The organism is Mycobacterium canetti CIPT 140010059 (genome assembly GCF_000253375.1).
Lineage (GTDB): Bacteria > Actinomycetota > Actinomycetes > Mycobacteriales > Mycobacteriaceae > Mycobacterium > Mycobacterium tuberculosis.
The window spans coordinates 1,038,089-1,095,443 of record NC_015848.1; the positions used below are offsets into that span (position 1 = coordinate 1,038,089).

Consider the following 57,355-nt stretch of genomic DNA (forward strand, 5'->3'; position numbering starts at 1 on the left):
GTCCCCGTGGCGGCTGCTCAGGCAGATGTCCATGGCGTAGCAGGGCTCGCCGGAGATTTCGATGCGGTACGAGCCGCCCGGCTGGGCGGGCTGCGGCCACTCGGGACATAGGTCCGCGCGCAACCGGGTCACGTGTTCCAGGACTACCGCTGGCACGCCGTCGACCAGGCCGAGCACCTCGAAGCGCAGGGCGGCGGCGCTGCCCTTAGGAATATGGCCCGATGCAATGTTGAAGGCCTCCGGCGCCGGCTCCCGGACATACATTTCCTCGACCCCGTCAAGTGAAATGCCAAGGCCCGCAGCAAGTTGTCGGACCACTGATCCCCAGGCCAGGCTGAGCACACCTGGCTGCAGCAGCATCGGGATCTGGTCCATCGGCTTACCGAAGCCCATCACGTCGAACATGACTACGGCGCTGTCATAGGTGGCGTAGTCGACGATCTCCATGCAGCGTATCTGCTCGATGCTTTCACAGGTGCCGGCCAACGCCATCGGCAACAGGTCGTTGGCGAAACCCGGATCGATGCCGTTCACGTACAGACTTGAATTTCCTGCGCGCGCAGCGTCTTGCAAAGGCTTGATGATCTCGTCGGGGATCACCTGCCACGGATATTGCAAGAACACCGGGCCGCTGCCGACGATATTGATCCCTGCCGCCAAGATTCGGCGGTAGTCTTCCAGCGCCTCGGGCAGCCGATTGTCGGCCATCGCGTTGTAGACGGCGCACCGCGGCCCGGTGGCGAGCACGGCGTTCAGATCGGTGCTGGCCCGCACACCCGTCGAATCCGCCAGCCCGGCAAGCTCTGCCGCATCCTTGCCGGCTTTGGCGTCCGATGACACCCAGACACCGGTGAGCTCGAACTCCGGGTCGGCGATGAGCGCACGCAACGAGTGCACGCCAACGTTGCCGGTGCCCAATTGAACGACGGGTATGGCCATGGCGGGCTCCTTAGCGGTAGGGGTCAGACTGCGACTGCTCGCGCATCATCGGTTCACAGGTCCGGAATGGGAAGGTCGAGATTGGGGAAGGTGAGTCCGCCGTCGACCTCCAACGTCTTGCCGGTCAGGAAGCTGCCCGCCGGAGAGGCCAAATACACTGCCGCAGCTGCAATGTCGACGGGGTCACCGAGCCGGCGCAGTGGTGTCGCCTGCTCCATCGGCGCACGCAGCTCGTCGTTGGCGGCTACCACCTCCAGCGCCGAGGTCAGGATGGAACCCGGCGCGATCGCATTGACCCGGACGCGTGGGCACAGGTCCAGCGCCGCCAGCCGGGTGTAGTGGGCCAGTGCGGCCTTGGCGGTGCCGTAGGCGGCGAAACCCCGCGCCGCCAGCCGGCCCATGGTGGAGCTGATGTTGATCACGCTGCCGCCGCCGGAGTGTTCCAGCATCAACGGCACCGCCGCGACGGTCAGCGCGTGGGCGGTGCCCACGTTGAAGGCGAAGGCGTCCGCGAGGTCCTTGGTCGAGGTGCTTAGCAGCGTGTTGGGCATGGTGCCGCCAACGTTGTTGACGACGATGTCGAGCTTCCCGAAAGCTCCGACGGCCTGACCAGCCAGCTGCGCGGTCACCTCGGGATGGGCCAGATCGGCGGCAACGGTGTGGGCGCGGCGGCCGGCAGCGCGGATCTGTTCGGCGACAGCGTCAAGCTCGGATGATGTTCGTGAAGCGATGAGGACATCCGCGCCGGCCTGGGCGAAAGCCAATGCGATGGCTGCTCCCAGGCCGCGGCCGCCGCCGGTGATGACGGCAACCTTGTCGTCAAGACGGAACATATCCAGGATCATGGCGCCCTCTTTTCCGGCTGTCGGCCGAAACGGTAACAAGCTTGCTGCAGCTTCCTGTGACTGCTCCCGAAACCTGGGGGTGTGCCTGCTGTGTATGCACGGCATACGGACATCCTTCCCCTGAGACCCGCGGTCGAACCAGCCACGTGTCCATCATCAGGGGTCAACCCCGGCCAAGGGCGACGGCACGCCAAGTTCGCCGACCGTTAACCTAGTGCTGTTAGCTTCATTTGCTGCGAGCAAAACAGCTGGTCGGCCGTTAGGAACTGAATTGAAACTCAACCGATTTGGTGCCGCCGTAGGTGTCCTGGCTGCGGGTGCGCTGGTGTTGTCCGCGTGTGGTAACGACGACAATGTGACCGGGGGAGGTGCAACCACTGGCCAGGCGTCGGCGAAGGTCGATTGCGGGGGGAAGAAGACACTCAAAGCCAGTGGGTCGACGGCGCAGGCCAACGCGATGACCCGCTTTGTCAACGTGTTCGAGCAGGCCTGCCCCGGCCAAACCCTGAACTACACGGCCAATGGTTCGGGCGCTGGAATCAGCGAATTTAATGGCAACCAAACCGATTTCGGTGGCTCAGATGTACCCCTGAGCAAGGACGAGGCCGCAGCGGCGCAGCGGCGTTGCGGCTCGCCGGCGTGGAATCTGCCGGTGGTGTTCGGCCCGATCGCGGTTACCTACAACCTCAACAGCGTTTCCTCGCTAAATTTGGACGGCCCCACGTTGGCGAAGATCTTCAACGGCTCCATTACGCAGTGGAACAATCCCGCGATCCAGGCGCTGAACCGCGACTTCACGCTGCCAGGTGAGCGGATTCACGTGGTGTTCCGCAGCGATGAGTCGGGGACCACGGACAACTTCCAGAGGTACCTGCAGGCCGCGTCCAACGGTGCGTGGGGTAAGGGCGCTGGAAAGTCGTTCCAAGGCGGCGTCGGTGAGGGCGCGCGGGGTAACGATGGCACGTCAGCGGCCGCGAAGAACACCCCGGGGTCGATCACCTACAACGAGTGGTCGTTCGCCCAGGCGCAGCACCTGACCATGGCCAACATCGTCACTTCGGCTGGTGGGGACCCGGTGGCGATTACTATCGACTCGGTCGGCCAGACGATCGCCGGGGCCACCATCTCCGGGGTGGGCAACGACCTGGTGCTCGACACGGACTCGTTCTACCGGCCGAAGCGTCCCGGCTCCTATCCGATCGTGTTAGCGACATACGAAATCGTTTGCTCGAAGTATCCCGACTCGCAGGTTGGCACGGCTGTGAAGGCGTTCCTGCAGAGCACTATCGGCGCCGGTCAAAGCGGCCTGGGGGACAACGGATACATCCCAATTCCGGACGAGTTCAAATCGAGGCTGTCGACTGCGGTCAACGCGATCGCCTGATCTGAGGTTGACGTGGTCACCGAGCCGCTCACAAAGCCGGCGCTAGTGGCGGTCGACATGCGCCCCGCGCGGCGCGGCGAGCGGCTGTTCAAGCTGGCCGCGTCGGCCGCCGGTTCGACGATCGTCATCGCAATCCTGCTGATCGCGATATTCCTGTTGGTCCGCGCCGTGCCGTCGTTGCGGGCGAATCACGCCAATTTCTTCACCAGTACCCAATTCGACACGTCGGACGATGAGCAGCTGGCGTTTGGTGTCCGGGACTTGTTCATGGTCACGGCGTTGAGTTCGATAACGGCTCTGGTGTTGGCGGTGCCGGTGGCTGTCGGGATCGCGGTGTTCCTCACCCACTACGCGCCGAGGAGACTGTCGCGTCCATTCGGCGCGATGGTGGATCTACTGGCCGCAGTGCCGTCGATCATCTTCGGGTTGTGGGGGATCTTTGTGCTGGCGCCCAAGCTCGAGCCGATCGCGAGGTTTCTCAATCGCAACTTGGGCTGGTTGTTCCTGTTCAAGCAGGGCAACGTGTCGTTGGCCGGCGGCGGCACGATTTTCACCGCGGGCATCGTGCTGTCGGTGATGATCCTGCCTATCGTCACATCGATATCACGCGAAGTGTTCCGGCAGACTCCGCTGATCCAAATCGAAGCAGCGCTGGCGCTAGGCGCGACGAAATGGGAGGTAGTGCGGATGACCGTGCTGCCATACGGGCGAAGCGGGGTGGTCGCGGCCTCCATGCTGGGTTTGGGGCGGGCTCTGGGCGAAACCGTGGCCGTGCTGGTCATCCTGCGCTCGGCCGCGCGGCCGGGGACCTGGTCGCTGTTCGACGGCGGTTATACGTTCGCTTCCAAGATCGCCTCCGCTGCTTCAGAATTCAGCGAACCGCTGCCGACCGGAGCCTATATTTCGGCGGGATTTGCGTTATTCGTGCTGACGTTCCTGGTCAATGCGGCCGCTCGCGCAATCGCCGGCGGGAAGGTCAACGGGTGAGTCCCTCAACGAGCATCGAGGCGCTCGACCAGCCGGTAAAGCCGGTGGTGTTTCGTCCGCTTACGCTGCGACGGCGGATCAAAAACAGCGTCGCGACAACGTTTTTCTTCACCTCGTTCGTGGTCGCGTTGATACCGTTGGTCTGGCTGCTTTGGGTGGTGATTGCCCGGGGTTGGTTTGCCGTCACCCGATCGGGCTGGTGGACCCACTCGCTGCGCGGCGTGCTGCCAGAGCAATTCGCCGGTGGGGTGTATCACGCCCTGTACGGCACGCTGGTGCAGGCCGGGGTGGCCGCCGTGCTGGCCGTGCCGCTGGGCTTGATGACCGCGGTTTACCTAGTGGAATACGGGACTGGTCGAATGGCGCGGGTGACTACCTTCACCGTCGACGTGCTTGCCGGCGTGCCCTCTATCGTGGCGGCGTTATTCGTCTTCAGCCTGTGGATCGCCACCCTAGGATTTCAGCAGAGCGCCTTTGCCGTGGCGTTGGCGTTGGTCCTGCTGATGTTGCCGGTGGTGGTTCGGGCAGGCGAGGAGATGCTCAGGTTGGTGCCCGATGAACTGCGAGAAGCCAGCTACGCGTTAGGCGTTCCGAAATGGAAGACGATCGTGCGGATCGTCGCCCCGATCGCGATGCCGGGCATCGTGTCAGGCATCTTGTTGTCCATCGCGCGCGTCGTCGGTGAAACCGCACCGGTTCTGGTGCTGGTCGGGTACAGCCACTCCATCAACCTCGACGTCTTCCACGGCAACATGGCCTCGCTGCCGTTGCTGATCTACACCGAACTCACCAATCCCGAGCACGCCGGCTTCCTGCGCGTCTGGGGCGCGGCGCTGACCCTGATCATCGTGGTCGCCACGATCAACCTGGCCGCGGCGATGATCCGGTTCGTCGCAACCCGACGGCGGTGACTCCCGTTATGACGTGAGTTTCACCACTCGGTCGTTGCCGCGGTCGGCGACGTAGACGGTCCGGTCGCTGTCCACTGCCACCGCGAGGGGGGTGTTGAGGCCGGTGAACGGTAGCACTGTCGAGGTGGTCGACCCGGCCAGGAGTTTGACCACCTGGTTTGTGTTGTGCTCGGTGACGTAGACGGTTCCGGCTTCGTCCACCGCGATACCCCACGGTGCGGTGATATCCGTGAATGGCAGCACGACCTGGTTATTCGACTCGGCCTCTAGCTTGACAACCCTGTTGTTGTCGGTGTCGGTGACATAGACGTTGCCGGAGTTGTCGACGGCCACCCCGTCGGGGTCGTTGAGGCCGGTGAACGGCAGCACGGTCTGGGTCTTGGATCCGGCCGCCAACTTCACCACCCTGTTGTTGCCCCGGTCGGCGACGTATACCGCACCCTGGGTATCCACCGCGAGACCTTCGGGGTAGTTGAGGCCGTCGAACGGTAGCACGGTCTGGTTGTTGGACCCGGCCGCTAACGTCACCACCCGGTTGTTGAAATCGGTGACGTATACGGTGCCAGCGCCGTCCACCGCCAACCCCTGCGGCTGGTACAGCCCGTTGAACGGTAACACCGTCGTGCCGGTTGACCCGGTGGCCAACTTGACCACTCGGCCGTACATGCCCTCACTGGTGACGTACACGTTGCCGGCGCTGTCCACTGCCACCCCACTCGGCGAGAGGCGGAAGTCGATGCCGGTGAACGGCAACACGGTCTGTCCGGATGCCTGCGTCGGCGACCACGAAGGTCGTAAGACCAGGTAGCCGGCGGCGGCGACGATGGCCACCAGTACGATCGCGGCAGCGCCGACGACGGCCCACACCTTCCGTTTGTTGCCGGCCGGCGGCACAGCGTGTCCCAGGGAGGCCTGGAGCGCATTCGGGACGGCAGGGGAGTGTCCGGTTTGGCTGGGCCAGTTCCCGCCGCGGCTGTCCGCTGCCAGGGGTCCGGCCACGGTCGCGGAGTCCCCGGGCGACCATCGGGCAGCACCCGGGGTCGGTGGGCCGGTGCCCGCCCCGGCAATGCCGGACTCGGACTGGCTCAAGCCCGTATCGGCCGGAGTGGCCAGCAAGGTTGCGTTGTCACCGCGCCGCAGAATCGTCGTGGCCTGGTGTTGCTCGGATGTGGTGAGTGCGTCATGGGCGGCGATGGCCAGATCACCAGCGCTCATAAAGCGCTCCGCGGGGTTTTTGGCCATGCCTTTGGCGATCACCTGATCCAGGGCCGGCGGCACGCGCCCGGGCCGTAGCTGGCTGGGCTGCGGGGCAGGGTCCATTAGATGCGCGGCGATCAACCGCTCAACGCTGTCGGCCCGATACGGTGGGGCACCGGTCAAACACTCACCCAACACGCACGCCAACGCATAGATATCTGCGCGATAGGTGACCTCATCGCCGGTGAACCGCTCCGGGGCCATGTAGTTGTAGGTTCCCACGGCGGTCCCGGTCTGGGTCAGCCCCGGGTCGGAGGCGGCACGGGCAATACCGAAATCGACCAGATAGGCGAAGTCGCTCGCGGTGACCAGAATGTTTTCCGGTTTTACGTCGCGGTGCGTTACGCCGTTGGCATGCGCGGCATCCAAAGCGGCGGCGATCTGGCGCACGATGGCCACAGCTCGGGCCGGGGTCAGCGGACCATACTGTTTCAATAGGGCGCGTAAAGAGGTGCCGTCGATCATGCGCATTTCGACAAAGAACTGTCCGTTGATCTCGCCGTAGTCATGGATCGGCACGATGTGTGGCTCGGTCAGCCGTCCCGCGGTGTCGGCCTCGCGTTGCATCCGTGCTCGAAACACCGCATTGTCGGAGTACTGCGGCGAGATCAACTTCAGCGCCACCACCCGGTGCTTGCGGGTGTCCTCGGCCTCATAAACCTCGCCCATCCCGCCTCGGCCCAGCAGCCGCAATAGCTGATACGGCCCAAATTGCGACCCTACCTGCGGAACGGCATCGCTCACCGTCGAATTCCCTTCACTAGGTCAAGAAATAGCATTCACCGCGGCCGCCAATTTTGCTTGGAACGATTTGGGCAACGGAATGGAGCCATATTGGTCCAGGCCTTCTTGGCCTGGACCAATCGCGGCTTGCATAAACGCCCTTACCGCAGTACCGGTCGTCGCATCCGGGTATTTCGAGCAGACGATCTCATAGGTCGCCAGCACGATCGGGTAAGAGCCAGGCTGGGTGGGCCTGTAGAACGACGACGTGTCCAATACCAGGTCGTTGCCTTGTCCCATGATCTTGGCCCCGGCGATTGTCTTGCCGACCGACTCGGTGGTGATCGCCACTGGATCCGGACCCGCCGACGTGATGATCTGGGCCATGTTCAACTGCTTACCCACCGCAAACGACCACTCGTTGTAGGTGATCGACCCGTCGGTCGTCTGCAGTAGGGCCGACGTGCCGTTGTTCCCGCTGGCGCCGACGCCGACGCCCCCGTTGAACGTTTCGCTGGCGCCTTTGCCCCACGCCCCGTTGGATGCGCCGTCGAGGTATTTCTGGAAGTTGTCCGACGTACCGGACTTGTCGCTGCGGAAGATAACGCTAATCGGTGTTGGCGGCAGGTCGGTGCCGGAGTTGAGGGCTTGGATCTGTGGATCATTCCACACGGTGATGGTGCCGTTGAAAATCTTGGCGGTAGTGGGTCCGTCAAGATTCAGCGTGCTCACGCCCTTGATGTTGTAGGTGATCGCGATCGGGCCGAACACCGTCGGCAGGTCCCATGCCGGGGAACCGCACCGCTCCGCCGCCCGGTCAGGTTGACCGGTCGACGGATTCAACGGGACATCCGAGCCGGCGAAATCGGTTTCGTTGTTGAGAAACTGGGTCACCCCGGCACCGGACCCGTTGGCGTTGTAGTCCAACGTGTAGCCCGGGCACGATCGCACGTAGGCATAGACGAACTGCTCCATGGCATTTTCTTGTGCGGTCGAGCCGCTGGAGTGGAGCTCCTTCTTGCCGCCGCAGTGCACCGACCCAGACGTGCCGCCTGCGCCTGACGACGAGCTGTTGGTGCCACCGCCGCATGCTGTCAACACCAGTGTGCCGGCGGCCAACAGGCTTACCGCTGCGCCGGATCGGGCGAACTTCACGCAACTCCTCTCGAGGGGGTCGTGGTGGCGGATCCACTCGCCACCGGTGGTCGCCGAGCCACCGACCCGGGGTCGGTATTCGAGCCGTCACCGTTGTGCATCGAAAGAGGTCTGATCATTGAAATCCTAGCGTTCAGGAGGGGCCGGTGATACTGAGGGTCGACGGCGCGCTTTGTCCAAGGAGCATCCCAAGGAGCATGTAGTACCCTGCGCCGATGGCGTGTGAACGGCTCGGCGGCCAGAGCGGTGCTGCTGATGTCGACGCCGCTGCGCCGGCGATGGCGGCGGTGAACCTCACCCTGGGTTTCGCTGGCAAAACCGTGCTCGACCAGGTGAGTATGGGCTTTCCCGCTCGTGCGGTGACGTCGTTGATGGGACCGACCGGTTCAGGTAAGACGACTTTTTTGCGCACCCTAAACCGGATGAATGACAAGGTCTCCGGTTACCGCTACAGCGGTGATGTGCTGTTGGGCGGACGCAGCATCTTCAACTACCGCGACGTGCTGGAGTTTCGCCGCCGGGTTGGCATGCTGTTCCAGCGCCCGAATCCGTTCCCGATGTCAATCATGGACAACGTGCTCGCCGGCGTGCGTGCCCACAAACTGGTGCCGCGCAAGGAATTCCGTGGCGTCGCGCAGGCTCGGCTTACCGAGGTCGGCCTCTGGGACGCGGTCAAGGATCGGCTCAGCGATTCACCGTTTCGACTCTCTGGTGGTCAGCAGCAGTTGTTGTGCCTAGCCCGTACGCTTGCGGTGAATCCGGAGGTGTTGCTGCTCGACGAGCCCACCTCCGCGCTGGACCCGACTACCACCGAGAAGATCGAAGAGTTCATCCGATCGCTCGCTGATCGCCTCACGGTGATCATCGTGACCCATAACCTTGCCCAGGCCGCCCGCATCAGCGACCGGGCGGCCCTGTTCTTCGACGGCAGGCTGGTGGAGGAAGGGCCCACCGAACAGCTGTTCTCCTCGCCGAAGCATGCGGAAACCGCCCGATACGTCGCCGGACTGTCGGGGGACGTCAAGGACGCCAAGCGCGGAAATTGAAGAGCACAGAAAGGTATGGCGTGAAAATTCGTTTGCATACGCTGTTGGCCGTGTTGACCGCTGCGCCGCTGCTGCTGGCAGCGGCGGGCTGTGGCTCGAAACCACCGAGCGGTTCGCCTGAAACGGGCGCCGGCGCCGGTACTGTCGCGACTACCCCCGCGTCGTCGCCGGTGACGTTGGCGGAGACCGGTAGCACGCTGCTCTACCCGCTGTTCAACCTGTGGGGTCCGGCCTTTCACGAGAGGTATCCGAACGTCACGATCACCGCTCAGGGCACCGGTTCTGGTGCCGGGATCGCGCAGGCCGCCGCCGGGACGGTCAACATTGGGGCCTCCGACGCCTATCTGTCGGAAGGTGATATGGCCGCGCACAAGGGGCTGATGAACATCGCGCTAGCCATCTCCGCTCAGCAGGTCAACTACAACCTGCCCGGTGTGAGCGAGCACCTCAAGCTGAACGGAAAAGTCCTGGCGGCCATGTACCAGGGCACCATCAAAACCTGGGACGACCCGCAGATCGCTGCGCTCAACCCCGGCGTGAACCTGCCCGGCACCGCGGTAGTTCCGCTGCACCGCTCCGACGGGTCCGGTGACACCTTCTTGTTCACCCAGTACCTGTCCAAGCAAGATCCCGAGGGCTGGGGCAAGTCGCCCGGCTTCGGCACCACCGTCGACTTCCCGGCGGTGCCGGGTGCGCTGGGTGAGAACGGCAACGGCGGCATGGTGACCGGTTGCGCCGAGACACCGGGCTGCGTGGCCTATATCGGCATCAGCTTCCTCGACCAGGCCAGTCAACGGGGACTCGGCGAGGCCCAACTAGGCAATAGCTCTGGCAATTTCTTGTTGCCCGACGCGCAAAGCATTCAGGCCGCGGCGGCTGGCTTCGCATCGAAAACCCCGGCGAACCAGGCGATTTCGATGATCGACGGGCCCGCCCCGGACGGCTACCCGATCATCAACTACGAGTACGCCATCGTCAACAACCGGCAAAAGGACGCCGCCACCGCGCAGACCTTGCAGGCATTTCTGCACTGGGCGATCACCGACGGCAACAAGGCCTCGTTCCTCGACCAGGTTCATTTCCAGCCGCTGCCGCCCGCGGTGGTGAAGTTGTCTGACGCGTTGATCGCGACGATTTCCAGCTAGCCTCGTTGACCACCACGCGACAGCAACCTCCGTCGGGCCATCGGGCTGCTTTGCGGAGCATGCTGGCCCGTGCCGGTGAAGTCGGCCGCGCTGGCCCGGCCATCCGGTGGTTGGGTGGGATAGGTGCGGTGATCCCGCTGCTTGCGCTGGTCTTGGTGCTGGTGGTGCTGGTCATCGAGGCGATGGGTGCGATCAGGCTCAACGGGTTGCATTTCTTCACCGCCACCGAATGGAATCCAGGCAACACCTACGGCGAAACCGTTGTCACCGACGGCGTCGCCCATCCGGTCGGCGCCTACTACGGGGCGTTGCCGCTGATCGTCGGGACGCTGGCGACCTCGGCAATCGCCCTGATCATCGCGGTGCCGGTCTCTGTAGGAGCGGCGCTGGTGATCGTGGAACGGCTGCCGAAACGGTTGGCCGAGGCTGTGGGAATAGTCCTGGAATTGCTCGCCGGAATCCCCAGCGTGGTCGTCGGTTTGTGGGGGGCAATGACGTTCGGGCCGTTCATAGCTCATCACATCGCTCCGGTGATCGCTCGCAACGCTCCCGATGTGCCGGTGCTGAACTACTTGCGCGGCGACCCGGGCAACGGGGAGGGCATGTTGGTGTCCGGTCTGGTGTTGGCGGTGATGGTCGTTCCCATTATCGCCACCACCACTCGTGACCTGTTCCGGCAGGTGCCGGTGTTGCCCCGGGAGGGCGCGATCGCGCTGGGGATGTCGAATTGGGAGTGTGTCCGCAGGGTCACCCTGCCGTGGGTGTCCAGCGGCATCGTCGGTGCGGTGGTGCTAGGGCTTGGCCGTGCGCTGGGGGAGACGATGGCGGTAGCCATGGTGTCCGGCGCGGTGCTGGGGGCCATGCCCGCCAACATCTACGCGACCATGACCACCATCGCCGCCACCATCGTGTCGCAGCTGGATTCGGCGATGACCGATTCCACCAACTTCGCGGTGAAGACGCTCGCCGAGGTGGGTTTGGTGCTGATGGTGATCACGTTGCTGACTAATGTGGCCGCGCGCGGGATGGTTCGTCGGGTGTCACGCACCGCGCTTCCGGTGGGACGCGGCATCTGACATGGGCGAATCGGCTGAGTCCGGGTCCCGGCAGCTACCGGCGATGTCCCCGCCGCGGCGATCGGTAGCCTATCGGCGCAAGATCGTCGATGCCCTGTGGTGGGCGGCGTGCTTGTGTTGTCTGGCGGTGGTGATCACCCCGACGTTGTGGATGTTGATCGGAGTCGTCAGCCGCGCTGTACCGGTTTTCCACTGGAGTGTGCTGGTGCAGGACTCCCAGGGCAATGGCGGCGGCTTGCGCAACGCCATCATCGGTACCGTAGTGTTGGCCATCGGGGTGATCCTGGTGGGTGGCACGGTGAGTGTGTTGACCGGGATTTATCTGTCCGAATTCGCCACCGGCAAAACACGGTCCATTCTGCGCGGCGCCTACGAGGTGTTGTCCGGTATTCCGTCGATCGTGCTCGGCTACGTCGGCTATTTGGCCCTGGTGGTGTACTTCGATTGGGGGTTTTCGCTGGCGGCCGGGGTGTTGGTGCTGTCGGCGATGAGCATTCCCTACATCGCCAAGGCCACCGAGTCCGCGCTTCATCAGGTGCCGACGTCGTATCGGGAAGCGGCTGAGGCACTCGGGTTACCAGCCGGCTGGGCGCTGCGCAAGATCGTGCTGAAGACGGCGATGCCCGGAATCGTCACCGGGATGTTGGTCGCGCTGGCCCTGGCGATCGGCGAGACGGCGCCGCTGCTGTACACGGCGGGGTGGTCGAATTCGCCGCCGACCGGACAACTCACCGACTCGCCGGTCGGCTACCTGACCTACCCAATTTGGACGTTCTACAACCAGCCATCCAAGTCGGCTCAGGATCTGTCCTATGACGCGGCCCTCTTGCTGATCGTGTTCCTGCTGCTATTGATCTTCATTGGCCGGTTGATCAACTGGCTGTCACGGAGGCGTTGGGACGTTTGAGTTGGCCTTCGAGCGCGCCTTCACGCTGGCCTCCAGCTTGGCGAGCAGGTCGGAGACGTCTTCGGGCTCGTCCAGCAACCTCGGTTGGTCCTCGGCGGTAAATGCCTGTCCACCTTCGAGTTTGGTGTCGATCAGCTCCTGTAACTGCTCCTGGTAGGTGTCGTGGTAGCGGTCCGGATTGAAGTCGTCGGCCATCGAGTCCACCACCTGGCCGGCCATCTTGAGTTCCGCGGGTTTGATCTCCACCTTCTGGTCCAGCACCGGGAAGTCGGGGTCGCGGATCTCATCGGGCCACAGCAACGTGTGCACCACCATCACCTCTCGCTTGCCGAAATCCTTGACGCGCAACGCCGCCAGCCTGGTCTTGTTGCGCAGCGTGAAATGCACGATCGCCATCCGGTCGGTCTCGGCGAGTGTCTTAGCCAGCAGCACATACGATTTCGACGACTTCGAATCAGGCTCCAAAAAGTAGCTGCGGTCGAACATCATCGGGTCCACGTCGGCGGCAGGGACGAACTCCAACACCTCGATCTCCCGGCTGCGTTCTTCAGGCAAGCTGGCGATGTCGTCGTCGGTGATCGCCACCATCTGGCCGTCGCCGGACTCGTAGGCCCGGGCAAGATCGCGGTAGTCGACCACCTCGCCACACGCCTCGCAGACGCGCTTGTACCGGATGCGTCCGTTGTCCTTGGCGTGCACCTGGTGGAACCTGATGTCGTGGTCTGCGGTAGCGCTGTACACCTTGACCGGCACGTTCACCAGCCCGAAGGCGATCGAACCCGTCCAAATGGCTCGCATGTAAGTGAGTATGCCTTGATTGTCCGCGAGCGGAACGTCACGGCGAAATTCCACGCGATATTTGGCCGTGACGTTACGCTCGCGACTTGTGTGACCGACAGGCTACGTTGAAAGCATGGGTTCGGCGTCGGAGCAACGGGTGACGCTGACCAACGCCGACAAGGTGCTCTATCCCGCCACGGGGACCACAAAGTCCGATATCTTCGACTACTACGCCGGTGTTGCCGAAGTCATGCTCGGCCACATCGCGGGACGGCCGGCGACGCGCAAGCGCTGGCCTAACGGCGTCGACCAACCCGCGTTCTTCGAAAAGCAGTTGGCGTTGTCGGCGCCGCCTTGGCTGTCACGTGCAACGGTGGCGCACCGGTCCGGGACGACGACCTATCCGATCATCGATAGCGCAACCGGGCTGGCCTGGATCGCCCAACAGGCGGCGCTGGAGGTGCACGTGCCGCAGTGGCGGTTTGTCGCCGAGCCCGGATCAGGTGAGTTAAATCCGGGCCCGGCAACGCGTTTGGTGTTCGACCTGGACCCGGGCGAAGGCGTGATGATGGCCCAGCTGGCCGAGGTGGCGCGCGCGGTTCGTGATCTTCTCGCCGATATCGGGTTGGTCACCTTCCCGGTCACCAGCGGCAGCAAGGGATTGCATCTGTACACACCGCTGGATGAGCCGGTGAGCAGCAGGGGAGCCACGGTGTTGGCCAAGCGCGTCGCGCAGCGATTGGAGCAGGCGATGCCCGCGTTGGTCACCTCGACCATGACCAAAAGCCTGCGGGCCGGGAAGGTGTTTGTGGACTGGAGCCAGAACAGCGGCTCGAAGACCACCATCGCGCCGTACTCACTGCGTGGCCGGACGCATCCGACCGTCGCGGCGCCCCGCACCTGGGCGGAGCTCGACGACCCCGCACTGCGTCAGCTCTCCTACGACGAGGTGCTGACCCGGATTGCCCGCGACGGCGATCTGCTCGAGCGGCTGGATGCCGACGCTCCGGTAGCGGACCGGTTGACCCGATACCGCCGCATGCGCGACGCATCGAAAACTCCCGAGCCGATTCCCACGGCGAAACCCGTTACCGGAGACGGCAATACGTTCGTCATCCAGGAGCATCACGCGCGTCGGCCGCACTACGATTTCCGGCTGGAACGCGACGGCGTGCTGGTCTCGTGGGCGGTACCGAAAAACCTGCCCGACAACACATCGGTTAACCATCTAGCGATACACACCGAGGACCACCCGCTGGAATACGCCACGTTCGAGGGCGCGATTCCCAGCGGGGAGTACGGCGCCGGCAAGGTGATCATCTGGGACTCCGGCACTTACGACACCGAGAAGTTCCACGATGACCCGCACACGGGGGAGGTCATCGTGAATCTGCACGGCGGCCGGATCTCTGGGCGTTATGCGCTGATTCGGACCAACGGCGATCGGTGGCTGGCGCACCGCCTAAAGAATCAGAAAGACCAGAAGGTGTTCGAGTTCGACAATCTGGCCCCAATGCTTGCCACGCACGGCACGGTGGCCGGTCTAAAGGCCAGCCAGTGGGCGTTCGAAGGCAAGTGGGACGGCTACCGGTTGCTGGTTGAGGCTGACCACGGCGCCGTGCGGCTGCGGTCCCGCAGCGGGCGCGATGTCACCGCCGAGTATCCGCAATTGCGGGCATTGGCGGAGGATCTCGCCGATCACCACGTGGTGCTGGACGGCGAGGCCGTCGTACTTGACTCCTCTGGTGTGCCCAGCTTCAGCCAGATGCAGAATCGGGGCCGCAACACCCGTGTCGAGTTCTGGGCGTTCGACCTGCTCTACCTCGACGGCCGCTCGCTGCTAGGCACCCGCTACCAAGACCGGCGTAAGCTGCTCGAAACCCTAGCTAACGCAACCAGTCTCACCGTTCCCGAGCTGCTGCCCGGTGACGGCGCCCAAGCGTTTGCGTGCTCGCGCAAGCACGGCTGGGAGGGCGTGATCGCCAAGAGGCGTGACTCGCGCTATCAGCCGGGCCGGCGCTGCGCGTCGTGGGTCAAGGACAAGCACTGGAACACCCAGGAAGTCGTCATCGGCGGCTGGCGCGCCGGGGAAGGCGGGCGCAGCAGTGGCGTCGGGTCGCTGCTCATGGGCATCCCCGGTCCAGGTGGGCTGCAGTTCGCCGGGCGGGTCGGTACCGGCCTCACCGAACGCGAACTGGCCAACCTCAAGGAGATGCTGGCGCCGCTGCATACCGACGAGTCCCCCTTCGACGTACCACTGCCCGCGCGTGACGCCAAGGGCATCACATATGTCAAGCCGGCGCTGGTCGCAGAGGTGCGCTACAGCGAGTGGACTCCGGAGGGCCGGCTGCGTCAATCAAGCTGGCGTGGGCTGCGGCCGGACAAGAAACCCAGTGAGGTGGTGCGCGAATGAAGTGGGTGACGTATCGAAGTGACCACGGCGAACGAACGGGAGTGCTTTCCGGTGACGCCATCTACGCGATGCCGCCGGACGTGTCGTTGCTGGATCTGGTCGGGCGCGGCGCCGACGGTCTGCGCACGGCGGGCGAACGGGCATTGCGCTCACCGGCCGCGGTGGTAGCGCTCGACGAGGTTACGCTGGCGGCGCCGATTCCGCGCCCGCCGTCGATCCGGGACTCGTTGTGCTTTCTGGACCACATGCGCAACTGCCAGGAAGCGATGGGGGGCGGCCGGGTGCTCATGGATACTTGGTACCGCATCCCGGCGTTCTACTTCGCGTGCCCGTCAACGGTTTTGGGACCGTACGACGACGCACCCACCGCACCCGGAAGTGCGTGGCAGGACTTCGAATTGGAGATCGCGGCGGTTATCGGAACCAGCGGCAAAGACTTGACCGTCGAGCAGGCCGAACGGTCGATCATCGGCTACACCATTTTCAACGACTGGTCCGCACGGGACCTGCAGATGCTGGAGGGCCAGCTGCGCATCGGACAGGCCAAGGGCAAAGACAGCGGTATCACCCTGGGCCCCTATCTGGTCACACCGGATGAGCTGGAGCCCTATTGCCGGGGCGGGAAGCTAAGCCTGCGGGTGACCGCCTTGGTCAACGGCACCGTGATCGGATCGGGGTCGACCGCACAGATGGACTGGAGCTTCGGCGAAGTCATCGCCTATGCCTCGCGGGGGGTGACGCTGACCCCGGGTGACGTGTTCGGCTCGGGCACGGTGCCCACCTGCACGCTCGTCGAGCACCTCAGGCCACCGGAATCATTCCCGGGCTGGCTGCACGACGGCGACGTGGTCACCCTCCAGGTCGAAGGGCTGGGCGAGACGAGGCAGACCGTCCGGACGAGCGGCACTCCTTTTCCGTTGGCTCTTCGGCCGAATCCGGACGCCGAACCCGACCGGCGCGGGGTCAACCCGGCACCGACGCGGGTGCCCTTCACCCGCGGGCTGCACGAAGTCGCCGACCGGGTATGGGCGTGGACGCTGCCCGACGGGGGATACGGCTTCAGCAACGCCGGGCTGGTCGCCGGGGACGGCGCGTCGCTGCTCGTGGACACCCTGTTCGACCTGGCACTGACACGCGAGATGTTGGCCGCGATGAAGCCGGTCACCGAGCGGGCGCCCATCACCGACGCCCTGATCACGCACTCCAACGGCGACCACACGCACGGCACTCAACTGTTGGACCGCTCAGTGCGCATCATCGCCGCCAAGGGCACCTCCGAGGAGATCGAGCATGGCCCGGCACCGGAGATGCTAGCCCGGATCCAAACCGCCGACGTGGGCCCCGTTGCGACGCGGTATCTGCGTGATCGCTTCGGTCACTTTGACTTCAGCGGCATCAAGCTGCGCAACGCCGACCTGACGTTCGACCGCGACCTGGCCATCGAGCTCGGCGGCCGGCGAGTCGACCTGCTCAACCTCGGTCCCGCGCACACCACCGCCGACTCGGTCGTGCATGTGCCGGACGCCGGTGTGCTGTTCGCCGGGGATCTGCTGTTCATCGGTTGCACGCCGATTGTGTGGGCAGGCCCGATCGCCAGCTGGGTCGCCGCCTGCGACGCGATGATCGCGCTGGACGCGCCCACGGTGGTGCCTGGGCATGGTCCGGTCACCGGCCCGGACGGGATCCGTGCCGTCCGTGGCTATCTGGCGCACATCGCCGAACAGGCCGAGGCGGCCTACCGCAAGGGTCTATCGTTGCCCGAGGCCGTCGAGACCATCGACCTGGGCGAGTACGCGAGCTGGCTGGACTCCGAACGGGTAGTGGTCAACGTCTACCAGCGTTACCGCGAATTGGATCCCGACACCCCGCGCCAGGACTTGCTGGCGTTGCTGGTGATGCAGGCCGAATGGGCGGCGCGCCACTGTACGTAGCCACTCGGGCGCGTTTGTCACGGGAATCTGCGGACCGGCGGGCGCATGGTTTGCCTGTCCACGAGCGACAAAGCCAGCGCGCCAAGGATTCCCGATGGCAGCCATCACTTTGTCGCGCTGAGGCGGGCACGAAGAACATCCCGTCCAGACAGCGGCCAATGTGGCGGGTGTGAAAGGCGCCGCCGAGCATGGCACAGGGTCCAACGGCTCTCACGAAGCTGATCGGGGATCGATCCGTTGTGATGCTTAAACTTTCGCGATGACGTTCTCGGCGAACATCTCCAGATTGCGGATCTTGGTCTGCAGCGGCTCGGTGTCGGGGCCCATGGTGTACGGGACACGGAAACCGACGATGACGTCCGTCACCCCTTTGTCCTCGAGCCGCTTGACGCCGTCCACGGTGAAACCGTCCAGGGAGATCACGTGGATTTCGAACGGGCTGGTTTTCCCCGCTTCCTCGCGAAGCCGCTTGACCCTGGCGATCAGCCGGTCGAGTTCGTCCGGATCGCCGCCGCCATGCATCCATCCATCGGCGCGCGCCGCCCGTCGCAGTGCTGCATCGGCGTGGCCACCGACCAGGATCGGGATCGGCTGGGTGGGCGCCGGGGTCATCTTGGTCTTGGGTATGTCGTAGAACTCGCCGTGGAACTCGAAGTAATCGCCGGTGGTAAGGCCACGCACGATCTCGATGCATTCGTCAATCCGCTTGCCGCGCTTAGCGAACGGGACGCCCATCAGCTCGTAATCCTCCGGCCACGGGCTAGTGCCGACACCCAGCCCGACCCGGTTGCCGATCAGGGCGGCTAGGGAACCGGCCTGCTTTGCCACCAGAGCCGGCGGGCGGATGGGCAGCTTGAGGACGAAGAAGTTGAACCGCAGCCTCGTCGTGACTGCGCCCAATGCTGCTGTCAGGACAAAGGTTTCGATGAAAGGCTTGCCGTCCATGAATTCGCGGTTGCCGTCGGGTGTGTACGGGTACTTCGAGTCGGATTCGAAGGGGTAGGCGATGCTGTCGGGAATCGTCATGCTGCTGTATCCCGCCGCTTCGGCTGCCTTGGCCAGCGGGATGTAGAACGTGAAGTCGGTCATTGCCTCCGCGTAGCTGAACCGCACGTGATTGCCTTCCTCGAAGTGGCCGTCCCCAACGAGATTAGAACGTGTTCTAATTTGACGTGCAAGCGGGGCGCAACGGCTTGGTCAGAGTTGGTTCTCCGGCCCAATAATTGCCCAGACCGTCTTGCCCGACGAAGTGGGACTGCTGCCCCAGGCGCGGGACAACGCGGCAACGATCGCCAGGCCGGAAACGTCGATGCCCTTCGGTGGGGACGCCAGCCGAACCGCCGGAGCGCTGCTGCCGTCGGAAACCGCGATGGTTGCTGTTGGGCCATCGCTTTCGATCCGCATCACCGGGTCGCTTCCGGTGTGTTTCAGCACGTTCTCCACGAATACGTTGACGACGACCAACGCGACTGGAATAAGCCCGGGACGTGACCATTGGGTGAGCCATTCGCGGACCAACTGGCGTGACTCGCGAAGGCTGTTCAGGTTGGCGGGCAGTTGTGCGTCCGAACGCTTGAAATTGCGGCGCGCGAGCCGACCGATGGCCTTGCTCGCCGCTTTTTCGGTCGGGTACACCGGCATGAAGCGGGCGACCCCGGTGCGGGTGACCGCCGCGCGGCCGGCCCGATGGCCGCAGACCAGCAAGACCGGTACATCCGCTCGGAACTCGGCCTGCCAGCGGGCGCTGATAAAGACCGACCATGCCGATTCCTCGGCGACTTGCAGCTCGGTGACATTGACGATAACGGCGGACGGCTGCTCGAGCGTCGCCCTCGTGAGGCTGTCCCGGAGCAGTGCAGAACTGCTGGAGTCAAGCGCACCGTCGGCGGTCAAGATGACCACCGAATCCTGTGTACGTACCGCAATGGCCAGCGCTGTCGGTGACTTGGCTGCCGTGCTCACCGCGACCACTTCCTTGCGTCCCTTGCCCCGGCGTCAGGTGCACATCGCAACTTGGGTCGGAGTGCCACCATAGCCATGGTTCCGAAACGGCGGGACGCCATGAACCGGCATTCCGGTCCCATCCTGTCGTCCGGTTTCATAGCCAGCTCCTCGAACTCCTGTCCCGCCAATAGCTTGAGGATGCCGTCCGCCTTGGCGGCAGAAACCCTATCTTTTGATGATCGCGCCGTCCGGCGCAGCACCCACCACCCAGGGGGTGGTTACCCACAAAAACACGCGATCAACCTCCAGTCCGGGCTATGCCCAGCCTATGCAAACGCCAGCAGGTAGGGCCCGGGAATCCGGCCAACAAAGATCAACGAACGCCGCGCCGGCGCCGGGATGCGTTCAAGTGGTGGCCGAGGCTGGGCCGCTTCGGGCATAGGGCGGTGGGCCCACTCCGGCGACCGAGTGGGTACCCCACGGTGTTTGTTCAGTGATGCGTGCGGGTGCGCTACGTCCGCCGATGGTTAACGTCGCCGCCCGGGCATGGGTGAGTGAAGTCTCGGGCAAGGAATCGAATACGGTGCCCTGCCAGTGGTAGTTGCCGTCGATCGGATCGAGGTGACCGGTAAGCCGGACGCGGACCCGAAAGCGGGCACCAGCGAGCGTTAGCGTCGCCGCACCGTCGTAGGTCTGATCGTCCTCGGTCGCCGCGGATGACAAGTCGAACGCTTCGAGGCCCCCAGTCTGCCGATGGGGCTGAGCGGGTTTGAGTTGGGCGCGCTCGTTGAATACCTGCTGGCTGCTGCGGCGCACCTCGATGCGGCGGCTGGCCGTGCGCTCCATGAGCTTCATGCATTCGACGACGCAGCGTGCCTGCGCGGCGGTATCGGGCCCGGTGATGAAGAAGTAGTTGGGGAAACCGTGAACGGCGACGCCGAGGTAGGGCTCCATGCCATCGTCCCAGGCTTGGCGGATGGTCACACCGCCGGCACCGACCAGGGTCTGATCGCCGACCTGATCGGCGATCGCGAACCCGGTGCCGTAGATGATGGCGTCGACGGGGTGTTCCACGCCATCGCTGGTGCGGATGCCCGAGGAGGTCAGCGCGTCGATCGCCGCCGTCGCCAAGGCGACCGCTGGATGCTCAGCCCCGGTGCGGCGACGTAGCCAGCGTTTGGCGCGTGTCGTCCACAGTGGTACTCCGGTGACGACGCGGCGCGGTGCCTGGGTGAAGACCGTGACCGACGCCGCCGATTCAGACAACCGGCTGATGTAGTGGGCGGCGGCGGCATCGGTGCCGACCACCGCGATGCGTTTGCCGGCCGGGTCGAAATCGCGGTCCCATGCCGCCGCGTGAAACGACTCACCTCGGTAGTCGGCGCGCCCGGCGAAGTCCGGTATCCACGGGACGTGCACCTGTCGGTGGGTGGCGATGACGACGCGACACCGGAAGGTCTCGCCGCCGGCAGTGCCGAGCACCCAGGTGTCGGTATTGTCGTCGAACACCGAACGGAGGACCTCGCGGCCGGGACGTAGGTGCCCGTCGCGGGCAGGCCCGGGTGCCTTGTCGAGGATCACGAACTCGGTGACGTCGGCGGCTAGCAGCGCGGCTGCGGCGTCCCGGCCACCAGCACCCCTGCCGACGATGACAATGCGGTGGCCGGCGTCAGCGAGGCCGAGCGTCGCGGTCACAGAAAGTTGGTGCGTTTCCAGGCGCGACGGGCGATCGGGCCCATCAGGCCCACTTCGGTCAAGAACGCCGCCAGGGGAGCGAATCCGGCCCGCTGCATTTGGTGACGATGCGGGCTGCTGCGGGCGGTCTTGCGGGCCCGTTGCGGGTCCAGGCCGGTGCGCGCGTAGGGGACCGGGTTGCTGAACAGGTAGCGGAAGAAATACCCACCCACGCCGTTGATGTTGGCCATGAACCATCGGTTGTAGCGTGGCATCGTCTGCACCCGCCGGCGTGCGCCGTCGCGGGCGAACTGGATGTGGCGGGCCTCTTCGGTGACGTGAATTCGCATGAGCCGCTGGATAATTGGCTGCAATTCGGGGTCGTCCATCATCTGCCGTTGTAGCGAGTCGAAGATTTCCTCGCCGATCAGGGCGGCCACCCACAGCATCGAGCCTCGTTGAAACGCCAGCGGGAGCGTGTTGATGACCATCCGGTGGAACAGCCGCGGGCGTACCGGCTTGGCGCCTATGCGCTCGATGGCTTTGCCGAACATGATCATGTGGCGGGTCTCGTCGCCCAGCTCGGTCAACTTGTAATGCGTCGAGGCGCTGGTGGGGTCTTTGTGCAAGATGGTGCGCAACAACGATTGGTTGAGCATGTTCTCGAACCAGATCCCGGCCGACAGCGTGTTGACCAACTCCTGGCGGGACAGCTCGATTTGCTGCTTGCGGGTCATCTCGTCCCACATCGGTGTGGCGTACAGCGATACCAGCCTTGGAGGTAGGTAGAACTTGTCTGGGTCCAGCGGGGCGTCCCAGTCGATGTCGACGACGGGCTCGTAGGACTTCCTGATCGAGCCCTTCAGCAGCCGCTCGGAGACCTCTTCGCGATTCGGCCCGCTTGGTTTCACCGCAGTGGTCATCGTTGGTGTCCCTTCATCGGGTGCTTCAGACGTTAGGGAGATCACGATCGATAGTCAATACCCATGGTATCCGATACCACTGGTCTCGGATAGTCCGTTCGCGGTCTCGATTAGGTTGAGCGGCATGGGTCGGCGTATTCACGTCATCGGCATTGGCGTCGGGGACCCGGACTACCTGACCGTGCAGGCGATTCACGCGCTCAATGACACCCAGGTGTTCTTTGCAATGGACAAAGGTGAGGCGAAGCCCGGCCTGCTGGCCCTGCGGCGGACGATCTGCGCACGGTATGTCCGCGAGCCCGGGTACCGGTTCGTCGAGCTGCCCGACCCACAACGGTCGACCGATACCGACTACCGGCAGGCTGTTTGCGACTGGCACGCGGCGCGCGCCCGGATCTGGGCGGCGGCCATCTCCGCCGAACTGGAACCCGATGGGGTGGGAGCCTTCCTGGCCTGGGGTGACCCGTCGCTGTACGACAGCACGCTGCGGGTCCTGGATGCGGTGGCAGCCGAGGTCGACATCAGCTATGACGTGGTTCCGGGTATCAGCGCGGTGCAGGCGCTGACCGCCCGGCACCGTATCCCACTCAACGAGGTTGGCGCACCCGTCCTGATCACTACCGGACGACAGCTGCGGACGCACGGGTGGTCTGGCTCGGCTGTGGTCATGCTCGACGGCGACTGCTCGTTTCAGGCCTGCCCTCCGGACACCCGAATCTGGTGGGGTGCCTATCTGGGCACCGACGACGAGCTGCTGGTGGCAGGCACGGTCGGCGAGGTCGGGACACGCATCGTGGCACTGCGCGACCAAGCACGGGCACGACACGGCTGGATCATGGATACCTACTTACTGAGGGATCGCTAAAGGGCTTACTTAGGGCACCGCGCTGAACAGCGACGGCGCGGTGTCGAATTAAGGATTTGGTCGAAGCGCCCGAATGGTCCTGCGGATCGCGCTACCATCGCCCCTAGTCAACGTGTGTCGAAGATCACATGCGACGGGCGGGCCGTCGCAGCCGTCTGGAGGGCTTTGGATGTCGTGGGTGATCGCAGCGCCCGAGTATGTGGCTGCGGCGGCCAACGATTTGGCAGGAATCGGTTCGACGATTAGCCAGGCCAACGCGGCAGCGGCGGCCCCGATAACCGCGGTGCTGCCCGCCGGCGCCGACGAGGTGTCGGCGGGCATTGCGGCGTTGTTTAGTGCACACGCTCAGGCATATCAGGTGCTAAGTGCACAGGCGGCGTTGTTCCATCAGCAGTTCGTCGCGCTCATGAGCGCCGGCGCGGGGCAGTACGCCACGACCGAGGCCCTCAACGCGCTGCCAATGCAGCAGGCGCAGGCCTTGGCCACTGACCCCGTGCTGGCGCTCACTGGGCGTCCGCTGATCGGTAACGGTGCCAACGGTGCACCGGGGACCGGCCAAGCCGGCAGCCCCGGCGGCTGGCTCTACGGCAACGGCGGCAACGGCGGGTCGGGCGCGCCGGGTCAAAACGGCGGCAACGGCGGCGCGGCCGGGTTGTGGGGCAACGGCGGACGGGGTGGCGCCGGCGGCATGGGAGTCTCCGGTGCGGGTGGCGTTGGGGGCGCAGCCGGCAACGGCGGTGCCGGCGGGGCCGGTGGTTGGCTGTTCGGCAGGGGCGGAGCCGGCGGGGCCGGTGGTATCGGCGGGACCGCTGTCGACATCGGTGACGGCTTCGGCCACGACGGGGGAGCCGGCGGTTTCGGGGGGGTCGGTGGTCGCGGGGGGCTGCTGTTCGGCCGGGGCGGGGACGGCGGGAGCGGCGGTGACGGTGGGACTGCTACCGGCGCCACGAACGCTACTGCCACCGCCGGCACCGGCGGTGCTGGCGGCAACGGCGGCAACGGGGGCAACGGCGGGTGGCTATACGGCGACGGTGGGGCCGGCGGCAATACCGGCAACGGCGGGTCCTTCGTAGCCGATCCAGCCGTACAAGTAGGAGCGAACGGCGGCGCCTTCGGCACCTTCGACGTGTTTGCTGGTAACGGCGGCAATGCCGGGCTGTTCGGCCATGGTGGGCCCGGCGGACACGGGGGGTCGGGTGGGGCCGGCCAGTCTGTCGCTCCGGTCGGTGGCGTTGGGGGTAACGGGGGCTTCGGCGGTGACGCCAAGCTGCTGGGCCACGGCGGCACCGGCGGCGACGGCGGTAATAACGGGACCGGCACGGTGGTCCATATCAGTGGCGGTGGCAACGGTGGCGACGGCGGGCTGTTCTACGGCAATGGCGGCCGAGGCGGTAACGCCGGCAGCGCTGCGATGGCACCGCTCGTTCCCGGTGGTGTCGGTGGTGACGGCGGCGACGCCCAGCTGATCGGCAATGGCGGCGACGGCGGGGCCGGGGCCGGCCCGGCCCTTGGCGGTGTCGGCGGTCTCGGCGGTGCCCGCGGACTGCTGTTCGGCACCCCCGGGGCCCCCGGTCCCGCGTAGCCCTGCTGGGATAGACATCTCCGCGCGACGGTCGGCAGACTGAAACGCGTGCCCGAACTGCCCGAGATCGAAGCGCTGGCAGATCATTTGCGCCGGCACGCCGTCGGTACGACGGTTGGCCGTGTCGATGTCGGCGCGCTGTCCGCGCTGAAAACCTTCGATCCGCCGGTGGACGCGCTGTACGGCCAGACGGTGGCGGGGGCCGATCGGTGGGGTAAATACCTCGGCCTGTCGACCGGGCGGCTGTGGTTGATCACCCACCTGTCCCGGGCGGGCTGGTTGCGCTGGTCCGACAAGCTGACCGCGGTGCCGCTGCGCCCCGGCAAGGGGCCCATCGCGCTGCGCGTCCACCTGGGCGTCCCGGGCACCGCGCCGGGTTTCGACCTCACCGAGGCAGGAACCCAGAAACGGCTGGCGGTGTGGCTGGTCGACGATCCGAAGCGGGTGCCCGGCATCGCCGCGCTCGGGCCCGATGCGCTGGACGTCAGCACCGACGACCTGGCCGGGCTGTTGGCCGGCAACACCGGCCGGATCAAGACCGTCATCACCGACCAGAAGGTGATCGCCGGCATCGGCAACGCCTATAGTGACGAAATCCTGCACGTCGCGAAGATCTCGCCGTTCGCCACGGCCGGCAAGTTATCCGGCGCACAGCTCACCTGCCTGCATGAGGCGATGGCGTCGGTGCTGTCGGACGCGGTGCGCCGGTCCGTCGGCCAGGGCGCGGCCATGCTCAAAGGGGAGAAACGTTCTGGGCTTCGAGTACATGCGCGCACCGGGTTACCCTGCCCAGTGTGCGGTGACACCGTGCGGGAGGTGTCCTTCGCGGACAAGTCTTTTCAGTACTGTCCAACGTGTCAGACCGGTGGCAAGGCGCTGGCCGACCGGCGTATGTCGCGGCTGCTCAAGTAGTCGATATGCTCACCGGAGTGACTCGCCAGAAGATCCTGATCACCGGCGCCAGTTCCGGCCTGGGCGCCGGGATGGCCCGATCCTTCGCCGCCCAGGGCCGCGACCTGGCGCTCTGCGCCCGCCGCACGGATCGGCTGACCGAACTGAAAGCCGAACTGTCGCAACGGTATCCCGACATCAAGATCGCTGTCGCGGAGCTGGACGTCAACGACCACGAGCGGGTGCCCAAGGTATTCGCCGAACTCAGCGATGAGATTGGCGGCATTGACCGTGTGATCGTCAACGCCGGAATCGGCAAGGGTGCCCGGCTGGGCTCGGGCAAGCTGTGGGCGAACAAGGCAACCATCGAAACCAACCTGGTCGCCGCACTCGTGCAGATCGAAACGGCACTGGACATGTTCAACCAGCGCGGTTCGGGGCATTTGGTGCTCATCTCCTCAGTGCTCGGCGTCAAAGGGGTGCCGGGCGTCAAAGCCGCGTATGCGGCAAGCAAAGCCGGTGTGCGCTCGCTAGGCGAATCGCTGCGCGCCGAGTACGCGCAAGGCCCCATCAGGGTCACGGTGCTGGAGCCGGGTTATATCGAGTCGGAGATGACGGCCAAATCGGCGAGCACAATGTTGATGGTGGACAACGCAACTGGCGTCAAGGCGCTGGTGGCCGCCATCGAGCGCGAGCCCGGACGCGCCGCGGTCCCCTGGTGGCCATGGGCGCCACTGGTGCGGCTGATGTGGGTGCTGCCGCCGCGGCTGACCAGACGCTTCGCCTAGCGGGCGCTCGGCCACCTAGGGCGTGTCTCCCAAATTTTTAGGTACTGGCCAGCGAGGATTGGCCGGTGACGCGAGTGGGTGTGATTTCGGACGAGTTCTGGGCCGTGGTCGAGCCGTTGATGCCGTCGCATGAGGGCAAGCGCGGCAGACGGTTTAGCGATCACCGGCTTATCCTGGAAGGGATCGCGTGGCGGTTCCGTACGGGAAGTCCGTGGCGGGACCTGCCCGCTGAGTTCGGGCCGTGGCAAACGGTGTGGAAGCGCCATCACCGTTGGTCGCTGGATGGTACCTACGACGAGATGTTCGCCCACGTTGCCGCGGTGTTCGGGGTGGACGCTGAGGTGGCCGAGGATATCGAGAAGTTGCTGTCGGTGGATTCCACGAACGTGCGGGCACACCAGCATTCGGCGGGCGCCCGCTCGGACACGCTCGCCACAGGGGGCACTGTCGAATTACAAGAAATCCGCCGATGAACCCGACGATCATGCGATCGGCCGCTCGCGCGGCGGGCTGACCACCAAGATCCATGCCCTGACCGATCAGCGCGAAGCCCCGGTGCGGATCCGGTTGACCGCAGGCCAGGCCGGCGACAACCCGCAACTGCTGCCCCTGCTCGACGACTATCGCCATGCCAGCACCGAATACGCCCTGGGCAGCACGGATTTCCGCTTACTCGCCGACAAGGCCTACTCACACCCAAGTACCCGTGCCGCATTACGGTCTAAGAAGATCAAGCACACCATCCCCGAACGCCAAGATCAGATCGACCGGCGCAAGGCCAAGGGGTCTGCCGGCGGGCGGCCACCAGCATTCGACGCCGCGCTCTACGGGCTACGCAACACCGTCGAACGCGGCTTCCATCGACTCAAGCAGTGGCGCGGCATCGCAACCCGCTACGACAAATACGCCCTGACCTACCTCGGCGGCGTCCTGCTGGCCTGCGCCGTCATCCACGCCCGAGTGGGAACTCCGAAATTGGGAGACACGCCCTAGCCCGCGCGGCCACGTTCGGTGCGGTAGCGGCGCACCAGCCCGTCGGTCGAGCTGTCCGACTGCGGTGGCGGTGAACCGGCGCCGGTGATTACCGGAAGCAGCGCCTTGGCCTGCGTCTTGCCCAGCTCCACCCCCCACTGGTCGAACGAGTCGATACCCCACACCACACCCTCGGTGAACACCTGATGCTCGTAGAGCGCGATCAACTGCCCCAGCACCGACGGCGTGAGCCGACTGGCCAGAATTGAGGTGGACGGCCGGTTGCCGGGCATCACCTTATGCGCTACCACGTGGGCGGGGGTGCCGTCGGCGGCGATCTCCTCGGCGGTCTTGCCGAACGCCAGCACCTGGGTTTGGGCGAAGAAGTTGCTCATCAGCAGATCATGCATGCTGCCGGTGCCCTCGGCGGTCGGCAGGTCGTCGAGGGGTTGAGCAAAGCCGATGAAATCGGCTGGCACCAGCCGGGTGCCCTGGTGCAGCAACTGGTAGAAGGCGTGCTGGCCGTTGGTTCCCGGTTCACCCCAAAAGATTTCACCGGTGTCGGCGCTGACCGGGCTGCCGTCGGCGCGCGTGGACTTGCCGTTGGATTCCATGGTCAACTGCTGAAGGTAGGCCGGAAAACGCGACAAGTCATTGGAATACGGCAGCACGGTGCGTGATTGCGCACCGAAGAAATTGGAGTACCACAGTCCGATCAGGCCAAGCAGCACCGGCGCGTTGGATTCCAGCGGAGCGGTCGCGAAATGGCGGTCGATGATGTGGAATCCGGCCAAGAAATCGGCGAAGGCGTCGCGGCCGATCACCGTCATCAACGACAGCCCGATCGCCGAATCCACCGAATAACGCCCGCCGACCCAATCCCAAAAACCGAACATGTTGTCGGTGTTGATCCCGAAGTCGTCGACCAGGCGCTTGTTGGTGGACACCGCGACAAAATGCCGCGACACCGCGGCGTCGCCCAGCGCATCGGTCAGCCAGCGACGCGCCGCGGTCGCATTGGTCAATGTCTCCAGCGTCGAGAACGTCTTCGACGCGACGATGAAAAGCGTTGTGGCGGGGTCTAGATCGGCGAGCGTGGCGATCAGGTCGGCGGGATCGACGTTGGACACGAAGCGCGCGGAAATGCCCGCGTCGGCATAGTGGCGCAACGCTTGGTACACCATCACCGGACCCAAATCCGAACCACCGATGCCGATGTTGACGACGGTGCTGATCCGCTTTCCAGTTGCTCCGGTCCACTCGCCGCTGCGCAGGCGGTCGGTGAAGGCGCCCATCGCGTCGAGCACGGCATGTACGTCGGTGACGACGTCTTGGCCGTCGACGACGAGTTCGGCGTCTCGGGGCAGCCGCAGCGCGGTGTGCAACACCGCTCGATCCTCAGAGGTGTTGATATGCACACCGGCGAACATCTGGTCGCGACGCTCTTCGAGGTGGGCCGTCCGGGCCAGATCGATCAGCAGCGCCAGCGTCTCGCGGGTGACGCGGTGTTTGCTGTAGTCGATGTAGAGATCGCCGACGCTGACGGTGAGCTCCCGGCCGCGACCCGGATCGTCGGCGAAGAACTGGCGAAGATGGGTGTTTCCGATCTGATCGTGATGTCTGCGCAGGGCGTCCCATGCCGGGGTAGCGGTGATGTCGGGGATTGGCGCGGAGGTCATGGTTCGACCCTAATGCCGTGGAGTGGCGTCGATCAGAGCCGCTGTCTTCGCCGAGCCTTTAGTTATCGTGCTCGGCGGCACTCGCCGTTTGTCGCGGTATCTACAGGCTCGGCGATGCGGGCCTGCGCTCTCGCGGCCTCGGCCCCCGCCGAGGCCGCTGACCGTCGCCCAGCACCCGCTGCAGATCAGGCAGCATGGCCTGCAATGGCGCACGCCAGTACGCCCAGGTGTGGGTTTCGCCATCCGGGAAGTTGAACCGCCGTTGCGCCGCTTGGTACTTGCTTTGCAAAGCCTGTCGCCTATTGCCGCTCAACTCCGCCGAGGGCGTGCCGTTGCCCGAATACGCCCAGATACGGGGTGCTGTTGGCCACCAGCTTCGCGGCATTGACCGTTGGCTCGCTGTGGGCCCACGCCGGATCGGTCGGCGGGCCCCCGGATCAATGACGCGGATCCGGCAACCACGCCATTTCCACTCGGGATGATCCCCTCACTCGCCGCCAGCCAGTCGGCCAGCTCTTGGGCCATATCCCGCCGTTGCCGACCGCCGGCCGGTGCCAGTTGGAATAGAACTCGCCATGCCACCGGTGGGCATGGCGAGCGACAGACCGGTCTGGTCAACCGAATACCGGCAGGTGTATATCCCGGCCGTTGTAGTCGTCTCGGGCGAGTATGCCGTCGGACAAGTACCACGCATGAGGGCCGCCACCTTGAAACTCCACCTTGATTAGGCGATGCATCGACCGCGACGGGACCATCAGTCGATGGGTAGACCCCGCCGCGACTACGTTGACGAGGTTGTCGAGCTGGTGCCTTGCCCGAGCAGCGCGATCAAAGCTGCCGCCCATATGACCATCAACCGGCGCAATTGTGAAACTCCAGCTGCCTTTGCTGCATCCATTTCGGCGGAAATTCAGCGCAGCGATGCAGAAATTCCCGGCAAACAGCGGCGGAAGTGACCCATTAGTGACCGAGGCGGCCCCTGCCCAATCGCAAAAGCAGGATGGCCAGATCCTTACCGTCGGGTCCCAGCTCGCTGTAGCGTTCGATGACCTTCATCTCCCGGCTGTGTACCAGCCGAGTGCCACCGGACGCCATCCGGGCCTTGCCGATGGCCTTGGAAACCTCAGCGCGTCGCTTGACTAACGCGAGGATTTCGGCGTCTAGCCGGTCGATCTCTTCGCGCAGCGTGTCGATCTCGGGGACAGGTTGGGACTCGAGCATTTCCAGGTTCATGGCTGCTAACTCCGCGTTCTCGTGATGTGGGGGTTCTGGTCTCATCCGGTACTGGGCCTCACACAAGAGACGAGCCCCGAATCCGGAAGCGGACCACGGGGCTCTGCGAAAGCAGCTAGACCACGGGCACCGCTGGCCGGTACCCGTAGAAAAATCGGCGCTGCGCGTTGAGCACGAACCGAGTGTGCCATCAACGGACGCGCCCGCGCAAAAACTTGGCGGGAAAAGTGCACGCAAAATTGGGTGGTGGCGCCGAACGACCTGCCGCGTGGCGATGCGCCTGGCCAGGCTATGCCACGGCCCGCCGACCCGTCGCCGAGCGGCGGTAAGTTTGGACCGACATGAGTGTGCACGCGACCGACGCCAAGCCTCCCGGTCCATCCCCAGCGGACCAACTGCTCGACGGCCTCAACCCGCAACAGCGCCAGGCGGTGGTGCATGAGGGTTCGCCGCTGCTGATCGTCGCGGGCGCGGGTTCGGGAAAGACCGCGGTGTTGACCCGCCGGATCGCCTATCTGATGGCGGCCCGCGGCGTCGGGGTGGGCCAGATTCTGGCCATCACCTTCACCAACAAAGCCGCCGCCGAGATGCGCGAACGGGTGGTGGGCCTGGTTGGGGAGAAGGCCCGGTACATGTGGGTGTCGACGTTTCACTCCACCTGCGTGCGCATCCTGCGCAACCAGGCGGCGCTGATCGAGGGCCTCAACTCCAACTTTTCGATCTATGACGCCGACGATTCGCGGCGGTTGCTGCAGATGGTGGGCCGTGACATGGGCCTAGACATCAAGCGGTACTCGCCGCGACTGCTGGCCAACGCCATCTCCAACCTGAAGAACGAGTTGATCGACCCGCATCAGGCGCTGGCCGGCTTAACGGAGGACTCCGATGACCTGGCGCGCGCAGTGGCGTCGGTTTATGACGAATACCAGCGGCGGCTGCGCGCGGCCAACGCGCTGGACTTCGACGACCTGATCGGCGAGACCGTCGCGGTGCTGCAGGCCTTCCCACAGATCGCCCAGTATTACCGTCGGCGGTTCCGGCATGTCCTGGTTGACGAATACCAGGACACCAACCACGCCCAGTACGTATTGGTGCGCGAGCTGGTCGGCCGCGACAGCAACGACGGTGTTCCCCCCGCCGAGTTGTGCGTCGTCGGGGATGCCGACCAGTCGATCTATGCGTTCCGCGGCGCCACCATCCGCAACATCGAAGACTTCGAACGTGACTACCCCGACACCAGAACCATTCTGCTGGAACAGAATTACCGCTCGACGCAGAACATCCTGTCGGCGGCCAACTCGGTGATCGCCCGTAACGCGGGACGCCGGGAGAAGCGGTTGTGGACCGACGCCGGCGCTGGCGAGTTGATCGTTGGCTACGTCGCCGACAACGAGCACGACGAGGCCCGGTTCGTGGCCGAGGAGATCGATGCGCTCGCCGAGGGTAGCGAGATCACCTACAACGATGTCGCCGTCTTCTACCGCACCAACAACTCGTCGCGGTCACTGGAAGAGGTGCTGATCCGCGCCGGTATTCCGTACAAAGTCGTTGGGGGAGTGCGCTTTTACGAGCGCAAGGAGATTCGCGACATCGTCGCCTACCTGCGCGTGCTGGACAACCCGGGCGACGCGGTCAGCCTGCGGCGCATCCTTAACACCCCGCGCCGCGGTATCGGGGATCGCGCCGAGGCGTGCGTGGCGGTGTACGCCGAGAACACCGGCGCCGGCTTCGGTGACGCGCTCGTCGCCGCGGCCCAAGGCAAAGTACCGATGCTGAATACCCGGGCGGAGAAGGCGATCGCGGGTTTCGTCGAGATGCTCGACGAGCTGCGCGGCCGCCTCGACGACGACCTGGGGGAGCTGGTCGAGGCGGTGTTGGAACGCACCGGATACCGCCGCGAGCTGGAAGCGTCCACCGATCCACAGGAGTTGGCCCGGCTGGACAACCTCAACGAATTAGTGAGCGTCGCACACGAATTCAGTACCGACCGGGAGAATGCCGCCGCACTTGGCCCAGACGACGAAGACGTCCCCGACACCGGTGTGCTGGCGGATTTTCTGGAACGGGTGTCGCTGGTCGCCGACGCCGATGAGATCCCGGAGCATGGCGCGGGCGTGGTTACCTTGATGACCTTGCACACCGCCAAGGGTTTGGAGTTCCCGGTGGTGTTTGTGACCGGCTGGGAGGACGGGATGTTCCCGCACATGCGGGCGTTGGACAACCCGACCGAGTTGTCCGAGGAGCGGCGGCTGGCCTATGTCGGCATCACCCGCGCCCGGCAGCGGTTGTACGTGAGCCGGGCGATCGTGCGTTCGTCTTGGGGCCAGCCGATGCTCAACCCGGAGTCGCGGTTTCTGCGGGAAATCCCGCAGGAGCTCATCGACTGGCGGCGCACCGCCCCGAAGCCGTCGTTCAGTGCGCCGGTGAGCGGCGCCGGTCGGTTCGGTAGCCCGCGTCCATCACCGACCCGCTCGGGGGCGAGCAGGCGCCCGCTGCTGGTGCTTCAGGTCGGCGACCGCGTAACCCATGACAAATACGGCCTGGGCCGCGTCGAGGAGGTCTCCGGTGTCGGCGAATCGGCGATGTCGCTGATCGACTTCGGCAGCGCGGGGCGGGTGAAGCTGATGCACAACCACGCCCCGGTCACCAAGCTCTGAGATTTCGCGCCGAGCGTGAAGTCACGGCGGCTATTTCGCGGATTTCTCGCCCTGAGAACACGTTCGGCGTCGTTGCCGGGTCAACCGGTGTAATTGCCGACGCTAAGTCCCCGCTTGGCGAGCCACGGCACCGGGTCCACGCGCTCGGTGCCGCCCAGGAGCACCTCGAAGTGCAGGTGCGGGCCGGTGGAAAAGCCACGGCTGCCCATGGTGGCGATCTGGTCGCCGGCCATCACGCGCTCACCGACGCTGACCAACGTGGTATTGACGTGGCCGTATAGCGTGACCGTGCCGTCGGCGTGCAGCAGCTTGACCCACATTCCGTAGCCGGCGGTGGGGCCGGCGTCGATGACGACGCCGTCGGACACCGCATAAATCGGGGTGCCGATCGCGTTAGCCAGGTCGATACCGGCGTGCAGTACACCCCATCGATAACCGAAACTCGACGTGAAGATGCCCTTCGTCGGCATGACGTACAGCGGGCGCTGTAGTCGCGCCTCGCGCTCGGCGCGCTCCTCGGCGAAGGCCACCCCCCTGGCGAACTCCGCGTTGTGCACCGCAGCACTCGCCGCCGGCTGGGCGGCGATGACCTGGACGCCCCGCGGTGGGTTGCTTCCCGACCCTTCGTTGAGCGCCGATGCATGAGCGGTCAGCACGGTCTCGGTGCGTGGGGTTTCCGACTGTTGGATCGCCGTATGCGCTGCCGCGGCCGCCGCGCCCGCGGCCATCGCCGAGATCAGCAGGCGCCCCCGGGCCGCACCGATCGGCTGCTTGCGGTGCTGCCCGACGCGCCGGGACACCGGGGTGACCTCCGGGGTCAGCACGACCGTGGGGGCGACCAGCCATTCGGGGGCCAGATCGTCGGCGTCGTCCAGGTCGTCGAGTTCTGGAGCCGCTAGCAGCTGCGCTTCGTAGTCGAAGACGCAGTCGTCCCCTAGGTCCAGGTCATCGAGCTCTGCGAAATCCAGCTCATCGTAGGGTGCTGAGCCGTCGAGGAATCCGTCCAGCGGGATGATTTCGGTGACTTCGTTACGGTGATGATGCGGCCAACGATCGCGAGGTGGGCGAATCGCTGCCATGGCAGCAGAACGGGCGATACGGTGCTGGGACAAATCTGAAATGTCCTCGGATCGTGACCATAACGTTATCTGGACCCTGAGACGTTATCCGCAACCGGATGGTAGTGGCAACTTCAGCGCGGAATTCGGCCGTGATTGTGAGTTGGATCACGTTTCGGCTGGACAAACATATCGGTGAGCTGTGCCACACCGGGTGGATGCGGCCGCGGAGTTAATCGGCGGTCTCGATACAGTTCTCCGTGCGAGTCGCCGATTTCGGCACCGCCTACCTATTGGTCGAGCAGTAAGCCGAGCGAAGACGGTGAGCCCATGGATCTTTTCGAGTATCAAGCCAAGGAGTTATTCGCCAAGCACAACGTGCCCAGCACGCCGGGTCGGGTGACCGACACAGCCGAGGGTGCCAAGGCTATCGCCACGGAGATCGGGCGTCCGGTGATGGTCAAAGCGCAGGTCAAGATCGGCGGCCGGGGCAAGGCCGGTGGCGTCAAATACGCCGCGACCCCACAAGACGCGTACGAGCACGCCAAGAACATCCTCGGCCTGGACATCAAAGGACACATCGTCAAGAAACTGCTGGTCGCTGAGGCTAGCGATATCGCCGAGGAGTACTACCTATCCTTCCTGCTCGACCGGGCCAACCGCACCTACCTGGCGATGTGCTCGGTGGAGGGCGGCATGGAGATCGAAGAGGTAGCGGCCACCAAACCCGAGCGGCTCGCCAAAGTCCCGGTGAATGCCGTCAAGGGCGTTGACCTAGATTTCGCGCGGTCCATCGCCGAACAGGGTCATCTTCCGGCCGAGGTGCTCGACACCGCAGCGGTCACCATCGCCAAGCTGTGGGAGCTCTTCGTCGCCGAGGACGCGACGCTGGTTGAGGTCAACCCGTTGGTGCGGACGCCTGACCACAAGATCCTCGCGCTGGATGCCAAGATCACCCTCGACGGCAACGCCGATTTCCGTCAGCCTGGCCATGCCGAGTTCGAGGATCGAGCTGCCACCGATCCACTGGAGTTGAAGGCCAAGGAGCACGACCTCAACTACGTCAAGCTGGACGGTCAGGTGGGGATCATCGGCAATGGCGCGGGCTTGGTGATGTCGACTCTCGACGTCGTCGCGTATGCCGGTGAGAAGCACGGCGGAGTCAAGCCGGCCAACTTCCTGGATATCGGCGGCGGCGCTTCGGCCGAGGTGATGGCCGCGGGTCTGGACGTGGTGCTGGGCGACCAGCAGGTCAAGAGCGTGTTCGTCAACGTCTTCGGTGGCATCACCTCGTGCGATGCGGTGGCGACCGGGATCGTCAAGGCGCTGGGCATGCTGGGTGACGAAGCCAACAAGCCGCTGGTGGTTCGGCTCGACGGCAACAACGTCGAGGAAGGCCGTCGCATCCTGACCGAGGCCAACCACCCCCTGGTGACACTGGTGGCGACGATGGACGAAGCCGCCGACAAGGCCGCTGAGCTGGCGAGCGCCTGAGCGAAAGGACCCATGACTCACATGTCCATATTTCTGAGCAGGGACAACAAGGTCATTGTGCAGGGCATCACCGGCAGTGAGGCCACCGTCCATACCGCGCGAATGCTGCGGGCGGGCACGCAAATCGTCGGCGGTGTGAACGCACGCAAAGCGGGCACCACCGTCACGCATGAGGATAAGGGCGGCCGACTGATCAAGCTGCCGGTGTTCGGCAGTGTCGCGGAGGCGATGGAAAAGACCGGCGCCGATGTGTCGATCATCTTCGTGCCGCCGACGTTCGCCAAGGACGCCATCATCGAGGCCATCGACGCCGAAATTCCGCTGTTGGTTGTGATCACCGAGGGAATTCCGGTGCAGGACACCGCCTATGCCTGGGCCTACAACCTCGAGGCTGGCCACAAGACCCGCATCATTGGCCCCAACTGTCCTGGCATTATCAGTCCCGGTCAGTCGCTGGCCGGTATCACGCCGGCCAACATCACCGGACCCGGTCCAATTGGTCTGGTGTCCAAGTCGGGGACGTTGACCTACCAGATGATGTTCGAACTGCGCGACCTTGGATTCTCCACGGCGATCGGCATCGGTGGTGATCCGGTGATTGGCACTACCCACATCGACGCCATCGAGGCCTTCGAGAAGGATCCGGACACCAAGCTCATCGTGATGATCGGCGAGATCGGTGGTGACGCCGAGGAGCGGGCCGCAGACTTCATCAAGACCAACGTGTCCAAGCCGGTCGTCGGCTATGTCGCCGGATTTACCGCACCCGAAGGCAAGACGATGGGCCACGCCGGCGCCATCGTCTCCGGCTCGTCTGGCACAGCGGCGGCCAAGCAAGAGGCCCTGGAGGCCGCCGGTGTGAAGGTCGGCAAGACCCCATCGGCGACCGCGGCGCTGGCCCGGGAGATCTTGCTCAGTCTCTAGGGCGAGCAGACGCATAAGCCCCCGCACGCCCGGCGTGTCGGTGGCTTATGCGTCTGCTCGCCCTATACGCAACAGGCCAACTTGGCGGCCAGCCGCTCCACGTACGCGGCTGCGTCGTCTGCAGACCTGTCCGGCATACCGAACAGCACCTCCGTCACGCCAAGCTCGGCCCAGCGCGCCAGCTTGTCGGGCACCGGTTTGACGTCCAGGGCCACGATCTGTGGAAGCCCGTCGCGGCCGGCGGCCGCCCAGATGTCTTGCAGTAACTTCACCGGCTCGTCGATGTCGACGTCGCGTGGAGTGGTGATCCAGCCGTCGGCGCTGCGCGCGATCCACTTGAAGTTCTTCTCCGTCCCCGCAGCGCCTACCAGCACCGGGATGTGCGGCTGCACCGGCTTGGGCCAGGCCCAGCTGGGTCCGAACTTGACGAACTCGCCGTCATAGCAGGCCTCCTCTTGGGTCCACAACGCCCGCATCGCCTCGAGGTATTCGCGCAGCATGGTGCGGCGGCGTCCGGGTGGCACACCATGATCGACGAGCTCGTCGGTGTTCCAGCCGAACCCGACCCCGACGCTGACCCGGCCGTGCGACAAATGATCCAGCGTCGCAATGCTTTTCGCCAGCGTGATCGGATCATGCTCGACCGGCAGCGCCACCGCGGTGGCAAGCCGGATCCGCGACGTCACCGCCGATGCCGCTCCCAGGCTCACCCACGGGTCCAACGTGCGCATATAGCGGTCGTCCGGCAGCGAAGCGTCACCCGTCGTCGGATGGGCCGCCTGGCGCTTGACCGGGATGTGGGTGTGTTCGGGCACGTAAAACGTGCGAAACCCGTGGCTTTCAGCAAGTCTGGCGGCCGCGGCCGGGGTGATGCCGCGGTCGCTGGTGAACAGCACAAGTCCGTAGTGCATGCACCGAATTAGAACGTGTTCCACCTGCGCCGGGCAAGCGGCCGTCGAGTCGTTAATGTCGCGAGCGCCGGTCGCTCCGGCAGCGGCACCCGAACGTGCGCTAGCGTGGTTGATCGAATCGCGTCGCCGGGAGCACAGCGTCGCACTGCACCAGTGGAGGAGCCATGACCTACTCGCCGGGTAACCCCGGATACCCGCAAGCGCAGCCCGCAGGCTCCTACGGAGGCGTCACACCCTCGTTCGCCCACGCCGATGAGGGTGCGAGCAAGCTACCGATGTACCTGAACATCGCGGTGGCAGTGCTCGGCCTGGCCGCGTACTTCGCCAGCTTCGGCCCAATGTTCACCCTCAGTACCGAACTCGGCGGAGGTGATGGCGCAGTGTCCGGTGACACTGGGCTGCCGGTCGGGGTGGCTCTGCTGGCTGCGCTGCTTGCCGGGGTGGCTCTGGTGCCCAAGGCCAAAAGCCATGTGACGGTAGTTGCGGTGCTCGGGGTCCTCGGCGTATTTCTGATGGTCTCGGCGACGTTTAACAAGCCCAGCGCCTATTCGACCGGTTGGGCATTGTGGGTTGTGTTGGCTTTCATCGTGTTCCAGGCGGTTGCGGCAGTCCTGGCGCTCTTGGTGGAGACCGGCGCTATCACCGCGCCGGCGCCGCGGCCCAAGTTCGACCCGTATGGACAGTACGGGCGGTACGGGCAGTACGGGCAGTACGGGGTGCAGCCGGGTGGGTACTACGGTCAGCAGGGTGCTCAGCAGCCCGCGGGACTGCAGTCGCCCGGCCCGCAGCAGTCTCCGCAGCCTCCCGGATATGGGTCGCAGTACGGCGGCTATTCGTCCAGTCCGAGCCAATCGGGCAGTGGATACACTGCTCAGCCGCCGGCGCAGTCCGGGTCGCAACAATCGCACCAGGGCCCATCCACGCCACCTACCGGCTTTCCGAGCTTCAGCCCGCCGCCACCGGTCAGTGCCGGGACGGGGTCGCAGGCTGGTTCGGCTCCAGTCAACTATTCAAACCCCAGCGGGGGCGAGCAGTCGTCGTCCCCCGGGGGGGCGCCGGTCTAACCGGGCGTTCCCGCGTCCGGTCGCGCGTGTGCGCGAAGAGTGAACAGGGTGTCAGCAAGCGCGGGCGATCGGGCGGCCGGCGCTCGTCCAGCTCGCGACCTCGTCAGGGTTGCGTTCGGCCCAGGTGTGGTGGCGTTGGGCATCATCGCCGCGGTGACGCTGCTCCAATTGCTGATCGCCAATAGCGACATGACCGGTGCGTGGGGCGCCATCGCCAGCATGTGGCTGGGCGTGCACCTGGTGCCGATCTCGATCGGTGGCCGCGCACTGGGCGTCATGCCGCTGTTGCCGGTCCTGTTGATGGTGTGGGCCACCGCGCGCAGCACGGCGCGGGCCACATCCCCACAGTCGTCAGGGCTCGTTGTTCGCTGGGTCGTCGCGTCGGCCCTGGGCGGACCGCTGCTGATGGCGGCGATTGCCCTGGCGGTCATTCACGACGCGTCATCAGTGGTCACCGAGCTGCAGACGCCCAGCGCCCTGCGCGCGTTCACCAGTGTGCTGGTTGTGCATTCCGTTGGGGCCGCGACCGGGGTGTGGTCCCGGGTAGGTCGACGGGCGCTAGCCGCCACGGCACTGCCCGATTGGCTGCACGATTCGATGCGTGCCGCCGCCGCTGGGGTGCTGGCGTTGCTCGGGCTTTCCGGCGTGGTGACGGCGGGGTCGCTGGTTGTGCATTGGGCGACGATGCAAGAGCTCTACGGGATCACCGATTCGATATTCGGCCAGTTCAGCCTCACTGTACTTTCGGTGCTTTACGCACCCAACGTCATCGTCGGCACCTCGGCCATCGCGGTTGGGTCCAGTGCTCACATTGGCTTCGCGACGTTCAGTTCGTTTGCAGTTTTGGGCGGCGATATCCCGGCACTGCCGATCCTGGCCGCGGCCCCGACGCCGCCGCTCGGCCCGGCATGGGTTGCCTTACTCATTGTGGGTGCTTCGTCGGGTGTGGCGGTCGGTCAGCAGTGCGCCCGCCGCGCCCTGCCGCTTGTTGCGGCTATGGCCAAGCTGCTGGTCGCTGCAGTTGCCGGGGCATTGGTAATGGCGGTTCTGGGTTACGGCGGTGGCGGCCGGCTGGGCAATTTCGGCGATGTCGGCGTGGACGAGGGCGCCTTGGTGTTGGGCGTGCTCTTCTGGTTTACGTTCGTAGGATGGGTCACGGTGGTGATTGCCGGCGGGATCAGCCGCCGCCCCAAGCGGCTCCGGCCGGCCCCGCCGGTCGAGCTGGACGCCGATGAATCTTCGCCACCGGTAGACATGTTCGACGGGGCAGCGAGCGAGCAGCCGCCCGCCTCGGTCGCGGAAGACGTCCCGCCTAGCCACGACGACATCGCCAACGGCCTCAAGGCCCCTACTGCCGACGACGAGGCGCTGCCCTTGTCCGACGAACCGCCGCCGCGGGCCGACTAATCTGCGGTTGGTGAGGCCGCAACTGTCTGAGGCCTTTACTCACGGTACTAGTCTGCACTGGGATGCAGGCTGGTGGTGCTCACACGCTTTGAGGAGCCAGACTAGGCTCGCCGTGTGCAGGAACCGCTTCGTGTACCCCCGAGTGCACCTGCGCGGCTGGTAGTACTCGCGTCTGGCACCGGTTCGTTGCTGAGATCTCTACTCGATGCCGCTGTCGGCGACTACCCGGCACGGGTAGTCGCCGTTGGTGTGGATCGCGAATGCCGGGCCGCCGAAATCGCCGCGGAAGCATCGGTGCCGGTGTTCACCGTTCGGCTCGCCGACCACCCCAGTCGCGATGCCTGGGACGTCGCCATCACCGCCGCCACCGCAGCCCATGAGCCCGACCTCGTCGTTTCTGCGGGCTTTATGAGAATCCTTGGACCGCAGTTCCTTTCACGATTCTACGGGCGCACCCTCAACACCCACCCGGCGCTGCTGCCGTCCTTCCCCGGCACGCACGGTGTCGCTAACGCGCTGGCCTACGGGGTGAAGGTCACCGGCGCTACGGTGCACCTAGTAGACGCTGGCACGGACACCGGGCCAATACTGGCGCAGCAACCTGTGCCGGTGCTCGACGGTGACGACGAAGAGACTTTGCATGAACGAATCAAGGTCACCGAACGACGGCTGTTGGTAGCGGCGGTGGCCGCACTGGCCACCCACGGCGTGACGGTGGTCGGACGAACAGCGACGATGGGACGAAAGGTAACCATACGATGAGCACCGACGACGGAAGACGGCCGATCCGCCGTGCGCTGATCAGCGTGTACGACAAGACCGGGCTGGTAGACCTGGCACAGGGCCTGAGCGCGGCCGGCGTCGAGATCATCTCGACTGGGTCAACGGCCAAGACCATTGCCGACACCGGGATTCCGGTGACCCCCGTGGAGCAGCTGACCGGCTTTCCCGAGGTGCTCGATGGCCGGGTCAAGACACTGCACCCGCGAGTGCATGCCGGGCTGCTGGCTGACCTGCGCAAGTCCGAGCACGCCGCGGCCCTCGAGCAACTCGGGATCGAGGCTTTCGAACTCGTTGTAGTCAACTTGTATCCGTTCAGCCAGACCGTCGAATCCGGCGCCAGTGTCGACGACTGCGTCGAGCAGATTGATATCGGCGGGCCGGCGATGGTGCGGGCCGCCGCCAAAAACCATCCCAGCGTGGCGGTGGTCACCGATCCGCTTGGGTACCATGGCGTGCTTGCCGCACTGCGCGCCGGCGGATTCACCCTCGCCGAGCGCAAAAGGCTGGCGTCGTTAGCGTTTCAGCATATAGCCGAGTACGACATCGCCGTCGCGAGCTGGATGCAACAGACCCTAGCGCCCGAACATCCTGTTGCCGCCTTTCCGCAGTGGTTCGGCCGAAGCTGGCGCCGCGTGGCGATGCTGCGCTACGGCGAGAACCCGCACCAACAGGCCGCTCTCTACGGCGACCCCACCGCCTGGCCGGGGCTGGCCCAGGCCGAGCAACTGCACGGAAAAGACATGTCCTACAACAACTTCACCGATGCGGACGCAGCCTGGCGCGCCGCCTTCGACCACGAACAAACGTGCGTGGCGATCATCAAGCACGCCAACCCGTGCGGCATCGCAATCTCGTCCGTTTCGGTCGCCGACGCGCATCGCAAGGCTCACGAATGCGATCCGCTGAGCGCCTACGGCGGGGTCATCGCCGCCAATACCGAGGTCAGTGTCGAAATGGCGGAGTATGTGAGCACCATCTTCACCGAAGTCATCGTCGCGCCTGGCTACGCCCCCGGGGCCCTCGATGTGCTGGCCCGCAAGAAGAACATCCGGGTGCTGGTAGCCGCCGAGCCACTGGCCGGTGGCAGCGAGTTGCGTCCGATCAGTGGTGGACTGCTGATACAGCAGAGCGACCAGCTTGACGCGCACGGTGACAACCCGGCGAACTGGACCTTGGCGACCGGGTCACCTGCGGACCCCGCGACGCTGACCGACCTGGTCTTCGCGTGGCGAGCCTGCCGTGCGGTCAAGTCGAACGCGATAGTGATAGCTGCCGACGGCGCCACCGTCGGCGTCGGGATGGGTCAGGTCAACCGGGTCGACGCCGCCCGGTTGGCCGTCGAACGCGGCGGCGAGCGGGTTCGCGGCGCGGTGGCAGCCTCCGATGCGTTCTTCCCCTTTCCCGACGGCCTGGAAACGTTGGCCGCCGCGGGGGTCACCGCGGTCGTCCACCCCGGTGGCTCGGTGCGCGACGAGGAAGTGACCGAAGCGGCGGCCAAGGCCGGTGTCACCCTGTATCTCACCGGGGCGCGGCACTTCGCGCACTGAGGCCGCTGGCCGCGACAGTGAAATCCACGACGTGACACGCCGGAAACGCGTCGTGACATTCACTCTCGTGGCCAGAAGAAAGACGGCGTCGTAGCGTGGAACGGTGATGTCACCCAGTAACCTGCCCCGCACCGTGGGCGAGCTGCGTGCCGCCGGTCATCGGGAACGGGGGGTCAAGCAGGAAATCCGGGAAAATCTGCTGACCGCGCTGGCCGACGGCGACAACGTCTGGCCGGGCATCCTGGGTTTCGACGACACCGTGATTCCCCAGGTGGAGCGGGCCTTGATCGCCGGTCACGACTTTGTCCTGCTCGGCGAACGCGGCCAGGGCAAGACCCGGCTGCTGCGCGCACTCGCGGGTCTGCTGGACGAGTGGACGCCGGTGATCGCCGGCGCCGAACTGGGCGAGCACCCCTACACGCCGATCACGCCGGAGTCGATCCGGCGGGCCGCGCAGCTCGGCGACGACCTACCGGTGGCGTGGAAGCACCGCAGCGAGCGCTACACCGAGAAGCTGGCCACCCCCGACACCAGCGTCGCCGACCTGGTCGGCGACGTCGACCCGATCAAGGTTGCCGAGGGCCGCAGCCTCGGGGATCCCGAAACCATCGCCTACGGGCTCATCCCGCGGGCGCACCGCGGCATCGTCGCGGTCAACGAGCTGCCCGACCTCGCCGAACGCATCCAGGTGTCGATGCTCAACGTCATGGAAGAACGCGACATCCAGGTCCGCGGCTACACGCTGCGGCTGCCGCTGGATGTGTTGGTGGTCGCCAGCGCCAACCCCGAGGACTACACCAACCGTGGCCGCATCATCACGCCCATCAAGGACCGGTTCGGCGCCGAGATCCGCACCCACTACCCGCTGGAGCTGGAGGCGGAGATGGGCGTCATCGCCCAGGAGGCGCACCTGAGTGCACAGGTGCCCGACTACCTGATGCAGGTGCTCGCGCGGTTTGCCCGTTACCTGCGAGAATCCCGCTCGATCGATCAACGCTCCGGGGTGTCGGCGCGGTTTGCCATCGCGGCGGCCGAAACCGTGGCGGCCGCCGCCCGGCACCGCGGGGCGGTGCTGGGCGAGACCGACCCGGTGGCCCGGGTGGTCGACCTGGGCACGGTGATCGACGTGCTGCGCGGAAAGCTGGAATTCGAGTCCGGCGAGGAGGGCCGCGAACAGGCGGTGCTCGAGCATCTGTTGCGTCGCGCCACCGCCGATACCGCGTCCCGGGTGCTGGGCGGTATCGACGTCGGCTCGCTGGTGACCGCGGTCGAGGGCGGTTCGGCGGTGACGACGGGGGAGCGGGTGTCGGCCAAGGACGTGCTGGCGGCGGTGCCGGGGCTGCCGGTGGTGGACAGGATCGCGCGCAAACTGGGCGCCGAATCCGAGGGGGAGCGCGCCGCCGCGTTGGAACTGGCGTTGGAGGCGTTATATCTCGCCAAGCGCGTTGACAAGGTCTGCGGGGAGGGCCAGACCGTCTATGGCTAAGCCTGATGGTGACGACCCGCTGCGCCCGGCTTCGCCGCGCTTGCGATCGTCACGACGGCACTCGCTACGCTACTCGGCGTACACCGGCGGGCCCGACCCGCTGGCCCCGCCGGTGGATCTGCGCGATGCGCTGGAACAGATCGGCCAAGACGTCATGGCGGGCGCCTCGCCGCGCCGGGCGCTGTCCGAGCTGCTGCGGCGGGGCACCAGGAACCTGACCGGCGCCGACCGGCTGGCGGCCGAGGTGAACCGCCGCCGACGGGAGTTGTTGCGCCGCAACAACTTAGATGGCACCTTGCAGGAGATCAAGAAGCTGCTCGACGAGGCCGTGCTGGCCGAACGCAAGGAGCTGGCCCGCGCGCTGGACGACGACGCCCGCTTCGCCGAGCTGCAGCTGGACGCGCTTCCGGCCTCGCCGGCCAAGGCAGTACAGGAGCTGGCCGAATACCGCTGGCGCAGCGGGCAGGCCCGCGAAAAGTATGAGCAGATCAAGGATTTGCTCGGCCGTGAGCTGCTCGACCAACGCTTTGCCGGCATGAAGCAGGCGCTTGCCGGTGCCACCGACGACGATCGCCGGCGGGTCACCGAGATGCTCGACGACCTCAACGACCTGTTGGATAAGCACGCCCGCGGTGAAGATACGCAGCGGGACTTCGACGAGTTCATGACCAAGCACGGCGAGTTCTTCCCGGAGAACCCGCGCAACGTCGAGGAGCTGCTGGACTCGCTGGCCAAGCGAGCCGCCGCCGCGCAGCGGTTCCGCAACAGCCTGAGCCAGGAACAGCGGGACGAGCTGGACGCGTTGGCGCAGCAGGCATTTGGCTCTCCGGCGTTGATGCGGGCGCTGGACCGTTTGGATGCGCATCTGCAGGCCGCCCGTCCCGGCGAAGACTGGACCGGCTCGCAGCAGTTCTCCGGCGATAATCCGTTCGGCATGGGGGAAGGCACCCAGGCGCTGGCCGACATCGCCGAGATGGAGCAGCTGGCCGAGCAGCTGTCGCAGAGCTATCCGGGCGCCAGCATGGACGATGTCGACCTGGACGCACTGGCCCGCCAGCTCGGCGACCGGGCCGCCATCGACGCCCGGACGCTGGCCGAGTTGGAACGCGCGCTGGTCAATCAGGGCTTCCTGGACCGCGGTTCCGACGGCCAGTGGCGGCTCTCGCCGAAGGCCATGCGCCGCCTCGGCGAAACGGCGTTACGCGATGTGGCGCAACAACTTTCCGGGCGCCACGGCGAGCGTGATCACCGGCGTGCCGGCGCCGCGGGCGAGCTGACCGGTGCGACGCGGCCCTGGCAGTTCGGCGACACCGAGCCGTGGCACGTCGCCCGCACGCTGACCAATGCCGTGCTGCGCCAAGCCGCTGCCGTGCATGACCGCATCCGGATCACCGTCGAGGATGTCGAGGTCGCCGAGACCGAAACGCGCACCCAGGCCGCTGTTGCGTTGTTGGTGGACACCTCGTTTTCGATGGTGATGGAGAATCGCTGGCTGCCGATGAAGCGCACGGCGCTGGCGCTGCACCACCTGGTGTGCACCCGGTTCCGCTCGGATGCCTTGCAGATCATCGCGTTTGGGCGCTACGCCCGCACGGTGACGGCGGCCGAGCTGACGGGGTTGGCGGGTGTCTACGAGCAGGGCACCAACCTGCATCATGCGCTCGCGCTGGCCGGTCGGCACCTGCGCCGGCACGCAGGCGCCCAGCCCGTGGTGCTGGTGGTGACCGACGGTGAGCCGACCGCCCACCTGGAGGACTTCGACGGCGAGGGCTCGTCGGTGTTCTTCGATTACCCGCCCCATCCGCGCACCATCGCCCACACCGTGCGCGGGTTCGACGACATGGCGCGGCTGGGTGCCCAAGTCACGATCTTCCGGTTGGGCGGTGACCCCGGCCTGGCCCGGTTCATCGACCAGGTTGCACGACGGGTGCGGGGCCGCGTGGTGGTGCCCGATCTCGACGGGCTGGGCGCGGCGGTGGTGGGCGACTACCTGCGCTTCCGGCGGCGCTAGTTTGTTGCAATCAGAGTGCTAGCATCATGCTAGCAATATGCTAGCATGATGCGATGAAGACGCTGTACCTGCGCAATGTGCCTGATGACGTCGTCGAGCGACTCGAGCGCCTCGCCGAACTCGCCAAGACGTCGGTGTCCGCGGTTGCTGTGCGTGAGCTCGCCGAGGCTTCTCGCCGCGCCGACAATCCGGCGCTTCTTGGGGATCTGCCCGATATCGGCATCGACACGACCGAACTGGTCGGTGGTATCGACGCCGAGCGCGCCGGTCGATGATCGTCGTTGACGCCTCGGCCGCGCTGGCTGCGCTGCTCAACGATGGACAAGCTCGACAATTGATCGCTGCCGAGCGCCTGCATGTCCCGCATCTGGTCGATTCGGAAATCGCGAGCGGGCTCCGCAGGCTGGTGCAGCGGGATCGGCTGGGCGCGGCAGACGGATGGCGGGCCCTCCAAACGTGGCGCCGCCTCGCCGTGACGCGTTATCCGGTGGTGGGCCTTTTCGAGCGTATCTGGGAAATCCGCGCGAACCTGTCAGCATACGACGCCAGCTATGTGGCCTTGGCGGAAGCCCTGAACTGTGAGCTCGTCACAGCGGATCTGCGGCTCAGCAACACCGGCCAAGCCCGGTGCCCGATTACCGTTGTGCCCAGGTAGCAGTGGGACGGATGTTCGAGGATCCGTATATCACAACGCGATAGGTCCTGTTGACTCAAGGGAAGCGCGGGGCGCCGTCGGCGGTTCGTCTCGTCGAAATGCGACAACAACGCCGTGCGCGGCACATCCCAGTTTGTGAGACACTGTGCGCGTGCCCTCGCAGTGGACGATCTCATCCCGGGTAACGGTAGCCTGGAACATCGTCGGCTACCTCCTGTATGCGGCCCTGGCTTTTGTCGGCGGGTTTGCGGTTTGGTTCTCCTTATTCTTCGCGATGGCCACCGATGGTTGTCACGACTCAGCTTGCGACGCAAGCTATCACGTGTTCCCGGCCATGGTCACCATGTGGATCGGAGTTGGCGCGGTCTTGCTGCTCACCTTGGTGGTCATGGTTCGCAACTCGTCGCGAGGCAACGTCGTGATCGGCTGGCCTTTTGTCGGGCTGTTGGCGCTTGGCCTTGTCTACGTGGCTGCCGATGCGGTCTTGCACTGATTGACGTGGGGTTCTGCGTCAGTACGCGTCGCGGGTTCGGCCGCCGGGGGATCCGTACAGGTACGGGTAGTGCACGTCGGGGTCGTTGGCCGGTCGCATGTTCAGCGGTGGCGGCGCGGTGCGCCAGGCGGCCGGGAGATGGCAACCGGTGTTGTAGGAGTAGCCGAGTGGGCCGCGGTTGTCGCCATTGACGAGGTTTATCGTGACGCCGTCGTCGCGGATTTGAGAATAATTCGGGGCGCCCAGCGGCTGTGGCGGGTCGCCGGGTACCGAGTCGTTGGGCCGAAAACCCGCCGCCTTGAACACCGGGGCTAGCTCGGTGACAATTTGCAGCCATTGCTGCGGAGTGGGCGCTGGACGGCCAAAGAAATGATCGCTTTCCTCTTGCCGACCGATGGTGCGGGTGAACGGGTCGTTGCAGCCGCCTGGTGGATGGCCGGTCGCCAGACTCGAAAACTGTGTCTGAGGTGAATATTTCGCGATCATCGCTCTGATGGTGGCGTCGAGGTTGGCGAGCTGCTGCTGGACGGTCTCAAGATCGGGCCGTCCGTTGACGATTTTCTGCCGGCGGTCCAGCTCGCCCCGCCCGGGATTGGCGTATGGGTCGAACGTATTGGGTTTGATACACCCGGCCAGCAGTGCGGCGATGCCGAGGAGCGCCGCGGTCAGGCTGCGGGATAGTCGCTTCATGGATGATAGTCCGGGTTGGGTATTGGCAATCCGAACGGGCCGGGCCCACTGGGAATCGTCGGTGGCGGCAGCACAGGGGGTTTGATGAGGTCGTCGGGCAATCCCGCCAGCACGGCGGCCATGTTGTAGCCACTCATCCGAAGCTGATCATTGTCTCCGTTACGCGCGTACTCAGAGTGTCCGTATGCTCGCTCGTGAAGTCGGCCGTCGCCCAAGACCGGGCCGGGCGCCAAACCGGTGTTGACCGACAGTTGTGTCATGCCGGGTACGTCCTGGGGTGCGGAGCCGAATGCGCCGAATTCGGGGATGGTATCGGCGACATGGTCGTTGACGCCGATCATGTAGAAGGCATGCCCTGGCTCAACACCCAGCTGCGACGCGTGCGTGAGCTCCGTGCCCGGTGAACCGTACAAAACGACGTCGCTGACCGGTGCCCCCTGCTGCAACGCCAAACTGGTCACCAGGGATCCGTAGGAATGCCCGAACGCGGTGATGTGCTGATCGCTGACATTCGTGGTAGCGGCCAAGCCTTTGTAGAAGCGGTTCAACGGCCCCGCGGCATCGCGAGCCGACCAGTCGTGCATCACGTCTTTGAGGCCGTCCGGCGCGTCATAGCCCAGCCACGCAATGGATGCCACCGCATCGTAATTCGGCAATCCGGCTCGTTCCCTCAGCTCGGCCGCTTTACCACGCTGAATTCCAGCTTCCTTGACCATGTCCCCAACGCTCGAACTGACCCTAGTGTTGAGGCCGCCCACCGTGACGCCGACGCGTTCGGCGTTGTCGACGTCGCCAACTCCCACCGCAGCCAACACCTTCCGCGGATCACTGACGGCGTCCAGCAGGATCAGGCTGGCTCCTCTGTTGGCAGGATCGGCCAGCGTGCGCTGCAAAGCCTGCAGATCGGCCAGCTTGTCGGGGTTGGTGTGCCACACCCCGTTGCCGTCCAACCAGCCGTTCTGCAGCCGGGCGAGTTCTCGTTGCAGCACTGGCAGATTCAGTTCGTTGCGAACGGCGATGGGGATGCCGTCGCGGTTGCGCAGGGCATTGGGGAACCACTGCTTGACCCGATCCTGCTGGCCCGGTGTCAGCGAATGCCACCACCGCTTGACCTGCTCGGGGTCGCTGCCCCGGGGCGGCAGCTGCGGCATTGTGGGTGGCTGATGGCTGAGTTGGGCATTGACCTGCTCGGGTGACAAGTCCCCGGCGGCTCCCCGAATCGCCGCGGCCAGATCTTCATCGGCGGTCTCGGCGTCGGCCAGCAGACGTTTGATGCCCTCCGTCAACCGGATTGCGGTGTTGAGGATGGCCTGCTGATCGGCCGGGGAATACGACGACAAGTCGGGTGGTGGCAACGCCGTACCGGTCGCGTCGTCGATCATCAGGTGATAGCCCCGCGCGGCATCGCGGATCAGTTGTAGCCGCATCTTGATCGCGGTGACCTCATCGGCCGCCTTCTCCGCGGCCCGCGCGACCGCTTCACACGCGCCGGCATGGTCATCGAGCAGCACTGTTGTGTGATGGGTTGCCACCTGTGCCGCCTCCGCGGCCGCACCGCCAAAGTCGAGCAGCCGCATGGTGTCACGCAGCGCCGCCGAGGCGGTGTGCGTGCCGTGCGCGCGATTGATCGCGGCCTGAAACACCGTCCTGATCGCTGTGGGATCCCAGCGCTCAATGTCAGCTAACGTCAACGCCATCGTATCGGGCGCTTCCACCGCCTGCCGGATAAACCGCGGCCAGTGCCGCGGCGTTGTGTTCCTCCATCTCGGCGAACCCGACCGCGGCCAGATGCATGCCGTAAGAATGGTCCCCGATGCGGGCCGCGTGGGCGGTGCTGGCCTCCACCCAGCTTTCCAGCAATCCCGACAGCGCGCCCGCCGACGAACCTACCCATCCCGGCCGCGCGCCCTCGGCCGCACCCAAACAGCAGTGGTGTGACGTCAGCAAAGACTCGCCGTGGTCAGCCAGCTGATAACCGACCTGAGACAGGACTTCAGGAATCGCCCGCAACGTTTCTGCCATACCAACTCGCTTCCACACGAACCGAACCTTCGGCGGAGTATGGCACACGAGCACATTGCGGGCGATTCACCCGCATCGAGCTGACCGGGCGGCGCACCTTGCTATTTGCGGCTATTTGCGCGGTTTGCGTGGTTTGCGGGGCTTGCGCTTGATGCCCACATCACCCCACAGCGAGAAGCCGCGGATCCTCACCGTCGGCGCGCCACGGGTGCCCTCCCCGACCACCTTGCGGTCGAAGCCGCCCATCACTCGGTGACCGTGGATCTCCACATTGACTTCGGGTGGCAGCAGAATCGTCTGCGCCCCCATGATCGAGTACGCACGGATGTCCACCTCGGTCGAGGTGAAGTCGGCGTAGCGCAGATCCAGCACCCCGCTGCCCCACAAGGTGAACGTGGTCAGCTTCTTCGGCACGTTCCAGCGGCCGCGTCGTTCGAATCCGCCCAGTAGCGCCAGCAGCAGCGTGGACGGCGCCGGATTGCATTCGCCACCCCTGCGCGGGCCTATCGCCGCCCCCGGCAGATCGGCCCGTAGCCGATCCAGCTCCTGGTAGGTGGTTGCCGCATAGGCCCGCGCCAGCCGGTCTTCATAATCGGTCAGCTGCAGGCGGCCCTGCTCGGCCGCGTAGGCCAGCAACTGCGCAATCTGTATCCGGTCGGTGTCCGACGCACGCGCGGACTCGTCGCGCGAGTTCCTCGCGTCACGCTGCGCTGAGTTGCTCATCGTCCACGAGCCTACGACGTCAAGATTTTGCTTCAAGAGGTGTTGGCGAAACTGCAAATGTTGCCAGGTTCGACTCTTTAGATAGCCCACCCCCAGTGGGGTGGGATATCATGAACGGGTGAGGGATAGGGGCAAGCCATGAACAAGGAATTGACCGCAAAGAAGCGCGCGGCGCTGAACCGGCTGAAGACGGTTCGGGGCCATCTTGACGGAATCGTTCGGATGCTGGAGTCCGACGCCTACTGCGTGGACGTGATGAAGCAGATTTCAGCGGTTCAGTCCTCGCTGGAGCGGGCCAACCGGGTGATGCTGCACAACCACTTGGAGACGTGCTTTTCCACGGCGGTGCTGGATGGTCATGGGCAAGCGGCCATCGAAGAGCTCATTGATGCCGTCAAATTCACGCCGGCGCTGACCGGTCCACACGCGCGGCTCGGCGGTGCCGCGGTCGGCGAGTCGGCCACCGAGGAGCCGATGCCGGATGCCAGCAACATGTGACGAGCGCCGGACTCCGGTGTTTCTCGGGACAACGACATACGAAAGGAGCATCCGCGATGGTGTGGCATGGATTCCTAGCGAAGGCGGTACCCACCGTGGTCACCGGCGCGGTGGGGGTCGCGGCGTATGAGGCGCTGCGCAAGGTGGTGGTGAAGGCTCCGCTGCGGGCGGCAACCGTGTCCGTTGCCGCCTGGGGCATACGCTTAGCACGTGAAGCCGAGCGCAAGGCCGGGGAGAGCGCCGAGCAAGCTCGACTGATGTTCGCCGACGTGCTAGCCGAAGCCAGCGAGCGCGCCGGGGAAGAAGTTCCACCACTGGCGGTGGCGGGTTCGGACGACGGTCATGACCACTGACGTTCTTTCTGACACCGACGTCTCGCTGAAGGTGGTCTCCAACGCGTCGGGGCGGATGCGCGTGTGCGTCACCGGGTTCAATGTCGATGCGGTTCGGGCCGTCGCGATCGAGGAGACGGTCTCCCAAGTGACCGGGGTGCACGCCGTGCACGCCTATCCGCGAACGGCGTCGGTGGTGATCTGGTACTCGCCAGAGCTCGGTGACACCGCCGCCGTGCTGTCGGCGATCGCCGAAGCGCGGCACGTCCCGGAAGAATTGGTGCCCGCCCGTGCCCCGCACTCAGCGGGTGTGCGCGGCGTGGGCGTGGTGCGGAAAATCACCGGCGGGATCCGCCGCATGCTAAGTCGCCCGCCGGGCGTCGACAAGCCCCTGAAGGCGTCGCGTTGCGGCGGCCGCCCGCGCGGGCCGGTCCGCGGGAGCGCCTCGTGGCCGGGCGAGCAGAACCGGCGCGAGCGGCGGACGTGGTTGCCGCGGGTGTGGTTGGCCTTGCCGTTGGGGCTACTGGCGCTGGGTTCGTCAATGTTCTTCGGTGCTTACCCGTGGGCGGGGTGGCTGGCCTTCGCCGCGACGCTGCCGGTGCAATTCGTGGCCGGGTGGCCGATTCTGCGGGGGGCGGTGCAACAGGCGCGGGCGTTGACCTCGAACATGGACACGCTGATCGCGCTGGGTACGCTGACCGCGTTTGTCTACTCCACGTATCAGTTGTTTGCCGGTGGACCTCTGTTCTTCGACACCTCGGCGCTGATCATCACGTTCGTGGTGTTGGGCCGCCATCTCGAGGCCAGAGCAACCGGAAAAGCGTCCGAGGCGATCAGCAAGCTGCTGGAGCTGGGCGCCAAGGAAGCCACGCTGCTTGTCGACGGCCAAGAGCTCCTGGTGCCGGTCGATCAGGTCCAAGTCGGAGACCTGGTGCGGGTGCGGCCCGGAGAGAAGATCCCGGTCGACGGTGAGGTCACCGATGGGCGCGCCGCCGTCGACGAGTCGATGCTCACCGGCGAATCCGTCCCGGTCGAGAAGACGGCGGGTGACCGCGTTGCCGGCGCAACGGTCAACCTCGACGGGCTGTTGACCGTGCGCGCCACCGCCGTCGGGGCAGACACCGCGCTGGCGCAGATTGTGCGACTGGTCGAGCAGGCACAGGGCGACAAGGCGCCGGTGCAGCGGCTGGCCGACCGGGTTTCGGCGGTGTTTGTCCCGGCCATCATCGGCGTTGCCGTCGCGACCTTTGCGGGATGGACACTGATCGCCGCCAACCCGGTGGCTGGTATGACCGCCGCGGTCGCGGTGCTGATCATCGCGTGCCCGTGTGCGTTGGGCCTGGCTACCCCCACGGCCATCATGGTCGGCACCGGCCGGGGCGCCGAACTGGGGATCCTGGTCAAGGGAGGCGAGGTGCTGGAAGCGTCGAAGAAGATCGACACCGTGGTGTTCGACAAGACCGGCACCCTCACCCGCGCCCGGATGCGGGTGACCGATGTGATTGCCGGCCAGCGGCGCCAGCCTAATCAGGTGCTGCGGCTCGCCGCCGCGGTCGAATCGGGCTCCGAACACCCCATCGGTGCGGCGATCGTTGCCGCTGCACACGAGCGCGGGTTGGCGATACCGGCCGCCAATGCGTTCACCGCCGTCGCCGGGCACGGGGTGCGGGCGCAGGTCAACGGCGGGCCGGTGGTGGTCGGACGGCGCAAGCTCGTCGACGAACAACATTTGGTTCTGCCCGACCACCTCGCTGCGGCGGCCGTGGAGCAGGAAGAGCGCGGCCGCACCGCGGTGTTCGTCGGCCAAGACGGCCAGGTTGTGGGTGTGCTCGCGGTAGCGGACACGGTCAAAGACGACGCCGCGGACGTGGTCGGTCGGCTGCACGCCATGGGGCTACAGGTAGCCATGATCACCGGCGACAACGCCCGCACGGCTGCCGCGATCGCCAAGCAGGTCGGCATCGAGAAGGTGCTGGCCGAGGTGTTGCCGCAGGACAAGGTAGCTGAGGTTCGGCGGCTGCAGGACCAGGGCCGGGTGGTCGCGATGGTGGGTGACGGCGTCAACGACGCGCCCGCCTTGGTACAAGCCGATCTGGGCATTGCGATCGGCACCGGTACCGACGTGGCCATCGAGGCCTCCGACATCACGCTAATGTCCGGCCGGCTCGATGGTGTCGTGCGCGCGATCGAACTCTCCAGGCAGACCCTGCGCACCATCTACCAGAATCTCGGCTGGGCCTTCGGCTACAACACCGCCGCGATCCCACTGGCCGCGCTGGGCGCGCTGAACCCGGTCGTGGCGGGCGCGGCGATGGGGTTCTCCTCGGTCAGCGTGGTGACCAACTCACTGCGGTTACGCCGCTTCGGCCGCGACGGCCGAACCGCATGATCCATGACCTGATGCTTCGTTGGGTGGTTACCGGCCTGTTCGTGCTGACCGCCGCCGAATGTGGTCTGGCAATCATCGCCAAACGCCGACCGTGGACGTTGATCGTCAACCACGGGTTGCATTTCGCAATGGCCGTTGCGATGGCGGTGATGGCCTGGCCGTGGGGCGCACGGGTTCCGACGACGGGACCTGCGGTATTTTTCTTGCTGGCGGCCGTGTGGTTTGGGGCGACGGCCGTCGTTGCGGTCCGCGGGACCGCTACGCGTGGACTGTACGGATATCACGGCTTGATGATGCTGGCCACAGCCTGGATGTATGCCGCCATGAATCCTCGTTTGCTCCCTGTCCACTCGTGCACCGAATACGCCACCGAGCCGGATGGGTCAATGCCGGCTATGGACATGACTGCGATGAACATGCCGCCGAATAGCGGGTCACCCATCTGGTTCAGCGCGGTGAACTGGATCGGTACCGTCGGCTTCGCGGTTGCGGCGGTTTTCTGGGCATGCAGGTTTGTCATGGAGCGGCGGCAGGAGGCGACCCAGTCCAGGTTGCCGGGCAGCATAGGCCAAGCGATGATGGCGGCCGGTATGGCGATGTTGTTCTTCGCCATGCTGTTTCCGGTCTGAGGCAGTTCGCCGCCTGTGTGTCCGAACCGCAAGGTAATTCGGAATAGGCTGTTCCCAACCTCCTGCGTCGTAGGCGGGGGCCCGGCGGGCCTAGTCAGCGGCCCGCATCGTCGCCGGGCTGTGCTGGATGGGCCGGCTCCTCCTCGGGCCGCCTAGTCAGCGGCCCGCATCGTCGCCGGGCTGTGCTGGATGGGCCGGCTCCTCCTCGGGCCGCCTAGTCAGCGGCCCGCATCGTCGCCGGCTGGACCCAGCGGGGCGGACGTTTCTGCAGAAACGCCAGCATGCCCTCACGGGCCTCGTCGGACACGAACAACCGGGCCGACTCCTCGGTGAGCCGCTGCGCGTCGCGGTCGAACCCATCCAACACGGCCGCGGTGGTCAGCGCCTTCGATGCGGCCAGGCCCTGCGGTGAGCCGCGGCCCACGTCGGCGACCAGCGCGGCCACCGCGGCGTCCACGTCGTCGGCCGCCATGGTGATCAGTCCGATGTCGGCGGCTTCGCGGGCGCCGAACTTCTCGCCGGTCAGGTAATAGCGGGCCGCGGCGCGCGGCGAAAGCTTGGGCAGAAGCGTCAGCGAGATGATCGCCGGTGCCACGCCGATCCGTGCCTCGGTCAGCGCGAACGTGCTGTCCGGTCCGGCGACCACCATGTCGCACGCACCGACCAGGCCGAACCCGCCGGCCCGCACATGCCCGTTGATGGCGCCGATCACCGGCAGCGGCGACTCGACGATGGCGCGCAACAGCGCCGTCATTTCCCGCGCCCGCGCCACCGCCATCCGGTACGGATCACCACCACCACCGCCGGCCTCGCTGAGGTCCGCGCCGGCGCAGAACGTTCCGCCGGTATGCCCCAGCACGACCAGCCGCACCGCCGGATCTGCTTCGGCCGCACTCAGCCCTTGATGTAGTTGGCTGACCAGCGTGCTCGACAGCGCGTTGCGGTTGTGCGGAGAGTTCAGTGTCAGCCTGGCGAAGGGGCCGCCGCAGGCGGCCGGGCCAGCGTAGTCGACGGGGCTGTCCATCAGTAGGACCGGGGCAGACCCAGCGATGTCTGCGCAACGAAGTTCAGCACCATCTCGCGGCTGATCGGGGCGATCCGCGCCAAGCGGGCCGAGGTCATCATCGCTGCCACGCCATATTCCTTGGTGAGGCCGTTGCCGCCCATCGACTGTACGGCCTGATCGACCGCGCGGCTGGATGCCTCGGCCGCAGCGTATTTGGCCATGTTGGCCGCCTCGGCCGCACCGAAGTCGTCACCATGGTCGTAGAGTGTGGCGGCTTTCTGGGTCATCAGCTTGGCGAGTTCGACCTCAATGTGGCACTGCGCCAACGGATGTGCCAGGCCCTGGTGCGCGCCGATCGGGGTGGACCACACCTTGCGGGTTTTGACGTAGTCGACGGCCCTGCCGAGTGCGAACCGGCCCATGCCCACCGCGCTAGCCGCACCCATGATGCGCTCGGGGTTCAGGCCCGCGAAAAGCTGTGCGATCGCCGCGTCTTCGGCTCCAACCAGCGCATCGGCGGGTAGCCGGACGTCGTCGAGGAAAACCTGGAACTGGCGTTCGGGGCTGACCAGCTCCATCTCGATCGGGGTGTAGCTGAACCCGGGAGCGTCGGTGGGCACCACGAACAACGCGGGGCGTAGCTTGCCGGTTTTGGCTTCCTCGCTGCGGCCCACGACCAGCACCGCCTGCGCCTGGTCGATGCCAGAAATAAAGACTTTCTGGCCCTTGATGATCCAGTCGCTGCCGTCGCGACGCGCGGTGGTGGTGATCTTGTGTGAGTTGGAGCCGGCGTCGGGCTCGGTGATGGCGAACGCCATGGTCAACGAGCCGTCGGCGATGCCCGGCAACCAGCGCTTCTTCTGATCGTCGGTGCCGAACTTGGCGATGATGGTTCCGTTGATGGCCGGTGACACCACCATCAGCAGCAGCGCCGAGCCGGCGGCGGCCATCTCCTCCATCACCAGCGACAGTTCGTACATGCCTGCGCCGCCGCCGCCGTACTCTTCGGGCAGATTCACCCCCAAAAAACCGAGTTTGCCTGCCTCGGCCCATAACTCGCTGGTGTGTTCGTGTTTGCGCGCCTTGTCCAGGTAGTACTCGTGGCCATAGTTGGCCACCCACGAGGCCACCGCCTTGCGCAGCGCCTGACGTTCCTCGCTTTCGATAAAGCTGGCGTCTGTCACGGTGAATCTCCTTCTGCTGGGCCATTTTGAGGTGCTTCTACTCGTGCGAGAATGGCGCCTACTTCGACCTGTTGACCCGTGTTGACGCTGACGTGGGTGAGCACGCCGTCGGCAGGCGCGGCGATGGTGTGTTCCATCTTCATGGCCTCCAGCCAGATCAACGGCTGACCGGCCGTGACCGTGTCGCCAACCTCGGCGCCGATCCGGATGACGTTGCCGGGCATGGGGGCCACCAGCGAGCCTTGCTCGACGGCCGAGCTCGGCTCGGGGAAGCGTGACAGTGCCACCAGGTGAACGGGTCCGCGCGCCGAGTCGACGTAGACGTCGGGGCCGTGGCGGGCAACCGTGAAGCCGTGTGCGACCCCGTCCTGGGCGAGCACCACCTGGTCCACGTCAGCCGAGACCAGCTGTACCACCGGATCGCCGGGAAGCGCCAGACCCGTTCTGGTGAACCGGTATTCGACGCGGTGTTCGGTGTCCGCGTCGTCACGATAGGTCTTGACCTGATAGCCCGAGGCCAGGTTGCGCCAGCCGCTGGGAATCGAGCTGAACACGCCCGCGCTCGCCCGATTGTGCTCGGCGTCGGCCAGCGCGGCGGCGATCGCCGACAACCGGAGGGTCGCGGTGTCGGCCAGCGGTGTCGACAACTTGGCCATGCCGTGCGTGTCGAAAAACCCGGTGTCGGTGGCGCCGTCGAGGAACGCCGGATGACGCAGCACGTTGACCAAGAGCTCACGGTTGGTGCGCAGACCGTGCAGCCGGGCGCGTACCAGCGCATCGGCCAACACAAGCGCGGCCTGCCGGCGGGTGGCACCGTAGGAGACGACCTTGGCCAGCATTGGGTCGTAGTGGATCGACACTGTGGAACCGTCGACGATCCCGGAATCCAGCCGGATGCCGGTCCGCTGTCCCAACGAGTCGAACTGCGCCCGAACCCCCGGAACCTCAATCGTGTGCATCACGCCTGCCTGTGGCTGCCAGCCATGCGCGGGATCCTCGGCGTAGAGGCGGGCCTCGATCGAATATCCCTGGGCGGGGGGAGGTTCGGTGTCGAGTCGCCCGCAGTCGGCAATCATGAGCTGCAGTTCGACCAGATCCAGCCCGGTGGTCTCTTCGGTGACCGGGTGCTCGACCTGTAGCCGGGTGTTCATCTCCAGGAAGTAGAACTCACCTTCCCGGCCAGGTGAGTCATCGGCGAGGAACTCCACCGTGCCTGCCCCGGTGTAGCCGATCGCGCTGGCCGCCAGCCGGGCCGCGTCGAACAGCTTGGCCCGCATCCCCGGTACGCGTTCCACCAGCGGCGACGGTGCCTCTTCGATGATCTTCTGGTGGCGGCGCTGAA

At 65.6% G+C, this 57,355-nt stretch carries 50 protein-coding genes and 5 pseudogenes (2 of these 55 cut by a window edge); 34 read left to right on the forward strand and 21 right to left on the reverse strand.

Annotated features, from left to right (window positions below; genetic code table 11):
• Both MCAN_RS04850 and MCAN_RS04855 read right to left on the reverse strand, forming a co-directional pair.
• On the reverse strand, window positions 1–939 hold the 5' portion of the coding sequence (locus tag MCAN_RS04850; RefSeq protein WP_003404767.1) for an NAD(P)H-dependent amine dehydrogenase family protein. The gene continues 138 nt to the left of window position 1, outside the view; 939 of the gene's 1,077 nt are visible here — the first part of the coding sequence; it begins with the start codon at window positions 937–939; its stop codon lies beyond the left edge, outside the window.
• Between the two features lie 53 nt (window positions 940–992).
• Window positions 993–1,784, reverse strand: a complete 792-nt coding sequence (locus MCAN_RS04855) for an SDR family oxidoreductase (protein ID WP_003404769.1) — start codon at window positions 1,782–1,784, stop codon at window positions 993–995.
• Between the two features lie 271 nt (window positions 1,785–2,055).
• Between MCAN_RS04855 and pstS (MCAN_RS04860) the strand changes: the two genes are divergently transcribed.
• From pstS (MCAN_RS04860) to pstA (MCAN_RS04870), 3 genes are read left to right on the forward strand one after another with little or no spacing between them, the layout of a single operon-like run.
• Complete coding sequence (pstS, locus tag MCAN_RS04860; RefSeq protein WP_003404775.1) at window positions 2,056–3,168, forward strand: phosphate ABC transporter substrate-binding protein PstS; 1,113 nt, start codon at window positions 2,056–2,058, stop codon at window positions 3,166–3,168.
• Between the two features lie 12 nt (window positions 3,169–3,180).
• The gene (pstC, locus tag MCAN_RS04865) at window positions 3,181–4,155 is read left to right on the forward strand and encodes a phosphate ABC transporter permease subunit PstC (RefSeq protein WP_003404779.1); all 975 of its coding nucleotides are present in this window, start codon (window positions 3,181–3,183) and stop codon (window positions 4,153–4,155) included.
• Window positions 4,152–5,066, forward strand: coding sequence for a phosphate ABC transporter permease PstA (gene pstA, locus MCAN_RS04870; protein WP_014000502.1), 915 nt, complete (start codon window positions 4,152–4,154; stop codon window positions 5,064–5,066). The genes pstC (MCAN_RS04865) and pstA (MCAN_RS04870) overlap by 4 nt, the downstream gene beginning before the upstream one ends.
• Window positions 5,067–5,072: 6 nt before the next feature.
• Here the strand turns inward: pstA (MCAN_RS04870) and pknD are convergent, their stop codons facing one another.
• Window positions 5,073–7,067 (reverse strand): serine/threonine protein kinase PknD, encoded by a 1,995-nt coding sequence (pknD, locus tag MCAN_RS04875; RefSeq protein WP_003404782.1) that lies wholly within the window; start codon window positions 7,065–7,067, stop codon window positions 5,073–5,075.
• A gap of 21 nt (window positions 7,068–7,088) precedes the next feature.
• Entirely contained in the window at window positions 7,089–8,201 is a 1,113-nt protein-coding gene (gene pstS, locus MCAN_RS04880) for a phosphate ABC transporter substrate-binding protein PstS (RefSeq protein WP_003404784.1), read from the reverse strand.
• Between the two features lie 215 nt (window positions 8,202–8,416).
• On the opposite strand from pstS (MCAN_RS04880), the gene MCAN_RS04885 reads away from it, so the two are divergent.
• The 4 genes from MCAN_RS04885 to pstA (MCAN_RS04900) are packed head-to-tail and all read left to right on the forward strand — an operon-like array spanning window position 8,417 to window position 12,375.
• Entirely contained in the window at window positions 8,417–9,247 is an 831-nt protein-coding gene (locus MCAN_RS04885; protein ID WP_003898653.1) for a phosphate ABC transporter ATP-binding protein, read from the forward strand.
• A gap of 20 nt (window positions 9,248–9,267) precedes the next feature.
• Complete coding sequence (pstS, locus tag MCAN_RS04890) at window positions 9,268–10,392, forward strand: phosphate ABC transporter substrate-binding protein PstS (RefSeq protein ID WP_003900236.1); 1,125 nt, start codon at window positions 9,268–9,270, stop codon at window positions 10,390–10,392.
• A gap of 59 nt (window positions 10,393–10,451) precedes the next feature.
• A complete protein-coding gene (gene pstC / locus MCAN_RS04895; protein WP_014000503.1) occupies window positions 10,452–11,468 on the forward strand; it encodes a phosphate ABC transporter permease subunit PstC in 1,017 nt (338 codons plus the stop codon).
• Window position 11,469: 1 nt separating this feature from the next.
• A complete protein-coding gene (gene pstA / locus MCAN_RS04900) occupies window positions 11,470–12,375 on the forward strand; it encodes a phosphate ABC transporter permease PstA (protein ID WP_014000504.1) in 906 nt (301 codons plus the stop codon).
• Here pstA (MCAN_RS04900) and ku read toward each other — a convergent pair.
• Window positions 12,352–13,173, reverse strand: a complete 822-nt coding sequence (gene ku, locus MCAN_RS04905) for a non-homologous end joining protein Ku (RefSeq protein ID WP_014000505.1) — start codon at window positions 13,171–13,173, stop codon at window positions 12,352–12,354. The genes pstA (MCAN_RS04900) and ku overlap by 24 nt on opposite strands.
• Window positions 13,174–13,288: 115 nt before the next feature.
• On the opposite strand from ku, the gene MCAN_RS04910 reads away from it, so the two are divergent.
• Complete coding sequence (locus MCAN_RS04910) at window positions 13,289–15,568, forward strand: ATP-dependent DNA ligase (RefSeq protein WP_014000506.1); 2,280 nt, start codon at window positions 13,289–13,291, stop codon at window positions 15,566–15,568.
• Entirely contained in the window at window positions 15,565–17,499 is a 1,935-nt protein-coding gene (locus tag MCAN_RS04915; RefSeq protein WP_014000507.1) for a fumarylacetoacetate hydrolase family protein, read from the forward strand. The genes MCAN_RS04910 and MCAN_RS04915 overlap by 4 nt, the downstream gene beginning before the upstream one ends.
• Before the next feature lie 246 nt (window positions 17,500–17,745).
• Here MCAN_RS04915 and MCAN_RS04920 read toward each other — a convergent pair whose 3' ends face one another.
• A complete protein-coding gene (locus MCAN_RS04920) occupies window positions 17,746–18,612 on the reverse strand; it encodes a TIGR03619 family F420-dependent LLM class oxidoreductase (RefSeq protein WP_003404819.1) in 867 nt (288 codons plus the stop codon).
• 84 nt (window positions 18,613–18,696) lie between these two features.
• Window positions 18,697–19,470, reverse strand: coding sequence for an STAS domain-containing protein (locus MCAN_RS04925; RefSeq protein ID WP_014000508.1), 774 nt, complete (start codon window positions 19,468–19,470; stop codon window positions 18,697–18,699).
• A gap of 42 nt (window positions 19,471–19,512) precedes the next feature.
• On the opposite strand from MCAN_RS04925, the gene MCAN_RS04930 reads away from it, so the two are divergent.
• A complete protein-coding gene (locus MCAN_RS04930; RefSeq protein ID WP_003901948.1) occupies window positions 19,513–19,791 on the forward strand; it encodes a hypothetical protein in 279 nt (92 codons plus the stop codon).
• Window positions 19,792–19,848: 57 nt separating this feature from the next.
• Here the strand turns inward: MCAN_RS04930 and MCAN_RS04935 are convergent, their stop codons facing one another.
• Complete coding sequence (locus MCAN_RS04935) at window positions 19,849–20,847, reverse strand: DUF4873 domain-containing protein (protein WP_080602957.1); 999 nt, start codon at window positions 20,845–20,847, stop codon at window positions 19,849–19,851.
• 255 nt (window positions 20,848–21,102) lie between these two features.
• Here MCAN_RS04935 and MCAN_RS23385 point away from each other — a divergent pair.
• A pseudogene (locus MCAN_RS23385) lies at window positions 21,103–21,195 on the forward strand (hypothetical protein); the annotation flags it as partial.
• Between the two features lie 50 nt (window positions 21,196–21,245).
• On the opposite strand, the pseudogene MCAN_RS04940 reads toward MCAN_RS23385, so the two are convergent.
• Window positions 21,246–22,040: pseudogene (locus MCAN_RS04940) on the reverse strand (AurF N-oxygenase family protein); the annotation flags it as partial.
• A 124-nt stretch (window positions 22,041–22,164) separates the two neighbouring features.
• Between MCAN_RS04940 and cobF the strand changes: the two are divergent.
• The 6 genes and pseudogenes from cobF to MCAN_RS21095 all read left to right on the forward strand — a co-directional run bounded on the left by cobF (window position 22,165) and on the right by MCAN_RS21095 (window position 27,159).
• Window positions 22,165–22,905: a precorrin-6A synthase (deacetylating) gene (cobF, locus tag MCAN_RS04945; protein WP_014000511.1), complete on the forward strand. Its 741-nt coding sequence runs from the start codon at window positions 22,165–22,167 to the stop codon at window positions 22,903–22,905.
• Between the two features lie 169 nt (window positions 22,906–23,074).
• Entirely contained in the window at window positions 23,075–24,487 is a 1,413-nt protein-coding gene (locus tag MCAN_RS04950; protein WP_014000512.1) for a PE family protein, read from the forward strand.
• Between the two features lie 48 nt (window positions 24,488–24,535).
• Window positions 24,536–24,769: pseudogene (locus tag MCAN_RS23390) on the forward strand (DNA-formamidopyrimidine glycosylase family protein); the annotation flags it as partial.
• A 162-nt stretch (window positions 24,770–24,931) separates the two neighbouring features.
• The gene (locus tag MCAN_RS23395; RefSeq protein ID WP_230864520.1) at window positions 24,932–25,399 is read left to right on the forward strand and encodes a zinc finger domain-containing protein; all 468 of its coding nucleotides are present in this window, start codon (window positions 24,932–24,934) and stop codon (window positions 25,397–25,399) included.
• A gap of 17 nt (window positions 25,400–25,416) precedes the next feature.
• On the forward strand, window positions 25,417–26,166 hold the full coding sequence (locus tag MCAN_RS04960; RefSeq protein WP_003918158.1) for an SDR family oxidoreductase: 750 nt from the start codon (window positions 25,417–25,419) through the stop codon (window positions 26,164–26,166).
• A 65-nt stretch (window positions 26,167–26,231) separates the two neighbouring features.
• Window positions 26,232–27,159, forward strand: a pseudogene (locus MCAN_RS21095) (IS5-like element ISMt1 family transposase).
• Here the strand turns inward: MCAN_RS21095 and pgi are convergent.
• Window positions 27,156–28,817, reverse strand: a complete 1,662-nt coding sequence (pgi, locus tag MCAN_RS04975; RefSeq protein WP_003404830.1) for a glucose-6-phosphate isomerase — start codon at window positions 28,815–28,817, stop codon at window positions 27,156–27,158. The pseudogene MCAN_RS21095 and the gene pgi overlap by 4 nt on opposite strands.
• A 614-nt stretch (window positions 28,818–29,431) precedes the next feature.
• Window positions 29,432–29,662, reverse strand: a complete 231-nt coding sequence (locus MCAN_RS23400) for a hypothetical protein (RefSeq protein ID WP_014000515.1) — start codon at window positions 29,660–29,662, stop codon at window positions 29,432–29,434.
• Between MCAN_RS23400 and MCAN_RS21105 the strand changes: the two genes are divergently transcribed.
• Entirely contained in the window at window positions 29,579–29,773 is a 195-nt protein-coding gene (locus tag MCAN_RS21105) for a hypothetical protein (RefSeq protein ID WP_041179846.1), read from the forward strand. The two genes, MCAN_RS23400 and MCAN_RS21105, sit on opposite strands and share 84 nt — an antisense overlap.
• A gap of 4 nt (window positions 29,774–29,777) precedes the next feature.
• Here MCAN_RS21105 and MCAN_RS04985 read toward each other — a convergent pair whose 3' ends face one another.
• Window positions 29,778–30,095 carry a chorismate mutase gene (locus MCAN_RS04985; protein ID WP_003404838.1) on the reverse strand — a complete coding sequence of 106 codons (318 nt, stop codon included), beginning with the start codon at window positions 30,093–30,095 and terminating at the stop codon, window positions 29,778–29,780.
• Window positions 30,096–30,391: 296 nt separating this feature from the next.
• On the opposite strand from MCAN_RS04985, the gene pcrA reads away from it, so the two are divergent.
• Window positions 30,392–32,707 (forward strand): DNA helicase PcrA, encoded by a 2,316-nt coding sequence (gene pcrA, locus MCAN_RS04990; RefSeq protein ID WP_014000516.1) that lies wholly within the window; start codon window positions 30,392–30,394, stop codon window positions 32,705–32,707.
• A gap of 80 nt (window positions 32,708–32,787) precedes the next feature.
• Here pcrA and MCAN_RS04995 read toward each other — a convergent pair whose 3' ends face one another.
• Complete coding sequence (locus MCAN_RS04995; RefSeq protein WP_014000517.1) at window positions 32,788–33,786, reverse strand: M23 family metallopeptidase; 999 nt, start codon at window positions 33,784–33,786, stop codon at window positions 32,788–32,790.
• A 309-nt stretch (window positions 33,787–34,095) separates the two neighbouring features.
• On the opposite strand from MCAN_RS04995, the gene sucC reads away from it, so the two are divergent.
• A complete protein-coding gene (gene sucC / locus MCAN_RS05000; protein WP_003898659.1) occupies window positions 34,096–35,259 on the forward strand; it encodes an ADP-forming succinate--CoA ligase subunit beta in 1,164 nt (387 codons plus the stop codon).
• Window positions 35,260–35,280: 21 nt separating this feature from the next.
• A complete protein-coding gene (sucD, locus tag MCAN_RS05005) occupies window positions 35,281–36,183 on the forward strand; it encodes a succinate--CoA ligase subunit alpha (RefSeq protein WP_003404870.1) in 903 nt (300 codons plus the stop codon).
• Between the two features lie 62 nt (window positions 36,184–36,245).
• Here sucD and MCAN_RS05010 read toward each other — a convergent pair whose 3' ends face one another.
• Window positions 36,246–37,094, reverse strand: coding sequence for an LLM class F420-dependent oxidoreductase (locus MCAN_RS05010; protein ID WP_003404873.1), 849 nt, complete (start codon window positions 37,092–37,094; stop codon window positions 36,246–36,248).
• Between the two features lie 164 nt (window positions 37,095–37,258).
• On the opposite strand from MCAN_RS05010, the gene MCAN_RS05015 reads away from it, so the two are divergent.
• The 9 genes from MCAN_RS05015 to MCAN_RS05055 all read left to right on the forward strand — a co-directional run bounded on the left by MCAN_RS05015 (window position 37,259) and on the right by MCAN_RS05055 (window position 46,540).
• Complete coding sequence (locus MCAN_RS05015) at window positions 37,259–38,158, forward strand: DUF5336 domain-containing protein (protein ID WP_014000518.1); 900 nt, start codon at window positions 37,259–37,261, stop codon at window positions 38,156–38,158.
• Between the two features lie 39 nt (window positions 38,159–38,197).
• A complete protein-coding gene (locus MCAN_RS05020) occupies window positions 38,198–39,565 on the forward strand; it encodes a cell division protein PerM (RefSeq protein ID WP_014000519.1) in 1,368 nt (455 codons plus the stop codon).
• A 114-nt stretch (window positions 39,566–39,679) separates the two neighbouring features.
• Window positions 39,680–40,327 carry a phosphoribosylglycinamide formyltransferase gene (gene purN / locus MCAN_RS05025; RefSeq protein WP_014000520.1) on the forward strand — a complete coding sequence of 216 codons (648 nt, stop codon included), beginning with the start codon at window positions 39,680–39,682 and terminating at the stop codon, window positions 40,325–40,327.
• Window positions 40,324–41,895, forward strand: a complete 1,572-nt coding sequence (purH, locus tag MCAN_RS05030; protein WP_014000521.1) for a bifunctional phosphoribosylaminoimidazolecarboxamide formyltransferase/IMP cyclohydrolase — start codon at window positions 40,324–40,326, stop codon at window positions 41,893–41,895. Before purN ends, purH begins: the two co-directional genes overlap by 4 nt.
• 106 nt (window positions 41,896–42,001) lie before the next feature.
• Complete coding sequence (locus MCAN_RS05035; RefSeq protein WP_014000522.1) at window positions 42,002–43,381, forward strand: sigma 54-interacting transcriptional regulator; 1,380 nt, start codon at window positions 42,002–42,004, stop codon at window positions 43,379–43,381.
• The gene (locus MCAN_RS05040) at window positions 43,374–45,392 is read left to right on the forward strand and encodes a vWA domain-containing protein (protein WP_014000523.1); all 2,019 of its coding nucleotides are present in this window, start codon (window positions 43,374–43,376) and stop codon (window positions 45,390–45,392) included. Before MCAN_RS05035 ends, MCAN_RS05040 begins: the two co-directional genes overlap by 8 nt.
• A gap of 53 nt (window positions 45,393–45,445) precedes the next feature.
• On the forward strand, window positions 45,446–45,667 hold the full coding sequence (locus MCAN_RS05045) for an antitoxin VapB9 (RefSeq protein WP_015287965.1): 222 nt from the start codon (window positions 45,446–45,448) through the stop codon (window positions 45,665–45,667).
• Window positions 45,664–46,047 carry a type II toxin-antitoxin system VapC family toxin gene (locus tag MCAN_RS05050; protein WP_014000524.1) on the forward strand — a complete coding sequence of 128 codons (384 nt, stop codon included), beginning with the start codon at window positions 45,664–45,666 and terminating at the stop codon, window positions 46,045–46,047. The genes MCAN_RS05045 and MCAN_RS05050 overlap by 4 nt, the downstream gene beginning before the upstream one ends.
• Window positions 46,048–46,192: 145 nt before the next feature.
• Window positions 46,193–46,540: a hypothetical protein gene (locus MCAN_RS05055; protein WP_014000525.1), complete on the forward strand. Its 348-nt coding sequence runs from the start codon at window positions 46,193–46,195 to the stop codon at window positions 46,538–46,540.
• A gap of 18 nt (window positions 46,541–46,558) precedes the next feature.
• On the opposite strand, the gene MCAN_RS05060 is transcribed toward MCAN_RS05055, so the two are convergent.
• From MCAN_RS05060 to MCAN_RS05080, 4 genes and pseudogenes are all read right to left on the reverse strand, one after another.
• Window positions 46,559–47,230, reverse strand: coding sequence for an LppA family lipoprotein (locus tag MCAN_RS05060; protein WP_014000526.1), 672 nt, complete (start codon window positions 47,228–47,230; stop codon window positions 46,559–46,561).
• Window positions 47,227–48,945 (reverse strand): alpha/beta hydrolase family protein, encoded by a 1,719-nt coding sequence (locus MCAN_RS21115; RefSeq protein WP_015287966.1) that lies wholly within the window; start codon window positions 48,943–48,945, stop codon window positions 47,227–47,229. Before MCAN_RS21115 ends, MCAN_RS05060 begins: the two co-directional genes overlap by 4 nt.
• Window positions 48,908–49,328: pseudogene (locus MCAN_RS05075) on the reverse strand (hypothetical protein). The gene MCAN_RS21115 and the pseudogene MCAN_RS05075 overlap by 38 nt, the downstream one beginning before the upstream one ends.
• A 35-nt stretch (window positions 49,329–49,363) precedes the next feature.
• Window positions 49,364–49,975 carry a DUF1707 SHOCT-like domain-containing protein gene (locus MCAN_RS05080; protein WP_014000529.1) on the reverse strand — a complete coding sequence of 204 codons (612 nt, stop codon included), beginning with the start codon at window positions 49,973–49,975 and terminating at the stop codon, window positions 49,364–49,366.
• A 138-nt stretch (window positions 49,976–50,113) separates the two neighbouring features.
• Between MCAN_RS05080 and csoR the strand changes: the two genes are divergently transcribed.
• The 4 genes from csoR to MCAN_RS05100 are packed head-to-tail and all read left to right on the forward strand — an operon-like array spanning window position 50,114 to window position 53,823.
• Window positions 50,114–50,473, forward strand: coding sequence for a copper-sensing transcriptional repressor CsoR (gene csoR / locus MCAN_RS05085; RefSeq protein ID WP_014000530.1), 360 nt, complete (start codon window positions 50,114–50,116; stop codon window positions 50,471–50,473).
• Window positions 50,474–50,529: 56 nt separating this feature from the next.
• Window positions 50,530–50,826: a DUF1490 family protein gene (locus tag MCAN_RS05090; RefSeq protein ID WP_014000531.1), complete on the forward strand. Its 297-nt coding sequence runs from the start codon at window positions 50,530–50,532 to the stop codon at window positions 50,824–50,826.
• Window positions 50,827–50,881: 55 nt separating this feature from the next.
• Window positions 50,882–53,194: a copper-translocating P-type ATPase gene (locus MCAN_RS05095; protein WP_014000532.1), complete on the forward strand. Its 2,313-nt coding sequence runs from the start codon at window positions 50,882–50,884 to the stop codon at window positions 53,192–53,194.
• Window positions 53,191–53,823 carry a DUF5134 domain-containing protein gene (locus MCAN_RS05100; protein WP_014000533.1) on the forward strand — a complete coding sequence of 211 codons (633 nt, stop codon included), beginning with the start codon at window positions 53,191–53,193 and terminating at the stop codon, window positions 53,821–53,823. The genes MCAN_RS05095 and MCAN_RS05100 overlap by 4 nt, the downstream gene beginning before the upstream one ends.
• 214 nt (window positions 53,824–54,037) lie before the next feature.
• Here the strand turns inward: MCAN_RS05100 and MCAN_RS05105 are convergent, their stop codons facing one another.
• The 3 genes in view from MCAN_RS05105 to MCAN_RS05115 are tightly spaced (each overlapping or abutting the next) and all read right to left on the reverse strand, a layout consistent with a single transcriptional unit that may run on beyond the window.
• On the reverse strand, window positions 54,038–54,847 hold the full coding sequence (locus MCAN_RS05105; RefSeq protein ID WP_014000534.1) for an enoyl-CoA hydratase family protein: 810 nt from the start codon (window positions 54,845–54,847) through the stop codon (window positions 54,038–54,040).
• A complete protein-coding gene (locus MCAN_RS05110; RefSeq protein ID WP_014000535.1) occupies window positions 54,847–56,013 on the reverse strand; it encodes an acyl-CoA dehydrogenase family protein in 1,167 nt (388 codons plus the stop codon). Before MCAN_RS05110 ends, MCAN_RS05105 begins: the two co-directional genes overlap by 1 nt.
• Window positions 56,010–57,355, reverse strand: partial view of an acetyl/propionyl/methylcrotonyl-CoA carboxylase subunit alpha gene (locus MCAN_RS05115; protein WP_014000536.1) — the 3' portion only. Its footprint extends 658 nt past the window's final position; the window shows 1,346 of its 2,004 coding nt (coding positions 659–2,004); its start codon lies off the right edge, out of view; its stop codon occupies window positions 56,010–56,012. The genes MCAN_RS05110 and MCAN_RS05115 overlap by 4 nt, the downstream gene beginning before the upstream one ends.

Excerpts from the sequence above, each read along its gene's own strand:
- MCAN_RS04855 (WP_003404769.1), bottom strand. The coding sequence starts at position 1,784 with ATGATCCTGGATATGTTCCGTCTTGACGACAAGGTTGCCGTCATCACC.
- MCAN_RS04885 (WP_003898653.1), top strand. The coding sequence starts at position 8,417 with ATGGCGTGTGAACGGCTCGGCGGCCAGAGCGGTGCTGCTGATGTCGAC.
- pstC (WP_014000503.1), top strand. The coding sequence starts at position 10,452 with ATGCTGGCCCGTGCCGGTGAAGTCGGCCGCGCTGGCCCGGCCATCCGG.
- pstA (WP_014000504.1), top strand. The coding sequence starts at position 11,470 with ATGGGCGAATCGGCTGAGTCCGGGTCCCGGCAGCTACCGGCGATGTCC.
- ku (WP_014000505.1), bottom strand. The coding sequence starts at position 13,173 with ATGCGAGCCATTTGGACGGGTTCGATCGCCTTCGGGCTGGTGAACGTG.
- MCAN_RS04910 (WP_014000506.1), top strand. The coding sequence starts at position 13,289 with ATGGGTTCGGCGTCGGAGCAACGGGTGACGCTGACCAACGCCGACAAG.
- MCAN_RS04915 (WP_014000507.1), top strand. The coding sequence starts at position 15,565 with ATGAAGTGGGTGACGTATCGAAGTGACCACGGCGAACGAACGGGAGTG.
- cobF (WP_014000511.1), top strand. The coding sequence starts at position 22,165 with ATGGGTCGGCGTATTCACGTCATCGGCATTGGCGTCGGGGACCCGGAC.
- MCAN_RS04950 (WP_014000512.1), top strand. The coding sequence starts at position 23,075 with ATGTCGTGGGTGATCGCAGCGCCCGAGTATGTGGCTGCGGCGGCCAAC.
- pgi (WP_003404830.1), bottom strand. The coding sequence starts at position 28,817 with ATGACCTCCGCGCCAATCCCCGACATCACCGCTACCCCGGCATGGGAC.
- MCAN_RS21105 (WP_041179846.1), top strand. The coding sequence starts at position 29,579 with ATGGGTAGACCCCGCCGCGACTACGTTGACGAGGTTGTCGAGCTGGTG.
- MCAN_RS23400 (WP_014000515.1), bottom strand. The coding sequence starts at position 29,662 with ATGGGCGGCAGCTTTGATCGCGCTGCTCGGGCAAGGCACCAGCTCGAC.
- MCAN_RS04985 (WP_003404838.1), bottom strand. The coding sequence starts at position 30,095 with ATGAGACCAGAACCCCCACATCACGAGAACGCGGAGTTAGCAGCCATG.
- pcrA (WP_014000516.1), top strand. The coding sequence starts at position 30,392 with ATGAGTGTGCACGCGACCGACGCCAAGCCTCCCGGTCCATCCCCAGCG.
- MCAN_RS04995 (WP_014000517.1), bottom strand. The coding sequence starts at position 33,786 with ATGGCAGCGATTCGCCCACCTCGCGATCGTTGGCCGCATCATCACCGT.
- sucC (WP_003898659.1), top strand. The coding sequence starts at position 34,096 with ATGGATCTTTTCGAGTATCAAGCCAAGGAGTTATTCGCCAAGCACAAC.
- sucD (WP_003404870.1), top strand. The coding sequence starts at position 35,281 with ATGTCCATATTTCTGAGCAGGGACAACAAGGTCATTGTGCAGGGCATC.
- MCAN_RS05010 (WP_003404873.1), bottom strand. The coding sequence starts at position 37,094 with ATGCACTACGGACTTGTGCTGTTCACCAGCGACCGCGGCATCACCCCG.
- MCAN_RS05015 (WP_014000518.1), top strand. The coding sequence starts at position 37,259 with ATGACCTACTCGCCGGGTAACCCCGGATACCCGCAAGCGCAGCCCGCA.
- purH (WP_014000521.1), top strand. The coding sequence starts at position 40,324 with ATGAGCACCGACGACGGAAGACGGCCGATCCGCCGTGCGCTGATCAGC.
- MCAN_RS05035 (WP_014000522.1), top strand. The coding sequence starts at position 42,002 with ATGTCACCCAGTAACCTGCCCCGCACCGTGGGCGAGCTGCGTGCCGCC.
- MCAN_RS05040 (WP_014000523.1), top strand. The coding sequence starts at position 43,374 with ATGGCTAAGCCTGATGGTGACGACCCGCTGCGCCCGGCTTCGCCGCGC.
- MCAN_RS05045 (WP_015287965.1), top strand. The coding sequence starts at position 45,446 with ATGAAGACGCTGTACCTGCGCAATGTGCCTGATGACGTCGTCGAGCGA.
- MCAN_RS05050 (WP_014000524.1), top strand. The coding sequence starts at position 45,664 with ATGATCGTCGTTGACGCCTCGGCCGCGCTGGCTGCGCTGCTCAACGAT.
- MCAN_RS05060 (WP_014000526.1), bottom strand. The coding sequence starts at position 47,230 with ATGAAGCGACTATCCCGCAGCCTGACCGCGGCGCTCCTCGGCATCGCC.
- MCAN_RS05080 (WP_014000529.1), bottom strand. The coding sequence starts at position 49,975 with ATGAGCAACTCAGCGCAGCGTGACGCGAGGAACTCGCGCGACGAGTCC.
- csoR (WP_014000530.1), top strand. The coding sequence starts at position 50,114 with ATGAACAAGGAATTGACCGCAAAGAAGCGCGCGGCGCTGAACCGGCTG.
- MCAN_RS05090 (WP_014000531.1), top strand. The coding sequence starts at position 50,530 with ATGGTGTGGCATGGATTCCTAGCGAAGGCGGTACCCACCGTGGTCACC.
- MCAN_RS05095 (WP_014000532.1), top strand. The coding sequence starts at position 50,882 with ATGCGCGTGTGCGTCACCGGGTTCAATGTCGATGCGGTTCGGGCCGTC.
- MCAN_RS05100 (WP_014000533.1), top strand. The coding sequence starts at position 53,191 with ATGATCCATGACCTGATGCTTCGTTGGGTGGTTACCGGCCTGTTCGTG.
- MCAN_RS05105 (WP_014000534.1), bottom strand. The coding sequence starts at position 54,847 with ATGGACAGCCCCGTCGACTACGCTGGCCCGGCCGCCTGCGGCGGCCCC.